This is a genomic window from Actinomycetospora sp. 2LY8.5, from assembly GCF_057180585.1.
Genome location: NZ_JBXUHE010000008.1, coordinates 1 through 56,511, shown reverse-complemented (window position 1 = coordinate 56,511; position 56,511 = coordinate 1). Strand labels below are relative to the sequence as shown.

Annotated in this window: 53 protein-coding genes and 2 pseudogenes (1 of these 55 only partly in view); 27 read left to right on the top strand and 28 right to left on the bottom strand. The window is 73.8% G+C overall.

All coding sequences use genetic code 11. The annotated features are described in order from the left end of the window. The 5 genes from cobM to AC2A1K_RS12345 form a co-directional block, all read right to left on the bottom strand. Positions 1-347, bottom strand: the 5' end (the start) of a protein-coding gene (gene cobM, locus AC2A1K_RS12365) for a precorrin-4 C(11)-methyltransferase (protein WP_483896604.1). The gene continues 397 nt to the left of window position 1, outside the view; only the first 347 of its 744 coding nucleotides appear in the window; the start codon lies at positions 345-347; its stop codon lies off the left edge, out of view. Then, positions 344-1,546: a precorrin-6y C5,15-methyltransferase (decarboxylating) subunit CbiE gene (cbiE, locus tag AC2A1K_RS12360; RefSeq protein WP_483896603.1), complete on the bottom strand. Its 1,203-nt coding sequence runs from the start codon at positions 1,544-1,546 to the stop codon at positions 344-346. The genes cobM and cbiE overlap by 4 nt, the downstream gene beginning before the upstream one ends. 46 nt (positions 1,547-1,592) lie before the next feature. Then, positions 1,593-2,438, bottom strand: a complete 846-nt coding sequence (locus tag AC2A1K_RS12355) for a PaaI family thioesterase (protein ID WP_483896602.1) — start codon at positions 2,436-2,438, stop codon at positions 1,593-1,595. Continuing rightward, positions 2,375-3,337: an oxidoreductase gene (locus AC2A1K_RS12350; RefSeq protein WP_483896601.1), complete on the bottom strand. Its 963-nt coding sequence runs from the start codon at positions 3,335-3,337 to the stop codon at positions 2,375-2,377. Before AC2A1K_RS12350 ends, AC2A1K_RS12355 begins: the two co-directional genes overlap by 64 nt. A 96-nt stretch (positions 3,338-3,433) precedes the next feature. After that, entirely contained in the window at positions 3,434-4,543 is a 1,110-nt protein-coding gene (locus AC2A1K_RS12345) for a DUF418 domain-containing protein (protein WP_483896600.1), read from the bottom strand. 192 nt (positions 4,544-4,735) lie between these two features. Between AC2A1K_RS12345 and AC2A1K_RS12340 the strand changes: the two genes are divergently transcribed. Next, positions 4,736-5,008, top strand: a complete 273-nt coding sequence (locus tag AC2A1K_RS12340; protein ID WP_483896714.1) for an ArsR/SmtB family transcription factor — start codon at positions 4,736-4,738, stop codon at positions 5,006-5,008. Here AC2A1K_RS12340 and metX read toward each other — a convergent pair. Together metX and AC2A1K_RS12330 are read right to left on the bottom strand one after the other, a co-directional pair. Then, on the bottom strand, positions 4,998-6,128 hold the full coding sequence (metX, locus tag AC2A1K_RS12335) for a homoserine O-acetyltransferase MetX (protein ID WP_483896599.1): 1,131 nt from the start codon (positions 6,126-6,128) through the stop codon (positions 4,998-5,000). The genes AC2A1K_RS12340 and metX overlap by 11 nt on opposite strands. Beyond that, positions 6,125-7,435 (bottom strand): bifunctional o-acetylhomoserine/o-acetylserine sulfhydrylase, encoded by a 1,311-nt coding sequence (locus tag AC2A1K_RS12330; protein WP_483896598.1) that lies wholly within the window; start codon positions 7,433-7,435, stop codon positions 6,125-6,127. Before AC2A1K_RS12330 ends, metX begins: the two co-directional genes overlap by 4 nt. A gap of 739 nt (positions 7,436-8,174) precedes the next feature. On the opposite strand from AC2A1K_RS12330, the gene AC2A1K_RS12325 reads away from it, so the two are divergent. From AC2A1K_RS12325 to AC2A1K_RS12295, 7 genes are all read left to right on the top strand, one after another. Then, positions 8,175-8,768, top strand: a complete 594-nt coding sequence (locus AC2A1K_RS12325) for a TetR/AcrR family transcriptional regulator (RefSeq protein ID WP_483896597.1) — start codon at positions 8,175-8,177, stop codon at positions 8,766-8,768. 81 nt (positions 8,769-8,849) lie between these two features. Next, entirely contained in the window at positions 8,850-10,028 is a 1,179-nt protein-coding gene (locus tag AC2A1K_RS12320) for an alkane 1-monooxygenase (protein WP_483896596.1), read from the top strand. 40 nt (positions 10,029-10,068) lie between these two features. Then, the gene (locus AC2A1K_RS12315) at positions 10,069-11,289 is read left to right on the top strand and encodes an MFS transporter (RefSeq protein ID WP_483896595.1); all 1,221 of its coding nucleotides are present in this window, start codon (positions 10,069-10,071) and stop codon (positions 11,287-11,289) included. A gap of 48 nt (positions 11,290-11,337) precedes the next feature. Further along, entirely contained in the window at positions 11,338-11,766 is a 429-nt protein-coding gene (locus tag AC2A1K_RS12310) for a TIGR03618 family F420-dependent PPOX class oxidoreductase (RefSeq protein ID WP_483896594.1), read from the top strand. A gap of 146 nt (positions 11,767-11,912) precedes the next feature. Next, on the top strand, positions 11,913-12,935 hold the full coding sequence (gene sbnA, locus AC2A1K_RS12305; RefSeq protein ID WP_483896593.1) for a 2,3-diaminopropionate biosynthesis protein SbnA: 1,023 nt from the start codon (positions 11,913-11,915) through the stop codon (positions 12,933-12,935). Positions 12,936-12,945: 10 nt separating this feature from the next. Next, positions 12,946-14,523 (top strand): IucA/IucC family protein, encoded by a 1,578-nt coding sequence (locus AC2A1K_RS12300; protein WP_483896592.1) that lies wholly within the window; start codon positions 12,946-12,948, stop codon positions 14,521-14,523. Next, on the top strand, positions 14,520-16,127 hold the full coding sequence (locus AC2A1K_RS12295; RefSeq protein WP_483896591.1) for an IucA/IucC family protein: 1,608 nt from the start codon (positions 14,520-14,522) through the stop codon (positions 16,125-16,127). The genes AC2A1K_RS12300 and AC2A1K_RS12295 overlap by 4 nt, the downstream gene beginning before the upstream one ends. Before the next feature lie 78 nt (positions 16,128-16,205). On the opposite strand, the pseudogene AC2A1K_RS12290 reads toward AC2A1K_RS12295, so the two are convergent. Beyond that, positions 16,206-16,358, bottom strand: a pseudogene (locus AC2A1K_RS12290) (VOC family protein); the annotation flags it as partial. Between the two features lie 146 nt (positions 16,359-16,504). Between AC2A1K_RS12290 and AC2A1K_RS12285 the strand changes: the two are divergent. Next, positions 16,505-18,415 carry an aldolase/citrate lyase family protein gene (locus AC2A1K_RS12285; protein WP_483896590.1) on the top strand — a complete coding sequence of 637 codons (1,911 nt, stop codon included), beginning with the start codon at positions 16,505-16,507 and terminating at the stop codon, positions 18,413-18,415. Positions 18,416-18,481: 66 nt separating this feature from the next. On the opposite strand, the gene AC2A1K_RS12280 is transcribed toward AC2A1K_RS12285, so the two are convergent. The 4 genes from AC2A1K_RS12280 to AC2A1K_RS12265 all read right to left on the bottom strand — a co-directional run bounded on the left by AC2A1K_RS12280 (position 18,482) and on the right by AC2A1K_RS12265 (position 21,502). Beyond that, positions 18,482-19,336 carry a siderophore-interacting protein gene (locus tag AC2A1K_RS12280; RefSeq protein ID WP_483896589.1) on the bottom strand — a complete coding sequence of 285 codons (855 nt, stop codon included), beginning with the start codon at positions 19,334-19,336 and terminating at the stop codon, positions 18,482-18,484. A gap of 270 nt (positions 19,337-19,606) precedes the next feature. Further along, positions 19,607-20,815, bottom strand: a complete 1,209-nt coding sequence (locus AC2A1K_RS12275; RefSeq protein WP_483896588.1) for an amidohydrolase family protein — start codon at positions 20,813-20,815, stop codon at positions 19,607-19,609. Next, the gene (locus AC2A1K_RS12270; RefSeq protein ID WP_483896587.1) at positions 20,812-21,096 is read right to left on the bottom strand and encodes a hypothetical protein; all 285 of its coding nucleotides are present in this window, start codon (positions 21,094-21,096) and stop codon (positions 20,812-20,814) included. The genes AC2A1K_RS12275 and AC2A1K_RS12270 overlap by 4 nt, the downstream gene beginning before the upstream one ends. Continuing rightward, on the bottom strand, positions 21,083-21,502 hold the full coding sequence (locus AC2A1K_RS12265; RefSeq protein ID WP_483896586.1) for a Rieske (2Fe-2S) protein: 420 nt from the start codon (positions 21,500-21,502) through the stop codon (positions 21,083-21,085). Before AC2A1K_RS12265 ends, AC2A1K_RS12270 begins: the two co-directional genes overlap by 14 nt. 58 nt (positions 21,503-21,560) lie before the next feature. Here AC2A1K_RS12265 and AC2A1K_RS12260 point away from each other — a divergent pair, with 58 nt between their 5' ends. Next, on the top strand, positions 21,561-22,061 hold the full coding sequence (locus AC2A1K_RS12260; RefSeq protein ID WP_483896585.1) for a LysR family transcriptional regulator: 501 nt from the start codon (positions 21,561-21,563) through the stop codon (positions 22,059-22,061). 186 nt (positions 22,062-22,247) lie between these two features. Further along, a complete protein-coding gene (locus tag AC2A1K_RS12255; RefSeq protein WP_483896584.1) occupies positions 22,248-23,138 on the top strand; it encodes an isocitrate lyase/PEP mutase family protein in 891 nt (296 codons plus the stop codon). Between the two features lie 88 nt (positions 23,139-23,226). Here the strand turns inward: AC2A1K_RS12255 and AC2A1K_RS12250 are convergent, their stop codons facing one another. The 4 genes from AC2A1K_RS12250 to AC2A1K_RS12235 all read right to left on the bottom strand — a co-directional run bounded on the left by AC2A1K_RS12250 (position 23,227) and on the right by AC2A1K_RS12235 (position 26,914). After that, positions 23,227-23,577, bottom strand: a complete 351-nt coding sequence (locus tag AC2A1K_RS12250; protein WP_483896583.1) for a hypothetical protein — start codon at positions 23,575-23,577, stop codon at positions 23,227-23,229. A gap of 151 nt (positions 23,578-23,728) precedes the next feature. Then, complete coding sequence (locus AC2A1K_RS12245; protein ID WP_483896582.1) at positions 23,729-24,253, bottom strand: DUF305 domain-containing protein; 525 nt, start codon at positions 24,251-24,253, stop codon at positions 23,729-23,731. A gap of 34 nt (positions 24,254-24,287) precedes the next feature. Further along, a complete protein-coding gene (locus AC2A1K_RS12240) occupies positions 24,288-25,952 on the bottom strand; it encodes an AMP-binding protein (protein WP_483896581.1) in 1,665 nt (554 codons plus the stop codon). Further along, a complete protein-coding gene (locus tag AC2A1K_RS12235; protein WP_483896580.1) occupies positions 25,952-26,914 on the bottom strand; it encodes a cyclase family protein in 963 nt (320 codons plus the stop codon). The genes AC2A1K_RS12240 and AC2A1K_RS12235 overlap by 1 nt, the downstream gene beginning before the upstream one ends. A gap of 216 nt (positions 26,915-27,130) precedes the next feature. Here AC2A1K_RS12235 and AC2A1K_RS12230 point away from each other — a divergent pair, with 216 nt between their 5' ends. The 6 genes from AC2A1K_RS12230 (at position 27,131) to AC2A1K_RS12205 (ending at position 34,685) form a co-directional block, all read left to right on the top strand. Beyond that, entirely contained in the window at positions 27,131-28,798 is a 1,668-nt protein-coding gene (locus AC2A1K_RS12230; protein ID WP_483896579.1) for an acyl-CoA dehydrogenase family protein, read from the top strand. Next, positions 28,798-29,847 carry an alpha/beta fold hydrolase gene (locus tag AC2A1K_RS12225; protein ID WP_483896578.1) on the top strand — a complete coding sequence of 350 codons (1,050 nt, stop codon included), beginning with the start codon at positions 28,798-28,800 and terminating at the stop codon, positions 29,845-29,847. Before AC2A1K_RS12230 ends, AC2A1K_RS12225 begins: the two co-directional genes overlap by 1 nt. Before the next feature lie 438 nt (positions 29,848-30,285). Continuing rightward, a complete protein-coding gene (locus tag AC2A1K_RS12220; RefSeq protein WP_483896577.1) occupies positions 30,286-31,146 on the top strand; it encodes an ABC transporter ATP-binding protein in 861 nt (286 codons plus the stop codon). After that, positions 31,143-32,135 (top strand): ABC transporter substrate-binding protein, encoded by a 993-nt coding sequence (locus AC2A1K_RS12215; RefSeq protein ID WP_483896576.1) that lies wholly within the window; start codon positions 31,143-31,145, stop codon positions 32,133-32,135. Before AC2A1K_RS12220 ends, AC2A1K_RS12215 begins: the two co-directional genes overlap by 4 nt. Further along, a complete protein-coding gene (locus AC2A1K_RS12210; RefSeq protein WP_483896575.1) occupies positions 32,132-34,219 on the top strand; it encodes an iron ABC transporter permease in 2,088 nt (695 codons plus the stop codon). The genes AC2A1K_RS12215 and AC2A1K_RS12210 overlap by 4 nt, the downstream gene beginning before the upstream one ends. Before the next feature lie 31 nt (positions 34,220-34,250). Next, positions 34,251-34,685, top strand: a complete 435-nt coding sequence (locus AC2A1K_RS12205) for a GlcG/HbpS family heme-binding protein (RefSeq protein WP_483896574.1) — start codon at positions 34,251-34,253, stop codon at positions 34,683-34,685. A 55-nt stretch (positions 34,686-34,740) separates the two neighbouring features. Here the strand turns inward: AC2A1K_RS12205 and AC2A1K_RS12200 are convergent, their stop codons facing one another. Further along, entirely contained in the window at positions 34,741-35,757 is a 1,017-nt protein-coding gene (locus AC2A1K_RS12200; RefSeq protein WP_483896573.1) for an ornithine cyclodeaminase family protein, read from the bottom strand. A 176-nt stretch (positions 35,758-35,933) separates the two neighbouring features. On the opposite strand from AC2A1K_RS12200, the gene AC2A1K_RS12195 reads away from it, so the two are divergent. After that, entirely contained in the window at positions 35,934-36,587 is a 654-nt protein-coding gene (locus AC2A1K_RS12195) for an OmpA family protein (RefSeq protein ID WP_483896572.1), read from the top strand. Between the two features lie 453 nt (positions 36,588-37,040). Continuing rightward, positions 37,041-37,397: a hypothetical protein gene (locus AC2A1K_RS12190; protein ID WP_483896571.1), complete on the top strand. Its 357-nt coding sequence runs from the start codon at positions 37,041-37,043 to the stop codon at positions 37,395-37,397. Here the strand turns inward: AC2A1K_RS12190 and AC2A1K_RS12185 are convergent. Genes AC2A1K_RS12185 through AC2A1K_RS12175 form a run of 3 tightly spaced genes read right to left on the bottom strand, consistent with a single transcriptional unit; the run spans position 37,375 to position 39,363 of the window. Then, positions 37,375-38,382 carry an NAD(P)-dependent alcohol dehydrogenase gene (locus tag AC2A1K_RS12185; protein ID WP_483896570.1) on the bottom strand — a complete coding sequence of 336 codons (1,008 nt, stop codon included), beginning with the start codon at positions 38,380-38,382 and terminating at the stop codon, positions 37,375-37,377. The genes AC2A1K_RS12190 and AC2A1K_RS12185 overlap by 23 nt on opposite strands. Positions 38,383-38,399: 17 nt before the next feature. Beyond that, positions 38,400-38,765: a hypothetical protein gene (locus AC2A1K_RS12180; protein ID WP_483896569.1), complete on the bottom strand. Its 366-nt coding sequence runs from the start codon at positions 38,763-38,765 to the stop codon at positions 38,400-38,402. A gap of 25 nt (positions 38,766-38,790) precedes the next feature. Next, complete coding sequence (locus AC2A1K_RS12175; protein ID WP_483896568.1) at positions 38,791-39,363, bottom strand: superoxide dismutase; 573 nt, start codon at positions 39,361-39,363, stop codon at positions 38,791-38,793. A 99-nt stretch (positions 39,364-39,462) separates the two neighbouring features. Here AC2A1K_RS12175 and AC2A1K_RS12170 point away from each other — a divergent pair, with 99 nt between their 5' ends. Then, positions 39,463-40,854 carry an FAD-binding oxidoreductase gene (locus tag AC2A1K_RS12170; protein ID WP_483896567.1) on the top strand — a complete coding sequence of 464 codons (1,392 nt, stop codon included), beginning with the start codon at positions 39,463-39,465 and terminating at the stop codon, positions 40,852-40,854. 156 nt (positions 40,855-41,010) lie between these two features. Here AC2A1K_RS12170 and AC2A1K_RS12165 read toward each other — a convergent pair whose 3' ends face one another. From AC2A1K_RS12165 to AC2A1K_RS12155, 3 genes are all read right to left on the bottom strand, one after another. Further along, on the bottom strand, positions 41,011-41,658 hold the full coding sequence (locus AC2A1K_RS12165; RefSeq protein WP_483896566.1) for a thermonuclease family protein: 648 nt from the start codon (positions 41,656-41,658) through the stop codon (positions 41,011-41,013). Positions 41,659-41,724: 66 nt separating this feature from the next. Then, positions 41,725-42,906, bottom strand: coding sequence for a cytochrome P450 (locus AC2A1K_RS12160; RefSeq protein ID WP_483896565.1), 1,182 nt, complete (start codon positions 42,904-42,906; stop codon positions 41,725-41,727). After that, positions 42,903-43,586: a TetR/AcrR family transcriptional regulator gene (locus AC2A1K_RS12155; protein WP_483896564.1), complete on the bottom strand. Its 684-nt coding sequence runs from the start codon at positions 43,584-43,586 to the stop codon at positions 42,903-42,905. The genes AC2A1K_RS12160 and AC2A1K_RS12155 overlap by 4 nt, the downstream gene beginning before the upstream one ends. A 118-nt stretch (positions 43,587-43,704) precedes the next feature. Between AC2A1K_RS12155 and AC2A1K_RS12150 the strand changes: the two genes are divergently transcribed. From AC2A1K_RS12150 to AC2A1K_RS12130, 5 genes are all read left to right on the top strand, one after another. After that, on the top strand, positions 43,705-43,836 hold the full coding sequence (locus tag AC2A1K_RS12150) for a hypothetical protein (RefSeq protein WP_483896563.1): 132 nt from the start codon (positions 43,705-43,707) through the stop codon (positions 43,834-43,836). 23 nt (positions 43,837-43,859) lie between these two features. After that, positions 43,860-44,048, top strand: a complete 189-nt coding sequence (locus tag AC2A1K_RS12145; RefSeq protein WP_483896562.1) for a hypothetical protein — start codon at positions 43,860-43,862, stop codon at positions 44,046-44,048. Next, positions 44,045-45,061: a phosphotransferase family protein gene (locus AC2A1K_RS12140; protein WP_483896561.1), complete on the top strand. Its 1,017-nt coding sequence runs from the start codon at positions 44,045-44,047 to the stop codon at positions 45,059-45,061. The genes AC2A1K_RS12145 and AC2A1K_RS12140 overlap by 4 nt, the downstream gene beginning before the upstream one ends. 195 nt (positions 45,062-45,256) lie before the next feature. Then, entirely contained in the window at positions 45,257-45,460 is a 204-nt protein-coding gene (locus tag AC2A1K_RS12135) for a hypothetical protein (RefSeq protein WP_483896560.1), read from the top strand. Positions 45,461-45,743: 283 nt separating this feature from the next. After that, complete coding sequence (locus AC2A1K_RS12130; protein ID WP_483896559.1) at positions 45,744-45,875, top strand: hypothetical protein; 132 nt, start codon at positions 45,744-45,746, stop codon at positions 45,873-45,875. 168 nt (positions 45,876-46,043) lie between these two features. On the opposite strand, the gene AC2A1K_RS12125 is transcribed toward AC2A1K_RS12130, so the two are convergent. The 3 genes from AC2A1K_RS12125 to boxC all read right to left on the bottom strand — a co-directional run bounded on the left by AC2A1K_RS12125 (position 46,044) and on the right by boxC (position 50,954). After that, entirely contained in the window at positions 46,044-47,675 is a 1,632-nt protein-coding gene (locus tag AC2A1K_RS12125) for a benzoate-CoA ligase family protein (protein WP_483896558.1), read from the bottom strand. A 105-nt stretch (positions 47,676-47,780) separates the two neighbouring features. Then, positions 47,781-49,208 carry a benzoyl-CoA 2,3-epoxidase subunit BoxB gene (gene boxB / locus AC2A1K_RS12120; protein WP_483896557.1) on the bottom strand — a complete coding sequence of 476 codons (1,428 nt, stop codon included), beginning with the start codon at positions 49,206-49,208 and terminating at the stop codon, positions 47,781-47,783. 24 nt (positions 49,209-49,232) lie between these two features. Further along, a complete protein-coding gene (gene boxC / locus AC2A1K_RS12115; protein WP_483896556.1) occupies positions 49,233-50,954 on the bottom strand; it encodes a 2,3-epoxybenzoyl-CoA dihydrolase in 1,722 nt (573 codons plus the stop codon). An 85-nt stretch (positions 50,955-51,039) separates the two neighbouring features. Here boxC and AC2A1K_RS12110 point away from each other — a divergent pair, with 85 nt between their 5' ends. Next, positions 51,040-51,483: a GNAT family N-acetyltransferase gene (locus tag AC2A1K_RS12110; protein WP_483896555.1), complete on the top strand. Its 444-nt coding sequence runs from the start codon at positions 51,040-51,042 to the stop codon at positions 51,481-51,483. Between the two features lie 74 nt (positions 51,484-51,557). On the opposite strand, the gene AC2A1K_RS12105 is transcribed toward AC2A1K_RS12110, so the two are convergent. Both AC2A1K_RS12105 and AC2A1K_RS12100 read right to left on the bottom strand, forming a co-directional pair. Continuing rightward, positions 51,558-52,112, bottom strand: a complete 555-nt coding sequence (locus tag AC2A1K_RS12105; protein ID WP_483896554.1) for a hypothetical protein — start codon at positions 52,110-52,112, stop codon at positions 51,558-51,560. Next, complete coding sequence (locus tag AC2A1K_RS12100; RefSeq protein WP_483896553.1) at positions 52,109-52,921, bottom strand: ParA family protein; 813 nt, start codon at positions 52,919-52,921, stop codon at positions 52,109-52,111. Before AC2A1K_RS12100 ends, AC2A1K_RS12105 begins: the two co-directional genes overlap by 4 nt. A 366-nt stretch (positions 52,922-53,287) precedes the next feature. Here AC2A1K_RS12100 and AC2A1K_RS12095 point away from each other — a divergent pair. Next, a pseudogene (locus tag AC2A1K_RS12095) lies at positions 53,288-56,511 on the top strand (hypothetical protein); the annotation flags it as partial.

Sequence of the window (56,511 nt, the reverse complement as noted above, 5' to 3'; positions counted from 1 at the left end):
GCCGCCGCGAAGGCCGGGACGCCGGGCACGATCTCCCAGGGCACACCGGCGGCGTCCAGGCGCCGGGTCTGCTCGGCGACCGCGGAGAACACCGCCGGGTCACCCGAGCACAGCCGCGCGACGTCGTGGCCGTCCTCGTGGGCCTCCACCAGCGACGCGGTGATCTCGTCGAGCGTCATGCGCGCGGTGTCGACCTTGCGGGCGTGCGGCGGGCACTGGCCCAGCAGCTCCTCGGGCACGAGCGAGCCGGCGTAGAGGCAGACGGGGCTGGTCGCGAGCGCCCGCAGCCCGCGCACCGTGATGAGGTCGGGGGCGCCGGGTCCGGCGCCGACGAAACGGACGGTCACACGGCCTCCTTTCGACCCACGAGCTGCGTGACGCCGGCCAGCGCCCGCCAGCCACCGAACCGTCCGACCGGCGCGACGCGCTCGACGCCGATGCGGCGCAGCGCCCCGCCGTGCTCGGCGCGGAACGCGACGAGCGCGGCCTCGCCCTCGACGGTGACGGTGTTGACGACGAGCCGCCCGCCGGGGCGCAACGCCTCCCACACGGCCACGAGCATGCCGGGCGCCGAGGCCCCGCCGCCGACGAACACGGCGTCCGGGGCCTCGAGCCCGCCGAGCGCCTCCGGCGCCCGCCCGACCACCACGCGCAGACCGGGCACACCCAGCGCCGAGGCGTTCTCCCGGATGCGCGCCGCGCGGTCCTCCCGGACCTCGACGCTGACGGCCCGGCATCCCGCGTGGTGGCGCATCCACTCGATCCCGATGCTGCCCGCGCCGCCGCCGACGTCCCACAGGAGCGCCCCCGGAACCGGGCGCAGCGCGGACACCGAGAGCGCCCGCACCTCGGCCTTGGTCAGCTGACCGTCGTGGGCGTAGGCGTCGTCGGGCAGGCCGGGGGCGCGTCCCAGCAGTTCGTCCTCCGGCGTCGACGGGCAGGCGACAGCCACCACGGCGAGCGGGTCACCGCCGGGACGGGTCCACGACGAGGCCCGCCCGTCCACCCGGCTCTCCTCCGGCGCGCCGAGCGAGCCCAGCACGGTCAGCTCCGCGTCGCCGTATCCCCAGGTGGTCAACGCTTCCGCCAGCGCCGCCGGGGTGTCGCCGTCGGGGACCAGCACCAGCAGGCGCCGCCGCGGAGCCAGCGCCGCGCGCACCGCGGCGAGTGGGCGCCCGACCGTCGAGAGCACCTCGACGTCCTGCGCGGCCCAGCCCAGGCGGGCGCAGGCGAGCGCCGCCGAGGAGGGCGCGGGCAGCACCGTCGCCGACGGGTCGCGCGAGAGCACCGCCGACCCGATCCCGTAGAACGTCGGGTCGCCGCTGGCCAGGACCGCGAGCTCGCGGTCGGCGTGCTCGGCGAGCAGGCCGGGCAGCGCCGGCACCAGGGGCGTGGGCCACGTGACCTGCTCGGCGGACAACGACGGCAGCAGCGCGAGCTGCCGTGGTGCGCCGAGCACGACGTCGGCCTTCTCGAGCGCCCGGCGGGCGGGCTCACCCAGCCCGGGCCATCCGTCGGCGCCGATGCCGACCACGGTCACGCTCACCGCGCCACCTCATCACGCGGACACCGATCCGTCGCCGGGAGACTCGTCACCCGCCGGGGGCGTAGCGCAGGCCGGTCACGGTCAGCACGACCTTGTCGCGGTCGTCGCGCAGCACCGCGCGACCGGTGCGCAGGCGGCGTCCGCCGTGCTCGACCTCGGTGGTGACGTGCACGGTGCGCCCGTCGGCAGGCACGGCACGCAGGAACGTCGCGGTCGCCTCGTCCACGGGGCCGCCCAGCACGGCGGCGAGCGCGGCCGCGGGCAGCGACGCGAGCACCCCGCCCTGCACCACCTCGGCGGTGTTCACGGCCACCGGGTCGGGCGCGGTCCCGTCGCGCACGAGGGCGTGCGGCGTGCGCGGCTCCGAGGGCCACGGCGAGGACTCGGCCGTCCGGTAGTCGCCGGCGACGTCGTCGGCGAGGATCGCGTTGCGTCCGGTCGCGCGGGCCACCGTCCGCCCGGCGTCATCGGTGATCACGGCGGTGCTCAGCGCGACGTCGGGACCGCGCTCGTCGAGGCACCCGGTCGCGTGCAGGGTGCCGGCGACGTCGTCGCGGGTGACGACGTGCAACGTCAGGCGCAGCGTCGTGATCCGCTCCCCCGCCGCCAGCGTGCCGGTGACGGCGAGCCCGGAGACGAAGTCGGCGAGCAGCCACAGCGCAGCGTCGAGACCGTCGGCGGGCGCGGGGAGCACGGCGTCCGCACGGCCCGGCTCGATCGCGTCCAGCCGCGCGTGGACCGCGGCGTGCACCGGCGCGACCGGGACGTCGCCGGCGACGCAGCGCCGCAGGATCTGCAGCGGCGCCTCGCTGGTCGTGCCCGCGGCGCTCAGGACCGCGCGCCGGAACGGATGCGCGGGGTGACCCCGGTGAGCTCGGCCGCGAGGTCCCACAGGGCGGCCTGGGTCTCGCGGTCGTGCGACGCGACGGTCGAGCCGACCGGCACCGGCGGGCCGGAGATCTCCTGGAACCCGCTCGGGCCCACGAAGGTGCCGCCCGGCAGGTCGGGCACGGTCGCCGCGTACAGCGTGGGCTGCGCACCCATCGACGGACCCTGCGCGATGACCTTGTTGAGCACGCTCATGCCGAGGTCCTGGATCGACTCGGTGCGGCTCTGCAGGTTGGTGGCGCTGTATCCGGGATGCGCGGCCATCGAGCGCAGCGGCGAGCCGGCGGCGACGAACCGGTGCTCGAGCTCGTAGGCGAACATGAGGTCGGCGAGCTTGGACTGCCCGTAGGCGAGCCAGCGCTGATAGCGGCGGCGGCGCCAGTTGAGGTCCGACAGATCGATGCGGCCGATCCGGTGGACGGCGCTCGAGAGCGTCACGACGCGGTCGGTGACGACGTCGAGCAGCAGGCCGGTCAGGGCGAAGTGGCCGAGGAAGTTCGTGCCGATCTGCATCTCGAAGCCGTCGACGGTGCGCCGCTCCGGGATCGCCATCAGCCCGGCGTTGTTGACCAGCACGTCGACGGGGCCGTCGAGGTCGGCGACGAACGCGCGCACCGAGGCGAGGTCGGCGAGGTCGAGCCGGCGCACCTCGGTGCGGCCACGGACAGGCTCGACGGGTCCGGCTCCCGTGTCGGCGTGCTCCCCTGATCGTTGCGCGTCCTGCCGGCAGATCTCCGCGGCGGCCGCGGCGCCCTTCTCCGTGTCGCGCACGGCGAGCACGACCCGGGCGCCCGCGCGCACCAGGTCCCGGGCGGCCTCGAGGCCGATCCCGGAGTTGGCGCCGGTGACGACGAAAGTACGTCCTGACTGGTCACCGATGTCGGCAGGAGTCCACGCAGTCATGTCGCTCCGGTGCCCGGCGCTCCCCTGATCCAAACGGTGGCCGCGGTCTCGCGCATCCGCGCGACGTGAGCGGCGTTCCCGGCTGTGGCCGGAGCATCACCCAGGTGGGTAGGTCAGGCGGCGGGCGAGGCGCTCGAAGGGTCCGCGGTGGCCGGCGCGGGCGAGCAGGCCGGCGACGAGCACGCCGACCAGCCACGTCGCCAGCCCGACGAGCGTCGCCGTCACCAGCGACGCGCTCGCCCCCAGCCCGCCGGCCCAGTTCGCGAACACCGCCACGAACACGACCGACTGCGACAGATACAGCGTCATCGACCACGTCCCGGCGGCCGCGAGCAGACCCCGCCCCGGCCACCGCACGCTCCCCAGCAGCCCCATGAGACCCAGCAGCCCGAGCGCGCCCGCGTAGCCGCCCGCGGCGTGCGCGGCGGCGACCGCACCGCCGACCGCGCCCGTCGGCGCCCACACCCCGACGACGGCCAGGGCGAGCGGCAGGCCCAGTGCGACCCCGGCGACCAGCCCACCGACCGCCCACACCGCGAGCCGCCGCCGGTGCGCCGCGGGCTCGTCGAGCGTGCGCGTGCGCCCGATGACGACGCCGACGAGCACCGCCGGCGCCGTGAGCAACGCGGAGAACAGCGTCGTCGCGAGCCACTCCTGCGGGTGCCCGGCCAGGAACGCGCCGAGGGTCGGCGCCGCGATCGACGGGACCGTCGGAACCCCCTGCGGGCCGGCCGCCCCCGACGCGAGCAGCACCCCGAACGCGCCGACCGCCCCGGACACCGCCAGCAGACCCCGCGACGACGACGAGACCGCGCCGGCCACCGCCGGCGCCATCAGCACGATCACCAGCCCGTAGGCGCCGAGGATGTCGCCGGGGAACAGCAGCAGCCCGTGCAACGCCCCGACCCCGATCAGCGCGATCCCGCGCCGGCGCACCACCGACTCGGGCGCCCGCTCGGCCAGCCGCGCCACGCCGTACCCGACCAGGGCGGCGAACAGCGGGAAGACACGCCCGTCCACGAGCACCATCTGTGCCACCGCGACGACGGCGTCGGCACCCGTGAGCCCCGACGGGTAGCCGCGGTAGCCGATGGGCCGGTCGACCAGGTAGAGGTGCGCGTTCGCCACCGCGATCAGCGCCAGCAGCAGGCCCCGCGCGAGGTCGGGGGTGATCGTCCGTGTGCCGAGCCGGGTCGGTCCGGTCACCCGGGAACCTCCTGCCGTCCTCCGTGCCGCCGCTCGGCGGCGGCGTGAGGATGACACGATGGTTCGGTGCACCTCACCGAGCCCCCGGACGGCACGACGGAGGACGCCGCTCGTCTCGGGCAGCGCCATCGCGCGCTGAACGAGAACCACGGTGTGTGCGACGCGATCGCCGCCCTGCCGAGCGGGGAGACGATGCACGCGTGGGTCACGCGGTTCGCGCTGCTCGCCGACCCGACCCGCCTGACGCTGCTGCTCTGCATCCACGCGGCGGGCGAGATCTGTGTGTCCGACCTCGCCGTGGCCGCCGGGCTCAAGGACACGACGACCTCCCAGGCGTTGCGGCTGCTGCGCGCGCAGGGGCTCGTCGCCACGCAGCGCGCGGGCCGGGTCGTGCGCTACCGGCTGGCCGACGAGACCGTGCACGCCCTGCTGCACGAGGTCGTCGGGCACCCGGTCAGGCTCTGAACAGCTCCCCGAGGATCTCGGTGAGCCGGCGCGCCTCGATGAGGAACGCGTCGTGGCCGTACGGCGACTCGATGCGCCACACCTCGCCCGCGCCCGGGATGAGGGCGGCGAGCTCCTCCTGCTGGTGCAGCGGGTAGAGGCGGTCCGACACCGACCCGGCGACGACGGTGCGAGCGGTGACGCCCGCCAGCACCTCGGCGAGCGGCCCCCGCCCGCGGGCGACGTCGTGGCCGTTCATGGCCCGGGTGAGCTCGACGTAGCTGCCGGCGTCGAAACGGTGCACGAGCTTCTCGGCGTGGTGGTCGAGGTAGCTCTCCATGGCGAAGCGGCCGTGGGCCTCCGGGTCCTCGCCCGGCTGCGGCCGGCGCGCGAAGCGGGTGTCGTACTCCTCGGCGGTCCGGTACGTGTTGTGCGCGATCCGCCGCGCGACACCCAGCCCGCGGTGCGGGCCCTCGCCGCGGGGCCGGTCGTGGTAGTCGCCGCCGTGCCAGCCGGCGTCCTCGCGGATCGCCGCGATCTGCGGGGACGCCCACGCGATCTGGTCCGCCGACGCCGCCGCGGGCGAGCACAGCAGCAGCAGCCGCTCCACCCGCGACGGGTACATGACCGCCCACTCGAGCGCGCGCATGCCGCCCATGGATCCGCCGAGCACCGCGGCCCACGATCCGATGCCGAGCGCGTCGGCGACCTTCTGCTCGACGACGACCTGGTCGCGCACCGTCGTGCGCGGGAACCGCGACCCCCACGGACGCCCGTCCGGCGCGGGTGACGACGGCCCGGTGGTGCCCTGGCACCCGCCCAGCACGTTGGGGGCGACGACGAACCAGCGGTCGGTGTCGACGGTCTGCCCCGGGCCGATCAGCCCCGACCACCAGCCCGGTGTCGGGTGCCCGACGCCGGCCTCGCCGGTGACGTGGCTGTCGCCGGTGAGCGCGTGCAGCACGAGCACGGCGTTGGTGCCGTCGAAGCGGCCCCACGTCTCGTAGGCGACGCGCACGTCCGGGATCGACTCGCCGCTCTCGAGGGCCACGGCGCCGACGTCGACGAAACGCCGGTCGCCGACCGGGTCTCCCTCCCGCCACGCACCGGTGGCGGGAGGGAGGACGGACACGGTCGTCACTCCGAGGCTGACTTGGACGCGGTGAAGCCCGCCTCGAGGTCGGCCTTGAGATCCTCGATGTTCTCGATCCCCACGGCCAGGCGCACGAGACCCGGCGTGACGCCCGCGGACGCCTGCTCGGGCTCCGAGAGCTGGCTGTGGGTGGTCGACGCCGGGTGGGCGATGAGGCTGCGGACGTCGCCGATGTTCACCAGCTGCGAGTGCAGGCTGGTGCCGTCGACGAACGCGCGGCCCGCCTCGACACCGCCCCGGAGATCGAAGGAGACGATCGCGCCGACGCCCTTGGGCAGGTACTTCTTCGCGGCCTCGTACCAGGGGCTCGACGGCAGGCCGGCGTAGTAGACGCGCTCGACCTCGTCGCGCTGCTCGAGCCACTCGGCCAGGGCCTCGGCGTTCTGCACGTGGCGCTCGATGCGCAGTGACAGCGTCTCGATGCCCTGGATGATCAGGAAGGCGTTGAACGGGCTGATCGCCGCACCGGTGTCGCGCAGCAGCTGGACGCGCAGCTTGGCGGCGTACGCGCCCGGGCCGAGCGCCTCCCAGTACCGGAGGCCGTTGTAGCTCGGGTCGGGCTCGGTGAAGCCGGGGAAGCGGTCGCCGTGGGCACCGAAGTCGAAGGTGCCGCCGTCGACGACGAGCCCGGCGATCGTGGTGCCGTGCCCGCCGAGGTACTTGGTCGCCGAGTGGATGACGATGTCGGCGCCGTGCTCGATCGGGCGCAGCAGGTACGGGGTCGGCACCGTGTTGTCGACGACCAGCGGCACGCCGCTCGCGTGCGCGACCCCGGCGACCCCGGCCACGTCGAGGACGTTGGAGCCCGGGTTGGCGATCGTCTCGGCGAAGAACAGCTTGGTGTTCGGGCGCACGGCGTTGCGCCACTGCTCGAGGTCGTCCTGGTCGGACACGAACGAGACCTCGACGCCCAGCTTCGGCAGCGTGTAGTGGAACAGGTTGTACGTGCCGCCGTAGAGGCTCGGGCTGGACACGAAGTGGTCGCCGGCCTGGGCGATGTTGAGGATCGCGGCCGTGGTGGCCGCGCTGCCGCTAGCGAAGGCCAGCGCCGCGACCCCGCCCTCGAGCGCGGCGACGCGCTGCTCGAGGACGTCCTGCGTCGGATTCATGATCCGGGTGTAGATGTTGCCCGGCTCCGCGAGGCTGAACAGGTCGGCGCCGTGCTGGGTGTCGCGGAAGACGTAGGACGTCGTCTGGTAGATCGGCGTGGCCCGCGCGCCCGTGGCGGGGTCGGGGGCCGCGCCCGCGTGGACCTGCTGGGTCTCGAACGACCAGCCGGCGCTCGCGTCCGTCATGAGGTGCTCAACTCCATCGTCGATGTGTCGGGGATCGTGCTCGTCCGGCGGGGCGCCACCCCTCAGCGACACCACTCGTCGAAGGCGTCGACGCGACGACTCGGCCAGAACCCTTCGAGATCAACTCGCACCACGCCGATGATCCTCCCGTCTGCGCCACGGGGGGCACAACCGGACCCGTCGGCTGCGTCACCGCCGTGGCGTCCGGCCACCGCGACTGGCAGCCTGCCGAGTGTCGAGGGCGTCGGCGTGCGAGCGATGCGGCATGGCTGGCGTCAGACGCCAGGATCGCCACATCCTCGCTGCTGCGACACGCGGCCGAGCCTGCCGAAGGAGCCGGTGGCGAGGTGGTCGTCGCGTCGCCGGAGTCGGCGTTCTCGCGAGAGGCACGGTCGGCAGGCGGTTGCCGCTGTCGATCATGCGCAGCGTGCCTGTGGCGACTCGGCGACTCGGCGACCCGGCGACGGCGGCGGGGATCCCGCCGGCGCGGTGCCACCCGAGGCCGCCGGACCGCCGGATCGCGCTCCCCGTCCCGGACCTGACGCCCGGCGGGTCGCTGATGAGGACGTGACTCGCTTCGGCGCAACGACGTTGCCCGAACGGCGCTCGAAGTTGCTCCGGGGAGCAGGGTGGTGCCGGGCGTCGCCCGCTGCGCTCACCAGGCCAGCGCGCAGGCCCGACCGGGTGTCTCGGTCCTGCTCCACGCTCCTGCGCGATTGCGGTGCGTGACACTGATCGTATGACCGGCGAGTCGTTGCGCCTGGAGTTCCGGCGCCAGGTGCGCGAGCGGGTCCTCACGACCGCCCACGAGCACACCGTCGAGCGCGGCTGGGAACGGGTGCGCGTCGGCGAGGTGGCGGTCGACTCCGGGGTCTCGCGACCGACGCTGTACCGGGAGTTCGGCAACAAGGACGGCCTCGGCGAGGCGCTGATGACGCGCGAGGCGGAACAGTTCTTCACCGCGATCGGCGAGGCGCTCGCCGAGCACGACGACGTCGGCGACGCGATGGCCGCGGCGACGCGCGTGACCCTGCAGGAGGCCGCCGGGAACCCGCTCCTGCGCGCCGTCCTCACGGGGAGTCGATCGGGTGACGCCGGGCTGCTGCCGTTCCTCACCTCGCGATCCGAATCGATCCGGGAGTCCGCCCGCTCCCTCCTCGCCGCCTGGCTCGTGCAGCGGCGCCCGGAGCTCCTGCCGACCCTGGTCGAGGAGACCGTCGACGCCGTGGTGCGCCTGGTCATCTCCCATGTCGTGGCGCCGTCGCTCGACCCCGTCGACGTCGGCCTGCGCGTCAACCACCTCGTCACCGCACTACTCCGAACGCCAAACTGAGACAAAAATTCGGTCTTGTTTCTGAACGGGTCACACCCGCACACTCTGATGCGAGCCATCGCGTCGAGGGAGACAGGCCCCATGAGTACGACCGACGTCACCACCGAAGAGCCCGCCGACGGTGCACCCCAGCGCCCGTGGCGCGACCGCAAGCGCTACCTCTGGCCCCTGGCCACCGTCATGCCGGCCATGCCGTTCCTGGGCGCCGGGCTGACCGCCGCCACGGGATGGGCCGGCTGGTGGTGGGTCGGGCCGATGATCCTGTTCGTCGTGCTCCCGGCCCTGGACCTGATCTTCGGCGCCACCGACGACAACCCGCCGGAGTCCGAGCGCGAGCGCCTCGAGGCCGACCGCTACTACCGCTGGGTCACCTACCTGTTCCTGCCGATCCAGTACGCGAGCCTCGTGTTCTGCTGCTGGGTGTGGGCCACGTGGGACCTGCCCTGGCACGCCGACCTCGGGCTCGCGCTGACGATGGGCGTCGTCTCGGGCGTGGCCATCAACACGGCCCACGAGCTGGGCCACAAGCGCGAGGACGTCGAGCGCTGGCTCTCGAGGATCGCGCTGGCAAGCTCCGCGTACGGGCACTTCTACGTCGAGCACAACCGCGGGCACCACGTCCGCGTCGCCACCCCGGAGGACCCGGCGAGCTCGCGGCTCGGCGAGGGCTTCTGGACGTTCCTGCCGCGCACGGTGTGGGGCAGCCTGCGCTCGTCGTGGCACCTGGAGAACAAGCGCCGCGCGAAGGGCCGCCACACCCCGCTCGACCACGAGATCCTCGTGGCCTGGGCGATGACGGTCGTGCTGTTCGTGACGCTCGTGGCCGTGTTCGGCTGGGTCGTGCTGCCGTGGCTCGTGCTGCAGGCGGTGGTCGGGTTCTCGCTGCTCGAGGTCGTCAACTACGTGGAGCACTACGGCCTGAAGCGGGCCAAGCGGGACGACGGGCGCTACGAGCGCACCGACCCGCGCCACAGCTGGAACGCCGACCACACCGTGTCGAACCTGCTGCTCTACCAGCTGCAACGCCACTCCGACCACCACGCCAACCCGCTGCGCCGCTACCAGACCCTGCGGCACTTCGAGGAGTCGCCGCAGCTGCCCAGCGGCTACGGCTCCATGATCGTCGTGGCCCTCTTCCCGCCGATCTGGCGGGCGATGATGGACCGCAAGGTGCTCGCCCACTACGACGGCGACGTCACGCTGGCGAACATCCACCCGCGCACGCGTGAGCGCTACCTCACCCGCTACGCGCGGACATAGAGCGGACATAGAACGACCCACGCGGGCGTTGGGTCTCCCCGTGAGCACCCCCGCCGACGCCCTCGACCCCGTCCGCCGCGGCCGGCTGTTCGCCGCGGTGGCCGGGGTCGTCGTGCTCTTCCTGGCCGCCTCGAGCGTCCCGTCCCCGCTCTACGTCGTCTACCAGGCGGAATGGGGCTTCTCGGCCTCCACGCTGACGATCGTGTTCGCGGTCTACGTGCTGTTCCTGCTGGCCTCGCTGCTGGTGGTCGGCGGGCTCTCCGACCACGTCGGGCGACGCCCGGTGCTGGCCACCGCGCTGGCGTTGCAGACGGTGGCCGTGGTCCTGTTCCTCGTGGCGTCGAACGTGACGATGCTGCTCGTGGCGCGCGCGGTGCAGGGCGCGGCCACCGGGGCGGCGATCACGGCGATGGCCGCGACGCTCGTCGACCTCCACCCGCGGCGCGCGGGCCTCGCGAACGCCGCCACCCCGCTGGTCGGTCTCGCGCTCGGCGCGCTGGGCTGCGGGCTGCTCGTCGAGTACGCGCCGGCGCCCACGCGGCTGGTCTGGATCGTGCTGCTCGCGGGGTTCGCCGGCGTGGCGGTGGTGCTCGCCGTCCTGCCCGAGACCGCCCCGCGACGCGCCGGCGCTCTCGCCTCCCTGCGCCCCCGCCTGCGCATCCCCGCCGGCCTGCGCGCCGACGTCCTGGCGATCACCCCCGTGCTCGCGGCGAGCTGGGCGCTCGGCGGCCTCTACCTCTCTCTCGGCCCGTCGGTGGCCGCCGAGCTCCTCGGCCTGCAGAGCCACCTCGTCGGCGGCGTCGTCGTGACCCTGCTCTGCGGGGTCGGCGCGCTGACCGCGGTGACGGTCTTCCGCCGCTCCCCCGAGTCGCTGCTCGCCCCGGCCGGCGGGCTGCTCGCCGTCGGCACCCTGATCACACTCGCGGGACTGGCGCTCGGCTCGCCGCTCGGGACGGCGGCGGGCACGGTGGTCGCCGGCCTCGGGTTCGGGTCGGCGTCGCTGGCCTGTTTCGGCACGCTCGCCCGCATCGCGGCGCCGGAGACCCGCGGCGAGCTGATGGCCGTCGCCTACACGATCGCCTACCTGGCGTTCAGCGTGCCGGCCGTCGTCGCGGGGTTCGTGACCGTCCGGGTCGGTCTGCGCCCGGTCGCCGAGGGGTACGGACTGGTCGTCGTGGCCCTGGGCCTGACCGCGGTCGTGGCACGCGCCCTCGTCGTCCGGGCCCGGCGCAGCGCGACGCGGGAGTGTGTCGAGGCCTGACGGCCGGATACCCACCCCACGAACGATCATCTCTCGAGAGGACGACCGATGCCGAAACCCCCGCTCCCCGACGAGGTCCAGCAGCTCCTGGCCCGCCCCAACCCCAGCGTCGTCGTGTCGGTGCGCCCCGACGGGCAGCCGGTCTCGGTCGCGACCTGGTACCTGTGGGAGAACGGCCGGGTGCTGGTCAACATGGACAACGCGCGCAAGCGTGTCGAGTACCTCAAGAACGACCCGCGCGTCTCGATCACCGTCCTCGCCGAGGACGACTGGTACACCCACGTCAGCATGCAGGGCCACGTGGTCGAGTGGGCCGACGACCCGGACCTCGCCGACATCGACCGCCTCTCCCGTCACTACACCGGCAACCCCTACCCGGTGCGTGACCGGGCACGCGTCAGCGCGTGGGTCGAGGTCGACCGTTGGCACGGATGGGGCAGCGCGAAGGCCACGGACAACCCCGACAACGTGGGGTGATCCCGGCCGTGGCCGTCCTTTCCGGGCGCCGTCCGGTGTGCCTCCATCGCCCGATCGGCACGCGACCTCGCGTGGTTAGGGTTGCCTGGGTCGGGTGGGGTGAACGCTCCCACCCGCACCCAGCCGCGTCGCGTCGGAGGTTGTGAGTGACCCTCGCCCGTGGGCCCTGGACGGGTCCCGTTGGTGACCGCACGAGTCTCGAGCCCGTCCACGAGTCGGTCCTCGACACGGTCGGCACGACGCCCCTCGTCGCGCTCGGGAGGATGTTCCCGCTGCCCGGGGTGCAGGTGCTCGCCAAGCTCGAGCTGATGAACCCGGGCGGCAGCATGAAGGACCGCTCCGCGCGCTACATCGTCGACAGCGGCCTCGCGGACGGGTCGATCCCGCCGGGCAGCCGCCTGGTCGAGTCGAGCTCCGGCAACTTCGGGGTCGCCGTCGCGATGGTCGCCCGCCTGCACGGGCTGGCGTTCACCTGCGTCGTCGACCCCCACGCGAGCCCCGCCAACGTCGCGATCATGCGCGGTCTCGGGGCGGACGTGGACACGGTGGACGAGCCCGACGAGGCCGGCGGCTACCTGCACGCGCGGCTGGCCCGCGTGCACGAGATCCTCGCGACCACGCCCGACACCGTGTGGATCAACCAGTACGCCAACGACCGGAACTGGCTCGCGCACTATCACGGCACCGGCAGCGAGCTCGCCGAGGCGCTGATCGTCCCGCCGACGCACCTCGTCGGCGCGGTGTCGACCACCGGCAGCCTGCTGGGGTGTGCGCGACGGCTGCGCGAGGTGTGCGACCCGCTCGAGGTCGTCGCCGCCGACGCCGTCGGCTCGGTGATCTTCGGCGGTCCCGGCGGGCGGCGCGAGCTGCCGGGGCTCGGGTCGAGCCGGGTGCCCGAGCTGCACTCCCCGGACGAGATCGACCGCGTCGAGCAGGTGGACGACGCGACCGCCGCCGAGGCGTGCCGGGAGCTGCTGGCCACCGAGGCGATCTTCGCGGGCGGGTCGACCGGCGCGGTGGTCACCGCCGTGCGCCGCGTCGTCCGCGACGTCACCCCGCCCGCGCGGATCGTCGCGATCTTCCCCGACCGCGGGGACCGCTACCTCGACCGCGTGTGGGACGACACGTGGCTCGACCGGGCGCGGGCCCGACGCCTGGCCACCCCGTGACGGCCACCCCGTGACGACCGCCGAGACCCTCGTCCTCCGGGACCTGCTCGACGCCGCGGTCGCCGAGGACGTCGCGGGGCTGGCGTCGGTGTCCCTCGGCCCGGGTCCCGAGGGACGCCCCGGCACCTGGGTGCGCCTGCTGCTGCCCGACGGGAGGTGCCTGGCCTGGTGCGCGCGGCCGGGCGGGGTCCTCCAGCGCACGCGCTACGCCGACGGGCCGGTGCTGGTGGGGCCGGCGCCGGCGGGGACGGCGCTGCGCGAGACGACCGACCCCGCCGCGGTGCTGCGACTGCTCGCCCCCGAGGCGCCGTGCCTGGAGGTGGTCGCGCGGGATGTCACGACGGCCGTGTCGCACGTCGTCCGGCCCGGTGGGTCGGGCGAGGAGCGCGCCGCCGCCCGCGGCCGCCCGTTCCATCCCACCGCGCGGGCCGTCGGTGGGTGGACGCGCGAGGACCTCGGCCGGTGGGGACCGGGCCGGTCGGTGCCGCTGGACTGGGTGGGGGTGCGGCGCGACCACCTGCGGCACGGGCGCCTCCCTCTCGAGGTGGTCGAGGCCCCGCAGGCTCCCGACGGCTACCGGGCCCTGCCCGTCCACCCGTTCGACCGCGAGCACGTGCTGCCCGTCGCGTTCGCCCGGGAGCTCGCCGACGGGGTCGTCGTACCGCTGGCCCGTGGCGTCGGCGCGGGCGTGGCGACGGCGTCGCTGCGCACCCTCGACCTCGGCGACGGGCGGCACCTCAAGCTCCCGTTGGGGGTGACGACGCTCGGGTCGGCACGATTGCTCGGTGCGCGCTCGCTGGACCACGGACAGCGCGGCGAGCAGGTCCTGCGTCGGGTGCTCGCCGCCGACCCGGAGCTGGCCGCGCGCGTGGACGTCGCCGACGAGACGGCGTGGTCGGGGTTCGCGGCACCCGACGGCCGCGACGAGTTCCACGACCGTCCCGGGCACCTGGCCGCTCTGGTGCGCCGGTTGCCGGCGTGTGCCGGCTCGACCCGGGTGCCGCTGGCGGCGCTCGCGTACCGCGGCGGATCCGACGCGCTGTTCGACGCCGTCGTCGAGGCCGCCGTCGAGACCGGCATCGGGTTCCTGCGCCACGGCGTCCTGCCGGAGATGCACGGACAGAACGTGCTGCTCGACCTCGACGGCGACCGGGTGGTGCGCGTCGTGCTGCGCGACCACGACGCCGTGCGCGTGCACCCCCGCTGGCTGTCGGTGCCGGACCCCGCCTACCGGCTCGCGCCCGGCGGGACGCAGTCGCTGCGGCTCGACACTCCCGACGCGCTGATCGGCTTCTTCGCGACGTTGGCCGTCGAGGTGGGCCTCGGCGGGGTGGTCGACGCGCAGGTGCGCACGACGGGCCATCCCGAGACGCACTGGTGGGCGGCGATCCGCCGGGCGATCGTGCGGGCGGTCGAGGGGACGCGCAGCCCGGTCGTGCGCAGCACACTGCACGCCGTGCTGCTCGACGCCGACACCTGGCCCTACCGCTCGGTCCTGCGCCCGCTGCTGGAGCGCGGACCGTCGCGGGGCACGAGCATGCCGGCGGGGGTCGTGCGGGTGCCGAATCCGTTGCGGGCGGTGCGGTGAACCTCGTCGCCGACGCGCTGGCGACCGCCGAGCCGGTGCGCGAACGGGTGCTGACGCAGCTCGTCGAATCGCTGGTGCTCGAGGACGCGCTCGACGTCGTCGGCGACGGCGGGCCCGGGACGCACTCGGGGCCGTTCGCACTGCGGTTCGTGCGGACGCCGTCGTTCGGGCGGGTGCGGTTGACGGCGGCGGTGACGCGTTCCGGCGCGCCGGTCTCGCCGGGCGAGTTCCTGGCCGACGCCCCGATCCGCGCCGACCCGGAGTGCCGCGCGCGGCTGGGCCGGGAGCTCGCGGCGACCGTCCTCGGCGACGCCCTGGCCGCGCAGGCGCGTCCCGGCGGGCCGCTGGACCCGGACGCGGGCCACGACGCGCTCGAGACCCTCACCGCCGACGGCCACCGCTACCACCCGGCGTACAAGTCGCGGATCGGGTTCGGGGTCGCCGACCTGCTCGCCTACACCCCCGAGTTCGCGCCGACCGTGCGTCCGGTGCTGCTCGACGCCGACCCGTCGCTGGTGTCGGTGGTCGCGTCGGCGGGGCTCGACCCGGCGACGGTGTGGCAGGCGCCGGCCGGGCGCGTCGGGATCCCGGTGCACCCCTGGCAGTGGGACCACCATGTGGCCGCTCATCACGTCGACGGTCTCGTGTCGGGCGCGCTCCGGGTCCGCGGTGACGGTGGCGCGTACCGGCCCCAGGCGTCGATCCGGACCCTGGCACGGGTGGACGTACCGTCCGAGCCGTCCGTGAAGCTGCCGCTGGCGATCACGAACACGTCGACGTCGCGGGGCCTCGCGCCGCACACCGTGCGCAACGCGGCGCCGATCTCGGACTGGTTGGCGGGGATCGTCGCCTCGGACCCGGTCCTCGCGGAGAAGGCGCGCGTGATCGTGCTGCGCGAGCTCCTCGGGGTGAGCGTCGAGCCGGGTCTCGGCGCGATCTGGCGGGAGAGCCTGCACCCGCACCTGCACCCGGCCGAGCGTGCCGTGCCGTTCCCGGGGCTGACGTCGCGATCCGCGTCCGGGGTGCCGCTGATCGACCCGTGGGTCCGGGCCCAGGGGGCGCGGGCGTGGACCGAGCGCCTGGCCACGGCCGCGGTGCTGCCCCTGGTGCACCTGCTCGTCGTGCACGGGGTGGCGCACGAGGCACACGCGCAGAACATGCTGCTCGTGCACGTGGGCGGGCTGCCGACACGCGTGGCGCTCAAGGACTTCCACGACGGGGTGCGGTTCTCGCGTCCTCTGCTCGCCGCGCCCGGGCCGGTGCTCGAGGCCCCGCCGGAGGACCACCCGAACGCCAACTCGTTCCTCGAGACGTCCGACCCCGCGCAGGTCACCGGGTTCCTGCTGGACTGCCTGTGCTTCGTGAACCTCGCCGAGATCGCCTACCTGCTCGCGGGCGAGTACGGGTTCGCCGAGGAGGAGTTCTGGGCGGTCGTGGCGCGGGCGATCCGGGACCACGCGGCGCGGGTGCCGGTGTTCGCGGACCGACTCGCGGTGTTCGACGTCTTCGCGCCGACCCTGGAGATCGAGAAGCTCACGACCCGCCGCCTCTGGCCCGACACGGAGCTCCGCGTGCACGCCCTCCCGAACCCGCTGGCCCTGTGAGTGGGACAGGTTCCCGCTGCCGGGGGTCGGCCGCGCCGCCTTCGGCTCGAACTCGCGGCCCGCCGCGTGCAGGTTGATCTTCTGGTCGCCGAGGTGCAGGGCCGTGCGCCGCGAGAACGTCCGCTCCTCCATGCCGAGCAGCTCGACGTAGAAGCCGACCGTCGCCCGGAGGTCGGCGACGGTCAGCACGAGGTGGTCGAGGCCGCGCACGTGACGGGAAGGGGTCGCCATGGCGACCCACTCCACTCACCCGCCCGTCAGGCCATCAACCCCACCGTCCGGACCATCCCGGCCGGGTCGTCCGCTCGCGCCCGCCGACCAGTCAGTGCTCCGACACTGATTTCGGCTCGCATGCCCGCAGGGCACACTGGCATCACGTGAACGGGCTCTTCGTGGCGACGCCGTCGCCCGCGCTGGTCGAGATGGTGGGCGCCGCCGGGTACGACGTGGCGATCCTCGATGCCGAGCATGCGCTGGTCTCCCCCGAGACGCTCCAGGAGATGATCCGCGCCGCCGAGGTCTCCGGCGTCGCGCCGTGGGTGCGCGTGCCCGAGCACGACCCCGGCTTCGTGCTGCGGGTGCTCGACGCGGGCGCGACCGGCGTCGTGATCCCGCACGTGCGCGGCCGCGCCGACATCGAGGCCGTCGTGCGGGCCGCGCGCTACGCCCCGGAGGGCCGGCGGTCGCTGAACTCCGGGCGCATGGTCGGCTACGGGCGCGTCGATCTGGCGACGCACGTGGCGACGGCACGGCCCACGGTCGTCGCCATGATCGAGGACGCCGAGGCGCTCGCGGTCATCGACGAGATCGTCACGACGCCCGGACTGGACATGGTGCTCGAGGGTGCGGCGGACCTGTCCCAGTCGCTCGGGGTCCCGTGGCGGACGCGGCACCCGTCGGTCCGTCGAGCGGTCGACGCCGTGCACGCCGCCTGCGTACGAGCCGGCACCCGGTTCTGCGCCGTCCCCCGGGTCCCCGCCGATCGCGCGCGCTGGCAGGCCCGCGGCGTGGACGACTTCGTCCTCGGCGAGGAGCGCTCGCTGGCCGTCCGCGCCTTCCGTGCGCAGGGGAGCGGTGCTCACGACTACAGCCGTGAACACCGCTCACACGGCGAGGTCATCGCCGCGGCCAGCAGGCCGGTCTGCCTGTTCTCCTACGACCTCGGGGCGCTGCGGGCGCACGCGCGGGCCGTCGTCGCGGCGCTGCCGGAGCGGTGCCGCATGTTCTACGCGGTCAAGGCGAACTCCGCCGAGCGGGTGGTCGCCGCGCTCGACGGGATCGTCGCCGGGTTCGAGGTCGCGTCCGGAGGCGAGCTGCGTGTCGTCGGCGACGCCGCCCCCGACGCGCCGGTGCTCATGGGCGGGCCGGTGCCGACCGACGCCGAGTTCGGCGACGGCGTCGTCGCCGGCGTCACCCGGTTCCACGTCGAGAGCGTGCTCGGGCTGCACCGGCTCTCGGAGGCCGCGGTCGCCGCCGGGACGACCGCCGACGTCCTCCTGCGGGTCAACCTCGCCGGCCCGTTCCCGGACGCGACGATCGCGATGGCCGGGCGCCCGACGCAGTTCGGGATCGACGAGGCCGACCTATCCACCGCCGTGACGACCGTCGCGGAGCTGCCCGGTGTCCGCCTCGCCGGCTTCCACCTGCACTCGCTGTCCAACAACCTCGACCCCGTCACCCACCTCGCGATGCTCGGTCACTACCGCGACGCCGTCCTGGGCTGGGAGGAACGGTTCGGGGTGCGCGCGGAGGTCGTGAACGTCGGTGGCGGCATCGGCGTCGACTACGCCGCCCTCGACCGGCCCTTCGACTGGCCGGCGTTCTGTCGAGGCCTCGAGGAGCTCCTCACGACCTTCCCCGCGCACTGGCGCGAGATCGACTTCGAGTGCGGGCGCTTCCTCGTCGCGCACTGCGGGGTCTACGCCGCCGAGGTGCTCGACGTGAAGCACACCCACGGGCAGGCGTACGCCCTGCTGCGCGGCGGCACCCATCACTTCCGGCTGCCCTCGTCCTGGGCGCACAGCCACCCGTTCCACGTCGTGCCCGTCGACGCGTGGCCGGCGGGGCGCCCGCGCCCGGAGGTCGCCGGCGAGGAGGTGACCGTCTGCGGCGAGCTCTGCACGCCCAAGGACACGCTCGCCCGGGCGCCCGTCGAGCGGCTGCGGGCCGGCGACGTCGTCGTCTTCGAAGCGGCCGGCGCCTACGGCTGGGACATCTCCCACCACGACTTCCTGCGCCACCCGCACCCCGAACGGGTGTTCCTCGACCCCTCACTGCCCCGGCGCTGACCGTCGGCAGCCGACCGGGAGTCGGCCCGAGTCGGGCGACGGTCGTGCGGGTGAGTCGGGAACTGCTCAGCGCGCCGAGAGCGGGAAGCCTCCGGTCATGAGCTCGTAGCTCATCTCGTGCACGTCCTGGGTGGTGACCAGGTCGATGCCCCGGCGCGCGGCCTCGGCGCGGGCGGCGCCGAACGTCGCGTCGGAGTCCTCGTGCGACCGACCCTGGGTCCAGTAGCGGATCGCGTGGCAATGGCTGCGGGCGAGCCCGCGGTCGAGGCGCAGGTGCTCGCGGATCGCCTTCACCGCGTGCCCCTCGCCCGCGACCCAGGCGGCGACCCCGGCGGTGACGGCGCAGCCGCGCACGGCGTCGGTGAGAGTGCCGCCGAGCGCGCGGTGGGTCCACTGCACGGGGCGGGCGAGCGGCTGCTCGTCGTCGGGGTCGGCGACCTCGACGACGGTGTGCACGTCCATCTCCGCGGGCAGGGCCTCGTGCAGCGCCGCGATCGCCGGCAGGGCGGCCTCGTCGCCGGCGAGCAGGATCGACCGTGCGTCGGCCGGCGGGGTCCAGCCGCCGCCGGGGCCGACGACGCCGACCGGGTCGCCGGCACGGGCGGCGCACGCCCAGCGGCCGGCGGCGGAGTCGCCGTGCAGGGCGACGTCGATGGTCATCTCGCCGCGCTCGGGGTCGATCGAGCGCACGGTCATGCTGCGCGCATAGGGCCGTGGCAGGTCCGCGGGCCAGGTCAGCCCTGACGGTCCCGCGACGGGAAGGGTGACCTCCTGCCCAGGATCGCCGAAGAGCAACCGCACGTGCGCGGCGGGCGCAACCGCGCCGACCGAACGCAGTGCCTCACCCCGTAGGGTGACTCGACGCATCCGTGGGGTGACCTGCGACGACCCGGCGACACGCAGGTCCGGCAGGACCGCCATCCTCGCCATGTGATCGCCTCTCGATCGCCCGAATGCGAGGAAGGCTAGCCTCACTTACCTGGATCGAGCCACCCCGGAGCCGTCCGGGGCGCCGAGCGGGACGCTTGACACGCCGACAGGCCGACGGCGCCGGGAGACACACCCGAACCGGGCACACGTTCGTGGCGACGGTTCTGACGCGGAACGACGGCGTGTCGGGCCGGCGAGCGTGTGGCGATCCTGGCGTCAGACGCCAGGGATGCCGCATCGCTCGCACCCGGCGAGAGGCCCCTACAACCCGAAGACCTTGCGGGCGGTCTCCCCGAGGATGTTGCGTTTCGCGTGGTCGTCGAGGAACGGCAGCGAGGCGATGCGCCCGGGGACGTCGAAGTCCCAGTGCGGCCAGTCCGACGAGTACATCAGCGTGTTCGGGGCATCGATGGCGCGCAGGGTCGCCTCGAGCAGCGCGTCGTCGGTCCACTCCATCGGCTGGGACGTGTAGTACATCTCGCGCATGTACTGCGACGGCGGCTTCGTGAGCAGCGGGGCGTCGGACTGGCGCATGTAGTACTCGTGGTCGAGCCGCTGCATCATGAACGGCACCCACGCGAGCCCGCTCTCGATCCAGATCGTCTTGAGACCGGGGAACCGCTCCGGGATGCCGTTGATGACCCAGTTGGTCATGTGGGTCATGTTGCAGGTCACGAAGCTCATGGCGTGCGCCGAGAGGAACCGGTTCATCGTCGACGTCATCGAGTCGGCCTGGTTCGGGCCGGCGTGGAAGCCGATCGGCAGCCCGCGGTCGGAGAGCATCCGGTAGAGCGGCATGTAGGCGTTGCGGTGCACGCCCGCGTGGCGCTGGCTGGTGACGAGGAAACCGATGACGCCGGGGTGGTCGGCGAACTCCTCGACGGTCGCAAGGCAGGCGTCCGGATCCTCGAACGGTAGGCCGAGCATCGTCTTCACCCGCGGCTCGCGCGGGAGGATCTGGCTGGTGAACCAGCGGTTGTAGGCCTGCAGCAGCGCGCTCGCGACCTGGGGCTGCGGGTGCAGGCCGGTCTCGAGCATCGGCTGGGGGAAGACGACCTGCACGTCGATGCTCATCGCGTCCATCGCGCGGCGCACGAGCGTCACGTCGCGCTCCGCGCCGGAGCCGGCGCCGGGGGTCTCCTCCGCCAGCGACGCCTGGTGCGGGATGCGCCCGGAGACGTCCTGCATCGTCAGCCCGGGCGGGTGGTTGTGCAGCGCCAGATGCGAGGCCTGGGGCCAGTTCCTCATCATCTGGTGCGCGGTGTCCTTGAGCACCGGCGAGTCCAGGAACTCGAGGATCTCCGGCCACGAGTCGAGCTCGACGTGGTGGGAGTCGACGTCGACGATGAAGTACTCGTCGAGCCCGTAGCGCTCGGTGTCCCGCGCGGCGTTCGCGAGGATCTCCCGGCTGTCGGTGTGGGTGGTGATCTCCTGCGTCGGCAGGCGACGCACGCCGTCGTCGACGGTCATGAGCTGCTCCTCGAGAACCAGAGGGCGAGGTCGAACGGGTTGAGGTCGTGCGCCTTGAGCGCGGCGGTCGCGAGGACGACGGACTCCGTCGGGGTCACGTCGGTCGCACGCACGGGATGCGCGTCCTCGTCGACGCCGACGGCGTAGAGGCGCGCCGCGACCGCGACGAGGCGGCGGGCGACGTCGGGATCGAGCTTCGCGACGGCCCCGTCGCCGAGGCCGGCGTCGACCTCGGCGGTCAGGTCCGCGACGAGGGAGGAGATGCGCTCAGACCGTGACACGGATCCGCCCGCCGTCCTCGTCGACCGTCACCGGGCGCAGCGCGTAGTCCGGCCGGCCGGGGTGGCGCCCGGTGGTGACGTCGTACTCGAAGCCGTGCCAGGGACAGACGATGTGCATCTCGGACTCGTCGAACGTGAGCCCGAGGCTGCGCTGCTGGTCGTCGAGGCGCTCGCGCACTCGCGAGACGATCCGCCCCTGGCAGGCGGGCCCGCCCTGGTGCGCGCAGACGTTCTCGTAGGCGTAGAGGCGTGCGCGGAAGCGGAAGACACCGACGGTGACGGCGTCCCCGTGGTCACTGCCCTCACCGAGGGTGACGACGAGGCGGCCGCGCTCGGCGACCTCGTCGCTCCCGGCGACGTCGTAGGTGCGGGCCGGCGGTGCCGACCCGTCGAGCGTGGTGGTCATGGCGACTACCGTGCGCCAGGCCACAACCCTTGTAAAGTTCAGCTATGTGGGCTGATACATGAGCAATCCTGCGTATTCGTTGCGACAGCTCGCGTACTTCGTCGCGGTGGCCGAGGCGGGAACGCTCGCGGGGGCGTCGGCGACGCTGCACGTCTCGGCGTCGGCGCTCTCGCTGGCCCTCGACGAGCTCGAGCGCTCGCTCGGCGCGCAGCTCACCGTGCGCCGCCGCGCCCACGGCATCCGCCTCACACCCGCCGGGCTGGAGACGCTGCGCCGCGCCCGCCGGCTGCTGCGCGACGCCGACGAGCTCGCCGATGCGGCGGCCGGCGACCCCGGCGACGTCGCCGGCACCGTGCGTGTCGGCTGCTACACGACGCTCGCGCCCAGCCTGCTACCGGCGGCGATCGGGCGCTTCACCGCGCACCACCCCCGGGCAGGGGGTGCAGGCGAGCGGGTCGTCAGGCCCGGCATACACCTGTTGTTCACCTCGGTCGAGCAGACGAACGGGGCGCAACCGGTCGCCGAGGGAGGGCGAGGCACGGACCGCGGACGATCGTGACCGGACCGTGACCTCGGGACTCGCCGTGAGCTGAACGAACGGCGCCCTCGCTGCGTCGAGGTCGGCCGGCGCGACGTGCGCGGGCGCTCGGCGATCTCGACCTCACCGAGGTGCGCGCCGACGGGCAGGTCGCCGTCCGGCACGATCGCTCCCAGCCGTCCGCTGTCGCGCACAAGGAGCCGTGCCGTGGGAGATCTGCTGAGCCGTCCGGCCGACCGTCGCGTCCGCCTGCGGGAGCTGCTCGACGCAGGACCCCCGGTGCTCGCACCCGGCGCGTTCGACGCCCACTCGGCGCGGCTGGTGGAGCAGGCCGGGTTCGACGTCGCCTACATGACCGGCTTCGGCACCACCGCCTCGCTGCTCGGGCGCCCCGACGTCGGGCTGCTCGGGCAGGCCGAGATGGTCGACAACGCGCGACGCATGGTCGCCGCCGTCGACGTCCCGCTGATCGCCGACGCCGACACCGGCTACGGCAACCCGATCAACGTGATCCGGACGGTCCGCGAGTACGACCAGGCGGGCGTCGCCGGGCTGCACATCGAGGACCAGGTCATGCCCAAGCGCTGCGGGCACCTCGCGGGCAAGGTCGTCGTCCCGGTCGAGGACATGGAGGCCAAGGTCCGCGCGGCCGTGCAGGCACGCGCCGACCCCGACATGGTGATCATCGCGCGCACCGACGTCGCCGCCGTCGAGGGGCTCGACGCCGCGATCGAGCGGGCGAAGCGGTTCGCCGACGTGGGCGCCGACATCCTCTTCGTCGAGGCGCCGACCTCCGAGGACGCGATCGAGACCGTCGCGACCGCGCTGAAGGGCCACCGCCTGCTGTTCAACTGGGCCGAGGGCGGACGCACGCCGCCGCTGTCCTACGACCGGCTCGCCGAACTGGGGTTCTCGCTCGTGCTCTTCCCGGTCTCGACGCTGCTGGCCGCCGACACCGCTATGCGCGCGGTCCTGGCCCGCCTGCGCGCCGACGGCACCCCGGCCGCGGTGCTCGACGAGATCGGCGGGTTGGACGCCTTCGCCGCCCGCGAGGGACTCGACGAGATCCGCGAGTTGGAGAAGCGCTTCACGAGCTGAGCGGGGTGGAGCGAGGGACGAGCAGGGCCATCCGGAGCGGGTGGTGCTCGTGCTGTCGCGGGGGAGACCTCGTGCCGGCCGCCGGGCCTCATCGGCCCAGGCGCACCTCGTCGATCCCGTCGGTGAAGTGGTCGTTCGCCGCGCGCTGCCAGAGGGCGCAGCGCTCCTCGTGGTCGAGCGCCGGGAAGTGCTCGCAGCTCTGCGACGGCCCGTGGACGTCGTCGGCCGGGCCCCACACCTCCGCGAAGCGCTCCCGCTCCCCCGCCACCGCGGTGGCCAGGGCGACGGCGTCGTCGCGGGTCGGGCACCACGCGACCGTGCGCCAGCCGTTGTCGTCCGGGGAGTGCGGCGGCGGCTCCGCCCAGGTCCGCAGCTCCCAGCGCAGGTCGCTCTGCTCCGGTGTCCGTCGGCGACGGTCGGACAGCGGACGTTCCTGCATCGCTCGCCACGCTCCTGCTCGGTCGGGTTTCGGGCGACGCCTGCCTACCGCGAACAGGACGAACGGGGCGAACCGAGCAGAAGATCGTTCCGCGGCGGACACATGATCGACATACGGAGTCCCTCACCCGGGTCACGACGGTGACCACGGTTCACACGGCGGCGGCGAGACCTCGCATCGCGGCGATCTCCGACGACTGGGACGTGACGGTCACCTGCGCGAACCGGCGCAGGGTGTCGTCGGTGCCGACGGCGAGGTAGTCGCGCGCCATCGCCACGGCTCCCTCGTGGTGGCGGATCATCGTGTCCAGCCAGAGCCGCTCGAACTCCGGTCCGCGCAGGGTCGACAACGTCTGCAGGGTGCCCGGGTCCGCCATGCCCGGCATGTGGTGGTGCGCCATCGGGGCGGGCGGCCGCGCCCGGGCCCGCGCCAGCCCCTGCATCTGCCCGATCTCCTCGACCTGCGCGCGGTCGATGCGCTGCGCGAGCGCCTCGAGACCCGGCGAGGCGCCGCGGCCTCCGACCATCACCGTGAGATCGAGGGCCTGCTCGTGGTGCGGCACCATCGCCGCGAGGAACCCCGCGTCCGGGTCGGCGACCGGTGCGTCCGCGCACCCGGCCAGGACGGCGAGCCAGAACGCGAGGACGGCGGGGGCGAACGGGGACTTCGTGCGCATAGAAGCCGCGAGATACCCGTTCGCTGCGAAACCGCTACGACCGCAGCGCGCGCCGGAGCAGCTTGCCCGTCACGGTCTTGGGGATCTCCTCCATGAGTTCGACCTGGCGCGGGTACTTGTACGCCGACATCCGCTCCTTGCAGAACGCGATGAGCTCGTCGGGCTCGACCCGCTGGCCCGGCCGCACCGACACGAACGCCTTGACCGTCTCGCCGCGGTACTGGTCGGGCACGCCGACGACGGCCGCCTCACGGACCGCGGGGTGCTCGTAGAGCACGTCCTCGACCTCGCGGGGCCAGACCTTGTAGCCGCCGGCGTTGATCTGGTCCTTCTTGCGGTCGACGACGTAGAACCAGCCCTGCTCGTCCATGTAGCCGACGTCGCCGGTCTTGAGCTCCACCGAGCCGTCCGGGGCACGCAGCGCGTTCTGCGTCTCCTCGGGCTTGTTCCAGTACCCGGGCACCACCTGCGGCCCGCGCGTGACGATCTCGCCCACCTCGCCGACGTCGGCGTCGGTGCCGTCGTCGCGCACGATCCGCACGACCGTCGAGAAGATCGGCACGCCGACCGAGAGCGCCCCCGACGCCGTGTCGACCGGGGCGTCGGACTCCCGCGGCACGCCGTGCGAGGGCGAGCTCGTCTCGGTCAGGCCGTAGAAGTTGTGGATGTAGAGCCCGAACTGGTCGGAGAACGCCTTGATCGTCGACGGCGGGATCGGCGCGCCCCCCGAGTACAGCCGGGTCATCGAGGCGAGGTCCTCGCGCTGGGCGCCCTCGGCGTTCATCAGCGCGATGAACACGGTGATCGAGCCGATCGAGAACGTCGGCTCGTGCTCGCGGATCGCGTCGAGCACCACCTGGGGCTCGAAGCGGTAGGCGAGAACCAGCGGGATCGGCACGAGCAGCGCGATCGCCATGTGCCCGATGACGCCGGTGATGTGGAACAGCGGCGCCACGCCGAGTACGGAGTCCTGCGGTCCGAGCTGGATCCAGTCGCGGTAGGTCTGGGCGTTGAACACCACGTTGCGGTGGGTGTTCATCGCGCCCTTCGGCGGACCCGTGGTGCCCGACGTGTAGCCGAGGAACGCGACGTCGTCGGGACCCAGCTCGACGGGCTCGGGCCGGCGGTCGCCGACGGACTCGAGCACCTCGGTGAGGTCCTCGGTGCCCTCGTGCCGCGTGCGCTCCAGGCCCGCGAACAGGCGCTGGTCGTGGCGGGTCTGGTACTCCAGCGGCGAGGTCGTCCACGCGATCCGCAGCGACGGGATCGTCGGCACGACCTCGGCCGCCACCTGGCCGAACAGGTCCTCCTCGGCGAGCAGGGCGGTCGCCTCGCAGTCCGAGAGCAGGGTCGTCAGCTCGCGGACCCGGCTCATCGGGTTGATCGAGACGACGATGCCGCCCGCCTTCCACGTGCCGATGACGGCGATCAGCACCTGCGGGATGTTCTGCAGGTACGTCGCGAGCCGGTGGCCCTTCTCGAAGCCGCGGTCGGCGAGCGCGACGGCGAACCGGTCGGAGAGCCGGTCGAGCTCGCGCAGGGTGATCGTGCCGTCGAAGTACCGGACGATCTCGGTGTCCGGCGACCGCCCCAGGGCGGCGGAGAACATCGCGAGCGCGCTCGGGTACTCGGGCTCGATGTCGGCGGGGTAGTCGCTGCGGTAGCGCGCCAGCCAGGGGCGCTCATCGTAGGTTCCCATCAACGGATCACCACGGGGTTGACCGGCGCGCCGGTCGCCTCGTGGATCTTCAGCGGCGCGGCGGTGTAGAGGAAGTCCCAGCGACCGTCGGCCGCGCACGCCTCGGCGAGGTCGTCCAGCCAGATGATCTCCGCGAGGCTCACACCCAGATTGCGCAGCAACGACGCGTGCAACGGCAGCAGCACCCCGGACTCGGGATCCGAGGTCACCTCGTTGGCGATCGTGTCGGTGACCAGGTTGGGGATCTCCTTGTGCTGGAACCACTCCACCAGCTCACGGGAGTAGGTCAGGCCGGGCTCGACGAAACCCTCGTAGAACTCGTCCGCGGGCGTCGCGTAGAAGTACTTCAGGAACCCGGTACGCACCAGCAGGATGTCGCGATCCTCGATCGTGACGCCCTGCGCCTTCGCCGCGTCCAGCAGATCGTGGTGGGTGAACGTCTCCCCCTTGTCCAGCCAGTCCTTGCCCCGATGACGCGCCATGTCGATGAGCACACCCCGACCGACGATCCCGCGGTTCGCGATCGGCAGCACCGACGCCCAGCTCATGCCACCACCGTTGGTGGTGTTGGCCGAACGCCCGTTCCAGATCAGGTCGTCGTACCAGGCGTGCCCGAGCGCGTCGTACTGCGACGAGCCCTGCAGGAAGATCTCGGCCTTGTCGTCCGAGGCCCGCAGACCCCCCGGGAAGCTCGGGCCGTTACCGGAGTCGAAGAGCTCCTGGTCCCAGACCATCTCGCGCTTGATGCCCTCGCGCCCGGGAAAGACCGGGTCACCGTGCGGGTGACCCATCGGGCACTGCAACGTGAACACCTGCCCGTCCTTCACGCTCGCCACGCCCCGCAACACCTGGGCAGCATCGAGGTAGTTCAGCGAGCCGACCTCGTCGTCGTCCCCCCACTTCCCCCAGTTCTGGGGCGGGTTGTCGCCGAGCAGTTCGCGCATCGACGGGACATCGACCATGAGTGCTCCTCTTCGAGATCACTATGAGGTGGCCCACGGTGCCCGGTCGCCCGGCGACCGACAAGGGGCGCTCCGAGGGGTGGCACGGTCCCCGCGCTGCGCGGACGTGCTCGATCGTCACCCTCGCCGCGATCCCGCGGGATTCGTCGCGCTCGCCCGCGGGCGGGCCGGCGCCCGGGCCTGGATCACGGGCGCGCGGCATGGTCGGATCCTCGGGTGCCCGCGACGCATGAGGTCACCAACCAGGTCCCCGACCTCGTCGGCCACGACGTGGCCGCCGACCCGCCGCTGCTCGAGGCGCTCGAGCGCGAGGGCGCGGGGTGGTACCGCGACGAGCTGCACGCGGTCGGGCGGCTGGCCGGCTCGGCGACCGCCCAGGAGTGGTCGGACGCCGCGCACCGCAACGAGCCGCGGCTGCGTACCCACGACCGCGTCGGGAACCGGATCGACGAGGTCGACTACGACCCGGGCTACCAGGAGCTGACCCGCGTGGCCGTCGAGCACGGTTTCGCCGGCGCACCGTGGGCCGACGAGCGGCCGGGTGCGCACGTCGCCCGCGCGGCCGGGTACCTCACGTGGACCCAGGTCGAGGCGGGGCACGGCTGCCCGATCACCATGACCTACGCCGTCCTGCCCGCGCTGCGCGCCGCCCCCGAGCTGCTCGAGCGCTTCGGCCCCGGACTCACCAGCCGCGTCCACGACCCCGGCCTGCGGATCCCGGAGACCAAGCGGGGCCTGCTCGCCGGCATGGGCATGACCGAGAAGCAGGGCGGCTCCGACGTCCGCGCGAACACCACCGTGGCCCGTCCCGACGGCGAGGCCTACCGGCTGACCGGGCACAAGTGGTTCACCAGCGCGCCGATGTGCGACCTGTTCCTCGTGCTGGCGCAGGCCCCCGGCGGGCTGACGTGCTTCCTCGTGCCGCGCGTGCTGCCCGACGGCACCCGCAACACGTTTCGCATCCAGCGGCTCAAGGACAAGCTCGGCAACCGCTCCAACGCGTCGAGCGAGCCCGAGTTCGACGAGACCGTGGCCTGGCGGGTCGGCGACGAGGGCCGCGGGGTCCGCACGATCATCGAGATGGTCGCCTGCACCCGGCTCGACACCGCCCTGGGGTCCACCGCGGGGATGCGGGCGGCGGTGTCCCGCGCCGCCCACCACGTCCGGTACCGCGCGGCGTTCGGGCGCACGCTGATCGACCAGCCGCTGATGCGCGAGGTCCTCGCCGACCTGGCCTGCGAGTCCGAAGGCGCGATCGCGCTGGCGATGCGGCTGGCCGGGGCGCAGGACCGGGCCGGGCGCGACGAGACCGGAGAGGTCAGAGGGAGCACGCCGAGAGGGCAGCGGGGCTCGACCCGGGAACACGAGGTGGCGTTGCGGCGGATCGGGGTGACGCTGGGCAAGTACTGGATCTGCAAGCGCCAGACCGCGGTGGTCGGCGAGGCGCTCGAGTGCCTGGGCGGCAACGGCTACGTCGAGGAGTCCGGCATGCCGCGGCTGTTCCGCGAGGCGCCGCTGAACTCGATCTGGGAGGGCTCGGGCAACGTCAACGCCCTCGACCTGCTGCGCCTGCTCTCCCGCGAGCCGGCCACGCTCGAGGCGTACCGCGCCGAGGTGCTCGGGGTCGACGACCGCGTCGACGCCGGGTTCAAAGACGTCGAGGCCGAGCTCGCGGCCCCCGACGAGCGCGGCGCCCGGCGCCTCGCCGAGCGGATGGCGGTGCTGCTGACCGGGGCGCTGCTGGTCCGGAACGCCCCGAGCGCGGTGGCCGACGCCTACGTCTCCTCACGTGTCGCCGGTGACCACGGGCACGCGTTCGGCACGCTGCCGCGCGGCGTGGACGTGGACGCCCTGCTGGCGCGACTCCCGGAGACGGAGATCTGATGGAGCTCCTGCCCGGTGTGCGCGCGGCCGAGGTCCAGGGACGCATCCGCACCCACTACCTCGAGTCGGGCCCGCCCGACGGGGAGCCGGTGGTGCTGGTGCACGGAAACCTGTCCACCGGCCGGTTCTTCGAGCACCTCATGCCCGGCGCCCCCGAGCGGTGGCGTCTCCTGGCCCCCGACATGCGATGTTTCGGGCGCAGCGAGCCGGCCCCGATCGACGCCACCCGCGGACTCGGCGACTGGGCCGACGACCTCGTCGGCTTCCTCGACGCGCTGGGCATCGACCGGCCCGCCCACCTCGTCGGCTGGTCCACCGCCGGCGCGGCGATCGCCCTCGTCGCCCGCGCGGGGCGAGCGGCCTCGCTGACGTTCCTCGACCCGGTCTCGCCGTACGGGTTCGGCGGGACGTTCCGTGACGGCACGCCGTGCTGGCCCGACGTCGCGGGGTCGGGCGCCGGGGTGGCCAATCCCGAGTTCGTCCAGCGCCTGCGCGAGCGCGACCGCGGCGCGGACAGCCCGCTCTCGCCGCGCAACGTCATGAACGCGACCTACTGGCGGGCCGACCACCGCGAGCCGCGCGAGCGCGAGGACCTGCTCGTCGACGAGATCCTGCTGACCACCATCTCCGACGACGGCTACCCCGGCGACGCGGCGCCCTCGGAGAACTGGCCGGGCGCCGCGCCGGGCACGCGCGGGCTGCTCAACGCCCTGTCGCCGAAGTACTGCGACTGGTCGTGGCTGCCCACGCTCGACCCGAAGCCCCCGGTGCTGTGGACGCACGGTAGCGCCGACGTCGTCGTCGCCGACGGGTCGGCCCTCGAGCTCGGCACGTTGGGCGCGAGCGGGACCGTGCCCGGCTGGCCGGGCCCCGACGCCTTCCCCCCGCAGCCGATGGTCGCCCAGATCCGCGACGTCCTCGATGCCTACCGCGCAGCGGGCGGGCGCGCCGAGATCGAGACCTTCACGGGCTCCGGTCACGGGCCCCACGTCGACGCCGCGGACCGCTGGTCGGCGACCTTCTTCGCGTTCCTGGAGTCGACGCGCTGACCGGATGTGAGTGCTTTCCCGCGCTATAGGGCGGGAAAGCACTCACGTGGGCAGAGGCGCAGCGAGCCGAAGACCTGGTCGAGCCCCGTCAGCTTGAGGGCGCGAGGCGGGCCGGCCCCGGGCGCCGCGCAGCACGAACGTCGCGCCGGCCTCGGTCGCACGGCGGCGCGCGCCGAGCAGGACGCGCGGGCCGAGGAGTCGCCGTTGGTGACCTCGGCGAGGTCGACGACCAGACCGACCGGCGGGTCGTCGAGCGCGGCGCCGACGGCGAGCCGTCGCTGACCGCGGACGAGCGGCGGGTGTGACGGGGCCGCCGGTCGCGATCCCCCGCCGGTCGCGATCCTCCGCCGGTCGCGATCCCTCGAGGGGAGCGGCGCCCGGAAAGTGGCGTTCGTCCCGTCACGAGCCAGCGTAGCAAGGTGAGCCTATCCTTCCGCCGTGCCCGACAACGCCGACCCGTCCGTCCGCGTCGAGGGCACGGATCTCGAGCTCGGCTACCGCGACCGCAGGGTGGTCCACGGCGCCGGCATCACTCTGTGTGCGGGACGTGTCACCGCGCTGGTCGGCCCGAACGGCAGCGGCAAGTCGACGCTGCTGCGGGCGCTGGCGCGGTTGCACAAGCCCGAAGCGGGTGGGCTGGTGCTGTCCGACGGCGCCGACGACCCGGTCGACGCCATGAGCCTGAGCCGCCGCGACTTCGCCCGCCGCGTCACGCTCCTCGCGCAGAGCAGGCCGACGCCCGCCGGCATCACCGTCGCCGACGTCGCCGGGTTCGGGCGCCACCCGTACCGCGGGCGCTGGCGCGGCGGGGACCCCGAGGGACCGGCGGCCGTGGAGCGCGCCCTGGCGGTGACCGGGCTGAGCGACCTCACCGACCGCCCCGTCGACGAGCTCTCCGGCGGTCAGCTGCAGCGCGTCTGGCTCGCGTCCTGTCTCGCACAGGACGCGGACGTGCTGCTCCTCGACGAGCCCACCACCTTCCTCGACCTGCGATTCCAGGTCGAGATGCTCGACCTGGTCCGCGACCTCGCCGACATCGACGGCGTGGCCGTCGGGCTCGTCCTGCACGACCTCGACCAGGCCGCGGCGGTGGCCGACGAGGTGGTGCTGCTCGCCGACGGGCACGTCCGGGGCTGCGGCCCGCCCGCGGACGTCCTCACCGCCGACCTGCTCAGCGACGTCTACGGCATCCGCGTCGACGTCGACCACGACCCGCGCACCGGCGCCCTGCGTACCCGGCCCGTCGGCCGCCACCCGGCCCGCGTGCCGGTTTCCTCCCCCGGAGAAGGAGCCCCATGAGCCGTGTCCCGATCGTCGTCCCCCTCGTCGCTGCCTGCGTGCTGGCGCTACTCGGCCTGACCGCCTGCGGAACGACCGAGCCCGCCTCCGGAGGTGGCCGGCCCGCGGCGGCACCGAGCGGCGGGGAGATCGCCCTCACCGACGCGCGCGGCCGGCAGGTCACCCTGCCCCGGCCCGCCACGCGGGTGGTGACCCTCGAATGGAACGCCACCGAGCACGTCGCCTCCCTCGGCGTGATGCCGGTGGGCGCCGCGGACACCGCGGGCTACGCGAACTGGGTCGGCGCCGCCCCGCTCGACCCGTCGGTGCGCGACGTCGGCGTGCGCGGCGAGCCCAGCGTCGACGCGATCGCCGCGCTGCAGCCCGACCTGATCGTCGCCACCGACGAGCTGCCCGAGGGCGCGGTGACGCAGATGGAGTCGTTCGCGCCGGTCGTGTTCCTGCCCGGCGGCGCGGTCGCCGACCCGATCGGGCAGATGAAGCGCAACACCGAGCTCGTCGGCCGCGCGCTGGGCAAGGACACGGAGGCGGCCGCCCAGATCCAGCAGTTCGACGCCCGCCTCGCCGAGGGTCGCAACCAGCTCGCCGCCCGCGCCGGGCAGCGCTTCGTGTTCGCCGACGGCTACGTCGAGGGCGGCCAGGTCTCGATCCGCCCGTTCACGAACGGCTCGCTCATCGGCGCGGTCACCACCGGGCTCGGCCTGACCAACGCCTGGACCGAGCCGGGCGACGACACCTACGGGCTCGCGCAGACCGACGTCGAAGGGCTGACACGAGTCGGGGACGCGACCTTCCTCTACATCGTCAACGACGCCGACGGCGGCGACCCGTTCCGCAACGAGCTGGGCTCGAACGCCGTGTGGCGGTCGCTGCCGTGGGTGCGGTCGAACCAGGTGGACCGCCTGCCCGACGGGATCTGGGTCTTCGGGGGCCCGGTCTCGATGCAGCGCTACATCGACGCGGCGGTCGGGGCCCTGGGCCAACCGTGACCCAGGTCGACGACCCCCTCGTCCCGCCGCCTCCGGTCCGGGCCCGTCCGTGGGGGCTGACGGGTGTCGTCGTCGTTGGCGTGGTCGCCGTCGTCGTCCTGTCGGCGGTGCACGTGCTGCAGGGAACCGCCACGGTCGGGGTCGGCGACCTGCTGGGCCTGCTCGTCGGCGACGAGTCCGAGCAGGCGAGCGCCGTCGTCGTCGCCTCGCGGGTGCCGCGGCTGCTCGCGGGGCTCGTGGTCGGGGTCGCGCTCGGGGTGGCCGGGGCGGCGATGCAGTCGCTGGCGCGCAACCCCCTGGCCGCGCCCGACACGCTCGGCGTCGACTCGGGTGCCTGGCTCGCGCTCGTGATCGTCTCGGTCGTGGGGGTCGCGCTGCCGATACCGGTGGCGGGCGGGGTCGCGTTCCTCGGCGGTCTGGGCGCCGCGGCGCTCGTGCTCGCGCTGTCGTCCGGCGTGGGGTCCGGGCCGACCCGGCCGGTGCTGGCCGGCTCGGTGATCGGGCTCGCGCTCGAGTCGGTCGCGATCACGTGCATCCTGCTGTTCCGCGAGCAGACCACGGGTCTGTTCGCGTGGGGCAACGGGTCGCTCGCGCAGTACGGGACGTCGGGGCTGGTCGCGATGGCCCCGGTCGTCGTGCTCGCGGCGCTCGGGCTGCTGGCGATGTCGCGCCGGCTGGACCTGCACGCGATGGGGGACGACGCCGCCGCCGTGCTCGGGGTCGACGTGCGGCGGGTCCGGCTGGTCACGGTGCTGCTCGCGGTGCTGCTCTCGGCGGCCGCGGTGACGCTCACCGGCCCGCTCGGATTCGTCGGGCTCGCCGCCCCCGCCCTCGTGCGGCTGCTCGTGCCGGTCGTCCCCGGCCTGGCGCGGCACCGGGTGCTGCTGGTGGTCTCGGCGCTCTCGGGCGTCGTCGTCGTGCTCGGCGCCGATGTGCTGGCCCGGCTGGTGCTCGGCGCCCAGCTCGGCGGGATCGAGTTGCCGACCGGCACGGTGACCTCGCTGTTCGGCGCCGCGTTCCTCGTGTGGATCGCCGCCCGGTTCCGCTCGTCGGGTCCGACGCGGCCCGCGCCCGCCGCGCGGTCGGCCCGCCGGCGGGGACGGGGCGCGCTGGTCGTCGTCCTGCTCGTCGCGGCCGCGGCCACGCTGGCCGCCGCGCTCGGCGGGGTCCTGCTCGGTGACGCGAAGCTGCTGCTCGGCGACGTCGCCAACTGGTTCGCCGGGCGGTCCGGCCCGGTCGTCACCTACGTCCTCGACGCGCGGATCCCGCGGGTCCTCGCCGCGCTCACCGCCGGCGCCGCGCTCGCCGTCGCGGGGACCGTCATCCAGGCGACGTGCCGCAACCCGCTCGCCGAGCCGGGGATCATCGGCGTCACCGGCGGGGCGGGGCTGGGCGCCGTCCTCGCGATCACCCTCGTGCCCACCGCAGGCGCGACCGGTGTCGCGGGCGCGGCCTTCGCCGGCGCGGCGGTCGCGACGGTGCTCGTGTTCGGGCTCGCCGCGCGCAGCGGGCTGGACTCCGACCGGCTGGTCCTCGTCGGCGTCGGGGTCTCGGCGGCGAGCGCCGCCCTGACGACGATCGTCATCGTGCTGTCCGACCCCTACAACGTGGGCAAGGCCCTGACCTGGCTCTCGGGCTCCACCTACGGGCGCTCCCCGGCGGACGTGGCGCCCGTGGTGCTGGCCCTGCTGCTGCTCGGGCCGCTGATCTGGCGCTCGCGCCAGGAGCTCGACCTCGTCGCGGTCGACGACGACACTCCGCGCGTCGTCGGCGTGCACCTCGAGCGGTCGCGGCCGCTGATGCTCGGTCTCGCGTGCCTGCTGACCGCGACCGCGGTGTCGGCGGTCGGCGTGATCGCGTTCGTCGGGCTGGTCGCCCCGCACGCCGCCCGCGCGCTGGTCGGCGCCCGACACGCCCGGGTGCTGCCGGTGGCCGCGCTGCTCGGGGCACTGCTCGTCTCCGTCGCCGACACGGTGGGGCGCACGGTCATCGCACCCGGCCAGCTCGCCGTCGGGCTGGTCACCGCGCTCGTCGGGTCGCCATGGTTCGTGTGGCTGCTGTGGCGGTCCCGGTCGGCGGGGTGATCCGTCGTCGCCCGGCGGGTACCGGGCGACCATGAGCATCAGCCTGGAGCAGGCCCAGAGCATCGTGTCCGCCGCGCTCGCGCACGCCCGCGCGCAGGGGTTCAAGCCGCTGACCGTCGCGGTGCTCGATCCGGGCGGCGCGCTGGTGGCGCTGGGCCGCGAGGACGGGTCGGGCTTCCTGCGCCCGGACGTCGCGACAGCCAAGGCGTACGGCGTGCTCGGGCTCGGCATGGACAGCCGGGCGATCGCCGCGCGGGCCGCCGACTCGTCGGAGTTCTTCACGTCGGTGTCGGCGCTGGCCGGCGGGAAGGTGTTCTCGGTACCGGGCGGCGTGTTCATCCACGACGACGCGGGGAGGCTGCTCGGCGCGGCCGGGGCCAGCGGCGACGCGTCCCTGGCCGACGAGGAGGCCGTCGTCGCCGGCATCCGCGCCGCCGGCCTGACGCCTCGGACCGGGGCGGGGTAGCGCCCGCCCATGTGAGTACTTTCCGGGCCTATAGGCCCGGAAAGTACTCACATGGTTAGGGCGACAGGGCCGTGCCGAGGTCGCGGGCCAGGGCGGCCTCGTGGACGTCGGCGGCGAGGGCGACGTCGAGGACACCCATCCCGAAGGGGTTGGACAGCACGACGTCGGTGTCCTTCGCCCGGCCCGGGTGCGTCCCGGCGACGACGTCGGCGAGGCTCGTGTCGACCGTCCGCGCGCCGGCCGCCGACTCCCCCGGCGCCGCGAGCGTGCCCTCGCGCAGCATGCGCCCCAGCAGGCGCCGGTCGTCGGCGGCGACGAGGTCCCAGTCGTCGACGACCACCAGGTCCGCGCCCGTGACGACTTCGGGCAGCACGTCGTCCAGCGACACGTGCGCGATCAGCGCGCCCGGGGCGATCCAGTCGAGCGCCAGGTAGCCGGTGGTGGTCGTGGTGGTGCAGACGACGAGCCCGGCGCCCGCGACGGCGGTGCGCGGGTCGTCGGCGACGTCGGCGCGGCGCCGGGCGGCCAGGGCGCGGGCCCGCGCGGGTTCGAGGTCGTGGACGACCACCGAGGCGTCGGGGTACTCGGCGCCGAGCAGGTCGAGGTGCGACTCGGCGAGCGCGCCGCACCCGAGCACCGCGATCCGGTCGAGCCCCGGCGCGGCGAGCAGGCGCGCCGAGAGCACCGTGTAGGCGGCGGTCCGGGTCGCCGAGATCCAGGCGGCCTCGAGCATGGCGACGGGCCGCGCGGTGTCCGGGTCGAAGAGGAACGTCCAGCCCTGCGCGCGCGGCAGGCCGCGGGTCGGGTTGTCGAGGCTCGAGTTGATGACCTTGAGACCCACCGCCGGGCGGTCGGACCACACCGCGCCGGGCAGCGCGAGGCTGCGCGCGAAGGCGCCCGTCGACGGCGTGTGCCAGGGCAGGTAGGCCTCGTCGGGCAGGGTCGTCGCGCCCCGGGCGTGGGCGAGCAACGTGGCCTGCACGCTGGCCACGGGGTCGACGTCGGCCGCCGCGGCCAGCACGTCGTCGCGGCGCAGGACGCGCAGGGCCGGTTCGGCACTCGGGGTCGTCACGGCGGGCGATCCTGCCACCCACCCGCGGGAGCGAACGGCGGTGCTCTCGCCCCGGACTTCGCTCACATAGGCCGGTCGCCGCAGCGTGCGCACGGCCGTCCGGACGGATTCTCACCGAAACCGGGCGCGTCGCGACGGCGAGCGGGCACAGTGCGTCACGACGTGGAGGAGGTGGCGTGTCCGTGACGGGCGGAGGCGGCGGGCACCATCGCGGTCGGGTCACGGCCGGGCCCGGCACCGGCGCGCACTGGTGGGGCGGACGCGGCCCGGCGGGCGGCGGGACGCACGCGGCGCCCGGGGGACGGAACCGCCGACGGCCGCTGGTGCTCGCCGTGCTCGCCGTCCTGCTCGTGGGCGGGGCGGCGGTGACGGTGGCGCTGACCCGGGGCTCCTCGCCGACCCCACCCGCACCCGCCGCGTCGGCCGCACCCGCGGCACCCGCCGCGGGCTCACGCGCCCCGGCCCGTACCGGTCCCGACACCGCCGTGCTGCAGAGCACCATCGACGAGGTGCTCGCCGCGGCCCCGCTGCGCTTCCCCGCCGACAGTGCGGCGCCCGCGCCCGACGCGACCGCCGCCGTCTCGCGCGTCGCCGCGGCCCTGCGCGCGGCGCCCGGCCCGCCGATCACCGTCGAGGGCCACACCGCCCCCGCCGGCGAGGACCGGGGCGGCGCGCAGGCGCTCTCCCGGCAGCGTGCCGACGAGGTCGTGCGCCTGCTCGAGTCCGCCGGGGTGCCGGCCGGCAGTCTCACCGCCGTCGGGGTCGGGCCCGCGCGCCCGCTCGCCTCGCTCGAGGCCAGCCGGCGGGTGGAGATCCGCGTCGGTGGTTAGGGGTCGGTAGTGGGGGCGGTCAGAGGAGCACCGCCCGCCGCCGGTACTCGTCGACGAACGTCAACAGCTCGGGTCCCCGCCGCCGACGGGACGCTGTTCGTCATCGGCAGCGTCCAGCTCGGCGTGCGACCCGTCACGCGTGGGGTCCCGGGGCGCCGGTGACGCCTCCCTCGTCGGGTTGAGCCCCCAGCCCTCGCATCCCCGAGACGCAAGGGAGCTCCGGATGAGCACGCGCGACACCAACTCTTCGCGCCCTGCACGACGTCGGTCTCGCCGCCTGGTTCGGCGGCTCGCCGTTCGGGCTGACCGGGCTGAACGCGGCCGCCGAGGAGGCCGGTGACCGTCGCACCGCCGACAAGCTCGAGAGCATCGGCTGGGCGAAGTGGAGCCCGGTGAACACCGCCGCGATGGCCGCGCACACGGTCGGCGGACTGGGCCTGCTCGCCGAGGGCCGTGGTGCACTCCGACGGCGGTGTCCGGTCGTCGGCGACGTCCCACGTCCCCTCGGCCACCGCGCAGCAGGGCGGCGGCAGCAACGCCGGCGAGTTCGCCCGCGAGGCCGACAGGCGCGCCGGGCAAGCGACGAGCGCGGCGGCCCAGGAGCTGGCGATGGACGTGGCATCGACGCAGCGCCAGCTGCGCACCCTGCAGGTCGTCGTCCCGGCGCTGACCGGCGCCCTGGTGGTGCTCTCGGCGCAGACCGGCGAACAACAGCGTCCGGGCGACCAGCTGCGCGGCATCGCCCGCCGGTCCGGCGAGGCTGGTCAGCAGCCTCGCCGCGTGAAGATCACGGCCGCACCACGGCCTTGATCGCGTCCGGGTCGCGCCGCGCCGCCAGCAGCGCGTCGACCGCGCCGTCGAGGTCGTGGTGCGAGGTCACCATGTCGTCGAGGCGCACCGCGCCGGACGCCGCCATGGCGATCGCCGCCGGGTAGACGTGCGCGTAGCGGAACGTCCCCTTGATCACGAGCTCGCGGCCCTGCACCACGTCCAGCGGCAGCGCGACCCGTGCCCCGGTGCCGACCAGCACCACGGTCGCGGCGGGCGCGGTCGCCGCGATCGCCAGGTCGACCGCGGGCTGGACGCCGGTGCACTCGAGCACGACGTCGACGGGCTCGATCTCGACGCCCTCGCCCGGGTCGACGACCACGTCCGCCCCGAAGTCGAGCGCCGCCTCGCGGCGTCGCGCCACGGGGTCGGAGAGCGTCACCCGCGCCGCACCCCGGGCTCGCGCGACCTGCAGACACAGCAGCCCGACCGGCCCGCCGCCGCTGACGAACACCCGGGTGCCCGGACCGATGTCGGCCTTGCCGGCCGCGTGCACGGCCACCGCCAGCGGCTCGATCATCGCGGCCGCGTCGTCGGAGAGCGCGTCGGACACGGGGTGGGCGCGGTCCGCCGGCACCGTCACGTACTGCGCGAACGACCCGTCCACCGGCGGCGTCGCGAAGAAGGAGATCCACGGACACAGGTGGTAACGCCCCTGGGCGCACTGCGCGCAGCGCCCGCAGTTGCGCTGCGGCTCGACCGCGACGCGGGTACCGACGGGCGGGGTCTCGACGCCCTCTCCGACCGCGCTGACCACGCCGGACGTCTCGTGCCCGAGCACCAGCGGGCCGTGCATGACGTAGCCACCGATGCGCCCGTGGTCGTAGTAGTGCACGTCCGAGCCGCAGACGCTGACCGCCCGCACGGCGACCTGCACGTCGCCGGGCCCGGGCGACGGCACCGGCCGCGTCTCGACGGACATCCGCTCGGGCTCGTGGAGCACGGCCACCCGCTGCTCGGCGCCCATGGACTTCTCCTTCCGCGCTAGGTCACGGCGGAACGGATCCTCCGCGCCGGCTGGAAGATGCGCAGGTCGAGCATCCCGGGCGGGTCGGCGACACCGGGTCCGCCCGCGCGGATCCACTCGGTCAGCTCGTCCTCGGTCTCGGCGTCGAGCACCCCGAACAGCCACACCGGGCGCGCGCCGGCGGCCCGCCCGGCCCTCGACGGCGAGACGACCACGACGTTTGAGTAGGCGCACGCGTCGAGGCAGTCGCTGACGCGGACCGGGGCCGCCGCCTCGAACCGCGCGAGCTGGGCGGCGTGGTCGACGCCGGGATGCTTGCGCGTGGTGCCGCAGCAGCAGTCACGGCAGACGGTGAGGGTGGGTGCTGTCGCCGCAGTGCTCATCGCGGGTGACGTTAACCCGCGCCGATCATCGCCACACCGAGGTGAGACACGCGAGACGCCCACCCGCGGTGCCGGCGTGGCCGTGTGCGGTCGCCGTCACCTCCTTCTCGTGCACGACGACCGACTCCGGCGCCCGGTCGACGAGCACGAACGGCACGGTCGTCGTCGCGCTCCCCGCGCCCGTCGCGTCGGTGCGCAGGTCGAGCCAGAACTCGTTGCGCGGGTTGGCGTAGGCGGGGTCGGACGACGGCTTGTCGGGCGTCGCGGCCGGGTCGATCCGGTCCTGGTAGTGCGGCCCGGCGTCGTTGCCGCTCGGCCCGCACGACCGGACGTGGGCGTGCACCGCGTAGCCGCGGCCCGGGACCATCCCCTCGACGCGGAACGTCGCGGTCGTCGCGCCGCGGTGGGCCGTCACCTCGACCGCGACGCGGGCGCCCTCGGGTGCGGCGGACGGGTCGTAGGTCACCGCGGGCCCGCTCGGGGCGAGCACGCCCTGGGTGACCAGCGGGCTGGCCGCGGAGGCGGGCGGCCCGGCGCAGGAGGCGACGAGGGCAGCCCCGCCGAGGAGGAGGGCGAGACGGACGAACGGGCGCGGCACGGGCGCATCCTGGCAGGTCAGCGCCGTTCGGTTGCCGATCGACGACGCGGCGTGTCGACTACCGTGGGGGGGCGTCGAGTCGAGGGGGTCCGCGCACCGATGAGCACCGCCGCCGTACCTGTCGCCGCCGTCGTGAGGGGGTTGGTGTCGGTCCTGCCCGCCGGGTGGGTGATCGACGACCCGGAGGTGCTCGCGAGCTACGCCCACGACGACGCCGAGTGGGCGCCGCACGCTGTCCCGCTGGCGGTGGTGCGCCCGCGGACGGCCTCGGAGGTCCAGAGCGTGGTACGGGTCTGCCTCGAGCACCGGACACCGCTCGTGCCGCGCGGGGCGGGCACCGGGCTGTCGGGCGGGGCGAACGCCACCGCCGACTGCGTCGTCCTCGCCACCGAGCACATGACCGAGGTGCTCGAGATCGACCCGGCCGAGCGGCTCGCGGTGGTGCAGCCCGGGGTCGTCAACGACGACCTGCGCGCGATCTGCGCCCAGCAGGGCCTCTGGTACCCGCCGGACCCGGCGAGCTCGCCCTGGTCGACGATCGGCGGCAACGTGGCCACCAACGCCGGCGGGGTGTGCTGCGTCAAGTACGGCGTCACCCGCGACTACGTGCTCGGGATGCAGATCGTCAACGGGCTCGGCGAGCTGGTGCGGCTGGGACGGCGCACCGCCAAGGGCGTCGCCGGGCTCGACCTGGCCGGGTTGATGGTCGGCTCCGAGGGCACGCTCGGGGTGATCACCGAGGTCACGGTGAAGCTGCGGCCCGCCCGCGCGCCCGAGCACACCGTCGCCGGGTACTTCGACTCCGTCGTCGACGCCGGGCGCGCCGTCGCCGCGATCACGGCCGCGGGCCTCACCCCGTCGGCGCTCGAGCTCGTCGACCGCACCTGCCTCGAGGCCGTCGACGCCTGGAAGAACATGGGACTCGCCGCCGAGGCGGACGTGGTGCTGCTCGGGCGATCGGACGCGCCCGGGGCGGCCGGGAACGCCGAGGCCGGACAGATGCTGCGCCACTTCGACGCCGCCGGGGCGACGTTCTCCGCGCAGGCCGCCGACGCCGAGCAGGCCGAAGCGCTGTTCGCCGCGCGGCGCCTGGCCTACCCGGCGCTGGAACGGCTCGGACCGGTACTCACCGAGGACGTGTGCGTGCCCCGCGCCGCGGTGCCCGAGATGCTCGGGCGCATCCAGGACATCGGCAGGCGCCACGAGACCACGATCGCCAACATCGCCCACGCCGGCGACGGCAACCTGCACCCACTGCTGATCACGCCGACCGGCGACGAGCCGGCGCGGCGCCGCGCCCAGGCAGCGTTCGAGGACATCCTCACCGACGCCCTCGCCGTCGGCGGCACCGTCACCGGCGAGCACGGCGTCGGACTGCTCAAACGCCACGGACTCGAACGCGAGCAGGCACCCGAGGCGCTGGCGATGCAACGCGCGGTCAAGACAGCACTGGACCCGCACGGAATCCTCAACCCCGGCAAGATCATCTGAGCGCGCCGGGGCTCTCCTGACGTTCGACGCCAGCGTCGCCGCCGGGCTGCCACACCCAGGACGATGCTCGCTCGGCGTGTCGCGCGAGCGAGCGTGTGGCGATCCTGGCGTCACACGCCAGCGATGCCGCATTGCTGGCTACCCCGGACCTCGCTGCTAGGAGCCGCCGGCGGTGGTGGCGGTGGTGCGCGAGGTGCTCGCGGATTCGGTCGCGGGCACGTCCGGGGTGGCGGCGCCGCGGCAGGGCGCGCCCCAGACGCCGCGCTCGGCGAGGCGGGCGCGGTCCTGGGCGGCGCGGATCGGAGGCATGGCGTCCGGGGCGGCGTCGGCGGCGTAGGCGCGGGCGATGCCGGCCTCGGCGGCGAGGACGCCGTAGTCGCCGCCACCGTCGAGGGTGACCGCGGCGAGGCGGCGGTCGAAGCGGTCGGTCGCCGGCCCCGAGCCGCCGAGCAGGCGCACAGCGCGGCGGTCGAGCACCCGGGACGCGAACGACGTCGCCTGCTCGCCGTAGCACGCGCCGGGCGGCTGCACGCCCAGCGCACGCACGCGCACGATCGGACCGCCGTCGGGCAGGCGCGCGTCGAAGGTGACGGCGTCGACGACCCGCTCCACGACCACCCGCTCCCCCTCCGGCCGCGCGTCGAGACCCGTGAGGGCGGCCGCGGGGTCGGGCGCGGGGTCGGGCGCGGACGCCGGCGCGGGCGATGTGGGAGCGTGCCCCGTCGCGATCGTCAGCACGGCGGCGGCCGCGCAGACGGTGACGGCGGCACCGAGGACGAAGCGGGCGAGCGCGGCACGGGACACGCGCTACAGCGTGACTGATCGTGATGGGTAATCGACGCTCGGTCACAGGGGACCGGGCTCACCCGTTCAGGTCGCGACGACCGGCAGACGCCGCGTGCCGAGCACACGACCCGTGTACGGCCGCTGCTCCCCTGCGCCCACGGTCAGCCCAGCGTAGCGAGCCGTCATCTCCTCCAGCACCACGCGCGCCTCGAGGCGGGCCAGCGGCGCGCCCAGGCAGAAGTGGATCCCGTGACCGAACGCCGTCTGGGCACCGCCGCCGATGCCGGTGCGCGTGGGGTCGAAAAGCTCGGGCTCCGGGTGGGCGTCGGGGTCGTGAGTGGCCGAGAGCAGCCACGGCATGACCACCGACCGCGCCGGCACGGTGATGCCCGCGATCTCGACGTCGCGGGTGGTGGCGCGCGCGGTCATCGGGAACGGCGGGCGCAGGCGCAGGACCTCCTCGATCGTCCCCGGGATCGACGACGGGTCGGCCCGCAGCGCCTCCCACGCCCCGGGGTTCGCGTCGAGCACCCGCACCGCGTTGCCCAGCAGCAGCGTGGTCGTGATGTGCCCGGCGAACAGCAGCAGCATCGAGAAATTGGCGGCCTCCTCGTCGTCGAGGACCCGCCCGTCGACCTCGGTGGTGACCAGCGCCGAGATGAGGTCGTCGGTCGGCGCGCCGCGGCGCGCGCGGCACCAGTCACCGAGGTAGCCGGTGATCTCCCCCATCGCGTCGGCGACGCGCGGGTCGTTCATCGCCTCCGTGGGGTCGTCGACCTGCATCGAGAACAGGCCGTCGGCCCACCGCCGGAAGCGCCCGCGGTCGGCGGCGGGCAGCCCGAGCATCTCCGCGATGACCGTGACCGGGAGCGGGAACGCCAGGGTGTCGACGAGGTCGAACGAGGCCGGGGCCGACGGCAACATCTCCCGCGTCAGCTCCCGGATCCGCGGCTCGAGCCCGGCCACCCGCTTCGGGGTGAACGACGCGCTGACGAGGTGGCGCAGCGCCTTGTGCTCCGGCGGGTCGAGGCGCGTGAGCATGCCCTTGGTCATCTTCTCCGAGCCCGTCATCACCGCGGAGAAGTCGGAGCTGAACGTCGCGGTGTCGCGCAGGACGACCTCGACGTCGGCGGCGCGGGTCACGTGGTGCATGCCGTAGCGGTCGCGCCACACGGGGGCATCGGCGCGCAGGAAGGCGAGCCAGTCGAGGACGGCGGGCAGGTCGGCGATGTCGGGGGGCAGGTCGCGGTCGAGGGTGGTGGTCATGGCTCCTCCGGGAGGGCCGCGGTGAGGTGGTGGAGGGTGCGCTCGTAGAGCGCGGCGAGCTCGGGGGCCGCCGCCGCGAGGGCGGCCGGGTCGGCCTCGCCGGGCGGGGTGAAGCCCGCCCGGACCACGGCGGCGAGGGCGTCGGCCCGAGCCGTCACGCCCATCCCGGCGCCGGCCGGGACGAGGTGGTCGAGGAAGAAGCCGATGCACGCGGCACCGAGCCGGTAGTACAGGTCGGGGGTCGTGGCCGGGTCGTCGGCGAGCAGGCCGTGCCGGTGGAGCAGCGCGAAGTGCTCGCGGGCGAACTCGGACTTGTCGGTGACGATCTCGAGCCCGGTCTTGGTGTCGGTGGCGATCGCGCCGAGCAGCTCGACGTCCCCGGCGAACAGCGCCCGGGTCAGCGGGCGGTGCTGCACCGCGAGGAACGTACTGCGCAGGGTCGCGTCGAGCGCGACCTGCGCTGGGTCGGCCCGCAGCGCGGCGAGCAGGTCGGCGGTGACGTCCACCGACTCGCGCACCAGCACCCCGGCGAAGAGCTCGAGCTTGCTCGCGAAGTGCAGGTAGACGGTGCCCTTGCCGACGCCGGCCCGGCGGGCGACGTCGTCGACGGTGACGCGCCGGTAGGAGTGGGCGAGCAGGAGTTCTCCTGCCGCGTCCAGCAGCTGTGCGACCCGGCCCACCGGCGTCTCCTCTGACTCATGACCAGATTCCTCATCTGGTCACAGGTCACGATAGACCCGTCACGGTCGCGCCGACACCCCTCGCGCGATGATCGAACGGGCGGCAAGCTCTCGGGCCATGACGAGAACGGTGCGGTTCTCCGGGCTCGGTGAGCCCCACGTGCTGCAGATCGCCGACGAGCCCGCCCGACCGGGCCACGCGTGCTCGGGCACCGTGGCCGCGCCGGGCGAGACGCTGCCCGATCCGTAGATGCGGGCTATACGTTGTTCGCGATGACACACGACGAGCAGCGGCTGCGCCGCGCGGGCGTCCTCGTGGGCGCGGGCCCGCGGGACGGCGCCTCCACCCCGCAGACCGACCGGGTGTTCGAGGGTCTCGACCGGATGGTCGACGCCCACCGCCACCTCGAGTCCACCATCCAGGTCGGCAAGATCGTCCTGCTCCCGGGCGGTGCGCGGTGAGCGCCGAGAAGGTGCCCGAGGCCGTCGTCTCCTGGTTCCGCGCGCACGTGGACGAGGTCGAGGGCGCGCTCAGCTTCGACCGCATCGCGGGTGGCCGGTCGAACCTCACGTTCCGCGTCACCGACGAGGGCGGGCACGCGTGGGCGCTACGCCGTCCGCCGCTGGGCGGCGTGCTCGAGACCGCCCACGACATGGGTCGGGAGTGGCGCTTCCTCTCGGCGCTGAACCCCACCGAGGTGCCGGTGCCGACCCCGCGCGCCTTCTGCGACGACCACGACGTCTGGGGCGCCGACCTCTACGTCATGGACTTCGCGCCGGGCAAGGTGCTCAACGACCGCGAATCCGGCGAGAAGGTGCCCGACGCCGCCCGCAAGAACGTCGGCACCTCGACGATCGACGTGCTCGCGGCGCTGCACGACGTCGAGCCCGCGGCGGTCGGGCTCGACGACCTCGCCCGTCCCGGCAACTTCGTCGCCCGCCAGCTCAAGCGCTGGCACCGGCAGGCGCACTCGTCGGCGATGGAGGACCTCTCGGCCATCGACGCCACCCACGACGCGCTCGCCGCGCGGATCCCCGAGGGCGAGGTCGGGATCGTGCACGGCGACTTCCGGCCCGGGAACATCTCCTACGACGCCGACGGGTACGCGGTGGCGGTGTTCGACTGGGAGCTCGCCACCATCGGCGACCCGCTCTGCGACATGGGGCACCTGCTCGTGTCGTGGAGCGAGCCGGGCGACACGGTGCCGGAGGCGCTGTCGAGTCCCACACCGGCGGGCGGCTACCCGACCCGCGAGGAGCTGGTCGCGCGGTACACGAAGGCCCGGGACCTCGGCGACGTCGACATCGCCTACTACCTGGCGTTCGCCCGCTGGCGGGCGGCGTGCATCCACGCCGGGGTCTGGACCCGCTACCGCGCGGGCGACATGGGCGCCGACGCCGACCCGGACGAGGTCACCGGACCGGAGATGATCAACCTCCAGGCCGAGACGGCGCTGGCGGACCTGGAGCGCTGACCTGGGTATGTGAGTGCTTTCCCGCCCTATAGGGCGGGAAAGCACTCACATCACGCGGGTGCACGTCACAGGGTGGGGGCGGTCACGGAACGGGATCGCGACGGCACGTCCGGGCACCACACTGACGGCGGGCCTCGCGCTCCACGTCGGCGTGCGGGACCGCTCCCCTTGCGCAGACATGCCCGGAGAACGCCGATGATCACTGGCGAGTGCCACTACTGCGAGTCCGTGCGGGTGTGGAAGCTCTACCCCATCCGCCACGAGGACGACTGCCCGACCGGTGGGCGGCGCCCCCAGCGCCTGAGCCCGAACGAGGCCGCACTCTTCGCCCACCCCGACCTCGCCGACCTCGACCTGGAGGTCAGCGCCTGGTACCCGCAGCTGTCGGCGGCGAGCTGAGCGAGGGCTCCCGGCCCGCCAGCGCGTCGGCCAGCTGCGAGCGGGCCGTGATGCCGAGCTTGCGGCGCCCGCCGCGAGGGCCAGGTCGAGCCCGTCGCGCAAGGGCCCGCGCGCGGTCACGCGGTCACCGCGCCGCCGTCGCGCCGCCCCGAGCTCCACGAGCGCGCGGGTCCGGGCCGGCGGTGCGCACTCCGCCACCGCCTCCTCGAGCAGCCGCGCAGACCTGGGCGACGAAGCCCGGGGCCTGCGCCACCGCGCCGACCTCGAGAGGCGAACGGACGCGATGCAGCAGGCCGTCGTCGACGCGATCGGCAACGACCTGCCGTCGGTCACCAAGCAGCTCGGCTCGTGGTCCGGCGCCCTCGTCGCCCTCGACGCCGCGCCGCCCGACCCGGCCAAGCGCCTCGCCGGCTGAGACATGTGAGTGCTTTCCCGCCCTATAGGGCGGGAAAGTACTCACGACCACATCGGTCGGGGCTGGTCGGAGGGGGCTGGTCGGCGGTGGCGAGCGGGTCGGTCCGCTCGCTGCGCCCGCCCGCCATCACCGCGCCGCCATCAGTGCGCCGCCATCAGTGCGCCGCCATCAGTGCGCCGCCTCCAGGGTCGGCGAGCCCGCGGCGACGACCTGAGCAGCGACCTCGCGCAGGCGGAAGCGTTGCACCTTGCCGGTCGCGGTCCGCGGGACCTCCTCGATCGCGATCACGTGCCGCGGGCGCTTGAACGACGCCAGGCCCTCGCGGCACCACGCCACGAGCGCCTCGGGATCGACGGTGTGGCCGTCGCGCGGCACAACGCAGGCCACCGGCATGTCGAGGCCGTCGTCGTCGGGCACCGCGACCACCACGACCTCGGCGACCGACGGGTGCGCGACGAGCCGCTCCTCGACCTCGGCCGGCGTCACCCAGATGCCGCCGACCTTGAGGACGTCGTCGGTGCGGCCCAGGCAGGTATAGGTGCCGTCGGTGTTGCGGATGTACGTGTCGCCGGTGCGCAGCCACTCCCCCTCGAACACGAGGCGATTGGTCGCCGTGCGGCACCAGTAGCCGGTGCAGATGGAGTCGCCGCGCACGTAGAGCGTGCCGGTCTCGCCGTCGGGCACCGGACGGCCGTCGGTACCGCGGATCTCGACGTCGTAGCCGGGCACCGGGACCCCCGACGTGCCCGGCACGACCTCGCCGGGCTTGTTCGACAGGTAGATGTGCAGCGCCTCGGTGGACCCGATCCCGTCGAGCACCTCGACGCCGAAGCGCTCGCGCATCCCGTGGACCATCCGGGCGGGCAGCGCCTCGCCCGCCGACGCCCCGCGACGTACGGTCGCGAACGCCCGCGGGTCGACCTGCCCGGACTCCGCCGCGGCGAGCAGCGGGCCGTAGGAGCTCGGCGTCCCGAAGAACATCGTCACGCGGTGCCGCGACGCGAGCTCGGCGAGCAGGGCCGGCGTCGGGCGCGAGGGCTCGAGCACCGCCGCGGCGCCCACCGAGAGCGGGAAGAACATCGAGTTGCCGATGCCGTAGGCGAAGAACAGTTTCGCCACCGACAGGCACAGGTCGTCGGGCCGGATGCCGAGCACCTGCTGGCCGTAGGTCTCGCACACCGTGCGGATGTCGGCGTGCCGGTGCATCGCGGCCTTGGGCTTACCGGTGGTGCCCGAGGTGTAGAGCCACAGGGCCTGCGACTCGTCCCAGGTGTCGTAGGCCGGCGGTGTGCCGCCCAGCGCCCCGCTGAGATCACGGCCGGCCGCAAGCATCTCGTCCCACGTGCGGGCGGCGACGTCGGTGCCGAAGCCGGACGCGTCGTCGCCGGTGACGACGACCTCGGCGACGTCGCCCCCGCGCTCCCGCGCCGCGAGCACCGCGGCGCGGGAGGTGTCCGCGAACGTCTCCGAGCACAGCAGCAGGCGGCTGCGCGAGTCCGCGACGAGCACCGCGAGCTCCTGCCCGCGCAGCATCGTCGACACCGGCACGGCCACCGCGCCGAGCCGCATCGTCGCGAGGATCCCCGCGAACAGCTCGACCTCGTCGGCCATGCACAGCACGACCCGCTGCTCGGGCTGCACGCCCAGCGCGGCGAGCCCCGCCGCGACCCCCCCGATCTCCGCGTCGAGCTCCGCGTAGGTCAGCGACCGGGACGGGGCTCGCACCGCCTCCCGGTCGCCGTCGCCCGCCGCCAGCCGGCGCCCGACGAGATAGTCCGCGGCATTGAACGACTCCGCCATGCGCTGCCCGTCCTCGTGGTGGTGGTCGATCGCCCGATCGTGGCGCGCGCCACGCCGGATCGGAAGAGGCTCAGGTGATGGTCCGGCTCCGCGGGCTTCGCGTCCTCAGCTGAAGTGCACGTACTCGAAGTCGACGGGCTTGTCGTTGATCCCGTTCGTGGGCGGCGCGATCCAGCTCGCGATCTTCCCGGGCTCGAGGACCGGGTGCATGAGCCCGCGGACGTGGGTCTTGTCGACGTCGGTGGGCAGCCAGCGGCCCTCGTTCGCCCTCCACTCCTCGTCGGAGATCATCGCGCCCTCGGGTGAGATCCGCTGGCCCGCGAACGCCCCGACCTGGCGGTTGAAGCCGACATGAGGCAGGTACAGGCGCGCGTCGATGCCGTACTGGGAGAGAATGCGGTTCCAGCGCTTGAGCCCAGTGGAGCAGTCGCCGATGTACTCGCTGCGCAGGTCCTGGTTCAGCGCGAGCAGCGCCGGCACCTCGGTCGTGGTGATCCGGCCCTCGCGCACCGCGTCGACCGCGCCCGCGTCGTCGGTGAGCACGTGGTCGTCCTTGCGCCGCTCCTCCTGCCAGCGACCCTTGAGGCCGGCGGTGAAGTAGTTGGCGGCGTTGGTGGACGACTCGTTGCCGAACAGGTCCAGCGAGACCGTGTAGTGGAAGTTGATGTACTTCTGGATCATGTCGAGCGGGATGCCGCCGGCGCCGGCGACCTCCTCGGAGTCGTGCTCGTTCATCAGCTGCGCGGTGCGCGTGACGACGCGGTCGATGCCGGTGGTGCCCACGAACATGTGGTGGGCCTCCTCCTTGAGCATGAACTCGCAGGTCCGGCTCAGCGGGTCGAATCCCGACTCCTTCAGCGTCCCGAGCTGGTACTTGCCGTCCCGGTCGGTGAAGTACGTGAACATGTAGAACGACAGCCAGTCCGGGGTCTCCTCGTTGAATGCCCCGAGGATGCGCGGCGCCTCGTCCGACCCGGAGTTGCGCGCGAGCAGTTGGTCGGCCTCCTCGCGGCCCGCGCGCCCGAAGTACGCGTGCAGCAGGTAGACCATCGCCCACAGGTGACGGCCCTCCTCGACGTTGACCTGGAACAGGTTGCGCATGTCGTAGAGCGAAGGCGCCGTGGCGCCGAGGAAGCGCTGCTGCTCGACCGAGGCGGGCTCGGTGTCGCCCTGGATGACGATGAGGCGCTGCAGGTCGGCGCGGTACTCGCCGGGCACCTCCTGCCACACCGGCTCGCCCTTGTGCTCGCCGAACGCGATCCTGCGGTCCGGGTCGTGCTCGGAGAGGAAGACGCCCCAGCGATACTCGTTCATCGGGACGTGGTCGAAGTGCGCCCAGCCGTCGCGGCCCACGTCGACCGCCGTGCGCAGGTAGACGTCCTTGGTGTCGACGGCGGGGCCCATGTCACCCCACCAGTCGAGGAAGTTCGGTTGCCAGCGCTCGAGGGCGCGCTGGAGCTTGCGGTCGGACGCGAGGTCGACGTTGTTCGGGATCTTGGCGTCGAAGTCGATCTTCGGGCGTGCGGAGGTCATGGCGTCGTCACATCTCCCGGGAATTCAGACACGCTGCTTGTCGAAGTCGGCCTTGCGTCCGGTGCCGTAGCGGCGCAGCGCGCCGTCGGCCCCCGAGGCGTTCGGACGGATGAAGATCCAGTTCTGCCAGGCGGTCAGCCGCCCGAAGATCCGCGACTCCATCGTCTCCGGGCCGACGAACCGGTGGTTCGCCTCCATCCCGGTCAGGGCGTCCGGGGAGAGCGAGGCCCGCTCCTCGAGGAGGATGCGAATCTCGTCGGACCAGTCGATGTCGTCGGGCGCGTCGGTGACCAGGCCGGCCTCCTCGGCCTCGGCGCCGGTCAGCCGCTCTCCTCCGCGGTCGTGCAGCTCGGTGACGGTGTCGTCGTCGCCGTAGAAGCGGGACTGCAGCCGTGTGAGCCCGTTGCCCATCGGGAAGGCACCGAAATTGGACTCGGTGAGGACGATCTGTGCCGGCTCCTGCTCCTCGCCCGAGCCGTCCAGATCCTCGAAGATGCCCTCGAGCATGTACTGGCGGTCGCACGCCAGGGCCAGCTCGAGCAGCGCGCCGGCGAAGCAGCTGCCGGGCTCGATCAGCGCGATGAGGCTGCGGCTGGTGACGTCGAGGCGTTTGAGCGTGCGCTTGAAGTAGTGGCGGATCTCGTTGACCAGCCAGTCCGAGCCGGAGTGCTCGGCGATGACCCGCTCGAAGGCGAGCGCGCCCTCGATCGAGCCCTGGGTGCGGATCAGCCAGGTGCCGATCTCGAGCTCGTTGGTGCGCAGCCGCAGGACGAGGTCGTCGAGCTCGCGGGTCATCGCGAGCGGCCAGAAATCCGCGCCGAGCGCGTGGATGCGGTCGAGCGTCTCCGGCACCGTTCCGGGCTCGGGGCCGAGCACGGTGATCGTCGCGGTGCGGGCGTCGCGGTCGAGCTCGCAGCGGACGTTGGGGTAGGTGATCACGTTCTCGGCCGTCTCCCGGCGCAGGGGCGGGAGGGCGACGCCCTGGGCGTCGTTCGGCCGGGACGATCCCGCGGCCGCCTCCGCCGCCCGCGCCCGCACCGTCTCGTCCCACTCCTTGCGCGAGACCGTCTCGTCGACGAGCTTCCACTCGACCGCCTTCGGCCCCTGGAAGCCCTCGGACTTGGTGGCGAAGATGTCGGCGCGGTCCTTGCGCACGTGTCTCTTGTCGGTGACGCGGGTCAGTCCGCCGGTGCCGGGCAGCACGCCGAGCAGCGGGACCTCGGGGAGCGCGACCGCGCTGGAGCGGTCGTTGACCAGCAGGATCGTCTCGCAGGCCAGGGCCATCTCGTAGCCGCCGCCGGCCGCGGTGCCGTTGAGCGCCGCCACCCACGTCTGACCCGAGTGCGCGGTCATGTCCTCGATACCGTTGCGCGTCTCGTTGGTGAACTTGCAGAAGTTCACCTTCCACGGGTGGCTCGACCGCGCGAGCATCCGGATGTTCGCGCCGGCGCAGAAGTTCGAGTCCTTGCCGCTGGTCAGCACCACGCTACGCACTTCGGGGTGGGAGAAGCGCAGACGCTGGGTGATGTCGTAGAGCTCGATGTCGACGCCCAGGTCGTACGAGTTGAGCTTGAGCTCGTAGCCGGGCACGAGCCCGCCGTCCTCGGCGACGTCGAGGTAGACCCAGGCCGTCTCGCCGTCGACCTCGAGACGCCAGTGGCGGTACTGCTCGGGAGAGGTGTCGAAGTCGACCTGGGGAACGGTTTCGGGCGCCGGGGCCCGCTCGGCGTCCTCGAGAACGGTCACGGTGGTGGTCCCTCCTTGTCGTGCGGGCCACACTCTACGAGACTCCGACGCTGATGCATAGAGCTGTAGAACTTTGGAGGGCACGATGACGTGGCGGTGGATCGCCGAGCAGGACCCTCGCTGGGACCAGGACAAGGCCGCGGCGCTGGGCGACCTGCCGCCGACGCTCTTCGGCCTCGGGCACCCCGAGGTGGGCCGGCCGCTCGGGGACACGTGGTGGCGCGTGGAGGACGACGCCGGTGCGCCCGTCGGCTACGGCCGCCTCGACGACACGTGGGGCGACGCCGAGATCCTGATCATCACCGCGCCGGGGGCGCGAGGCACCGGCGTCGGCGCGTTCGTCCTCGAGAACCTGGAGCGGGAGGCCGCCGGGCGCCAGCTCAACTACGTCTACAACGTCGTCCCGACCCGCCACCCCGACGGTGAGTCGGTGCGGGCCTGGCTGACGTCGCGCGGGTTCACCGCGACCGAGGTCGGCGAGCTGCGCAAGCGGGTCGCGTCGGGGGCGGCGCCGGGCGGGGCAGCCTGACGATGCCGTGATCGCGAAATCGGTGACGTCTCCTCGCAGCTGTGCGAGGAGACGTCACCAAGATCGTGATCACATCATCGCGTGCCGCCCTCGCGACGGCGGTGGGCCCGCAGCTGGTCGGGGGTCGCGCGGAAGACGGCGCCGTCGTTGTAGCGGCGCTCCAGGTCGGCGGCGACCTCCTCCATGTACGTCTCGACGCCCGCCGACATGTTGTCCGGGACGTCGGTGGCGTCCGGCCGGCGCGCCGTCCAGTAGACGGCGGCCCGGAAGCGGGCGAAGACGGCGTCGCTGACGTAGAAGCTGCGGTAGCCGTTGCGCCCGGGATCGATCGCGGGATCGTCGAGCGCGGTCGTCCAGGCCGGCTCGTTCCGCCGGGTGCTGCGGCGGCGGGGCTTCCGGGCCGGTTCCGGGACGGGTCCCGACGCGGCAGGCTCGGGGTCCGGGGCAGGCTCGGGGTCCGGGGCAGGCTCGGGGTCCGGGGCAGGCTCGGGGTCCGGGGCAGGCTCGGGCACCGACTCTGCGACCGGCTCGGCCGCCGGCAGACGGGTCCGCGCGGGGCGGGCGACGGGATCCGGGGCGTCGGGATCGATGCTCATCCGTCGTCGGAGCTCGCGGGCCTTGGAGGTCACGACGCGTCCTCGGTGACCGGCGCGAGGGCGCGCAGCTCGAGCATGAAGTCGCGGAACAGACCGGCGAGATTGGACGACGACACGTCGCGGCGGTCGCCCAGGCGCTCGGCGAGCTGGAACGCCTCGTGCACGCCCGCCCGCCGCGGGATGATCGCCCGCACCTCGTCGCCGAACGCCGCAAGCGCCTCGTCGCGGATCGCCTCGTCCATACCGACGCGGAGATCGAACCCGCTGAGCACCACGCCGGCCCACCGCAGGGGGTGCGCGCGCTGGATGCGCTCGACGCGGGTGCGTGCCTCGAGGGCCTTGCGCACGGCGTCGCGGGTCGGTCCGATCGGCGCGTACGCGACGTCGGCGGCATACATGGCCTGAGCGGTGAGGGCGCCGGTGCGACCCCCGGTGTCGATCATGATCAGTCCGTAGGCGGCGGACAACCCGGCGCCCTCGAGGAGGTCCCGCAGGAGCCACGAGTCGATGAGCGCCGATTGCGCGACCGTCCCCAGCGAGGCCCCGGCGGGGACGAGGTCGACGTCCTCCCAGTGGGTGTCGAGGACCTCGTCGGCCAGGCGCGCCACTCCCGCCTCGAGGTCGAGCTCGGAGGACGCGTCGAGGGCACCGGAAGCCTCGAAGACGTCCCCGAGCCCCGTCGACGTCGCGGGGACGCCGAACTTGTTGCTGGCGTTGCGCTCCGGGTCGGCGTCGATCAACAAGGTCGGGATGCCGAGCCGCGAGGCCTCACCGGCCATGAGCACCTGCCAGAGCGTCTTGGCCACCCCGCCCTTGCCGCTGAGCACCGTCACCGCGACCACGAGGCCTCCTCTTACTAGAGACACGTCTCTGGCCTTCGTGATGTCACGGGCCAGACTTGCGTTCCTGGCCGGCCTGGCGTCGATGGCAAGGAACGCGTCGGATGGGGCGAGCGTAGCCAGCGGACGTCCGCTCCGGGAGGCTCCGGATCTCGGGCTTGACCGGCCTCCCAGGACGCGGCTAGCTTCACGATCTGTCGCGGCGCTGACGGCTCGCGCTCGCGACGACCGGTTCCGCTGCGTGGGCTTCGGCCGCGGTCAGGACCGACACGACTCCGCCAGGTGACGACCGCGTGAGCTCCGGCCGCGGATCGCACGACCGGCGTCGACCTCCTCTGTCACGTCGTCCCTCCGTGGAGAGCCGTTCCCATGTCTGCCGCGCTGCGTGTGCTCGACGGTCTGGCGACCGTCGTGCTGCGCGCGTGTGCCTGGACTCTGGGGCTCGTCGCGGGGGGCTTCGTCCTCTGGATCGCGGCCAACGTGATCGCGCCGATGCCGGCGACGGCGGCGGTCCGCGAGGTCCAGCTCGTCGGCGTCGCGACGCCGCTCGCGGCGGCCGGCCCGCCGAACCCCCACCCCGCCGGGCTCGCGGCGGGTGACTCCGACTCCGACTCCGGCGGCGACTCCGGCGGCGACTCCAGCAGCGACTCCAGCAGCGACTCCAGCAGCGACTCCAGCAGCGACTCCAGCAGCGACTCCAGCAGCGACTCCAGCAGCGACTCCAGCAGCGACTCCAGCAGCGACTCCAGCAGCGACTCCGGCGACTCGGGCGGCTCCAGCGACTCGGGCGGCTCCAGCGACTCGAGCGGCTCCAGCGACTCGAGCGACTCGGGCGGCGAATCGAGCGATGAGTCCGGAGGTTCTGAGGTTGACTCCGACAGCAACCCGAGCGACTCCGGCGACGACGTCAGCGACGACTCCGGCAGCGACTCCTTTGCTTCCGTGAGCGACGCCGGGGGCGACGCGGGTGGTTCGTTGCGCGACACCAGCGGCGAGTCCGATGACTCCGCTGGTGACGCCGACGGGGATTCCGACGGTTCCACCGAGATCGCCGCCGAGGACGGGGATCAGGCCCGCGAGGCCGGTGCCGGCGATGACGCCTCGGGGGACGGGCCGGCGAACGAGTCGATCGGTGACCGTCTCGACGACGCCAGCGCCGATCGTGATGTCGTCGCCGGCCTCCGCGAGGCAGACGGCCGCGAAAGCGGTGAACGGGGCTCGTCCTTCGACGAGACGCTCGGTGACGGCATCCGCGATGCGGTTGATGACGTCGACGCTGTTCGCGATGGCGTCGAGGGGGCCGCCACGAATCGCGATGGCGTCGACGGCGATCTGCGGGACGGGGACGACACCGCGGTGATCCGGGAGCGTCTGCGCGACGCGGGCGGCGCCCGTGATGACGCGACGGAGGAGCTGCCTGCGATCAACGCCGGGTCGGGTGACGACGATCAGCCCGGTGCCGGGACCGAGGCGGGCTCGGATTCGATGCTGCCGCTCGAGGGGGCGCGAGGCGCCCTTCGCGATGCCGCCGAGCGCGTCGAGGGCATCGGGTCCGACGCGCTCGGCGGTCTCGACCGAGAGGGCGATCCGGCGCGTGGCCCACCGACTCTGCTGCTGGACGCGGAGAACACTGATGCCGGCACCGGCGAGGCCGGCGCCGATGGCGACACCGGCGCGACCCGCCGGGTTGTCCGCAGCGAGGGAGACGAGGGCAGCGGCGCGACACCGGGCGCGACGGCCCTCAGGCCCGAGACCGCCGAGGACATCGGCGAGGCCGTTCGCAAGACCGTTCAGGGATCGCTGTCCGACGGCGCCCTCACCGACGCAGGGCTCACTGACGGCGTGCGTGAGGTCGGTCCCGACATCTCGGGGGATGCCACCGCCGAGGACGTCCGCGAGCGCGTACGGGGCTCCCTGTCGCGGGCCGCGGACGTCACCGACACCGCTCTCAACGACGCCGCCGTCTCCGGCGCGGAGCTCGCTGACGGCGAGCTCGCTGAGACAGCTCGTGACACGGGCGTCGACGTCTCGTCCGAGGCGCTGGCCGTGGCCGAGGATGTGCTCTCGGCCGCAGGTGAGCGCGACCGGGCGTCCGGTGATGATGCTGAGTCGCTCCTCGGCGGTGCCCTACGTCAGGCTCGCGCGGACGCGTCGTCCGCGGCGCTGGCCGTGGCCGAGGACGCGGTGTCTGCCGCTGAGCGCGACGGCCGGTCCGGCGGTGAGGCCGGGTCCCTGCTCAGCGGTGAGGCTCGGCGATGGATCGGACTGATCGACGATCTCGGGCGCGGTGGCGCCGAGGGTGATGAGCGGGGCCGGTGGGGCGATCCGGCCGCGGGCGTCGATGTGAGTGAGCTGGCGGGCGGGCTGTTCGAGCAGGACGGCGACCTCGCGGGAGCCTCCGACGACGACGAGCTGATCGCCCGCTACGCCTCGACTGCACCGGACGCGGCCCGCGCCACGAACGACTTGGTCAGGGATTCTGGGTCGGGAGCGCGGATGCTGCCCGACGGCGACATGGAGATCGAGACCGCCGACGGCGGGAAGATGACCATGAGCCCGCCCGAGCTCTCCGAAGCCGACGGCGCGCGGGTCACCCCCGACCTCGAGCGTGAGCGCTACCTGATTACCGCGGAGGACGCCGAGGCCCCACGGGAGTACGAGTTCGAGCTCGGGCTGCCCGACGGGGCCAGCGCCGAGGTCGTCGAGGACGGCGGGGTCGACGTCGTCGACGACGGCGGCGAGCAGATCCAGCGGATCGCTACCCCGTGGGCGAAGGACGCCAACGGCGAGTCGCTGCCCACCGAGTTCGAGATGCGCGACGACGACACTCTCGTCCAGCACGTCGAGTTCGACGAGAGCACCGCGTTCCCGATCATCGCCGACCCCGCCGCCGAAGGACCGCAGCCAGCCGACGCGGCACCAGCCCCCACTCCGACACCGGCGCCGACCCCAGAGCAGGTGCCCGCCCCGACCGGCGGCCCGGTCCCGGACACCAGGCCCGAGGAGCAGACCGCACCGACCTCCGACGGCGAGCCGGCCGAGGAGCCCACCGGCGACGGCCGCGCGATCTGCGGGGGCCCCGACTGCGCTCAGGACTCCCCCGAGGTCCAGAACGTCCCCGGGCAGACACCCGCCGAGGCCGTCGCCGAGGGCTCACCCGACCACGACGTCCCCGCCACCCCCACCGACGAGCGCGCCGAAACCACCACCGAGCCGGCCGCCCAGCCGACCGACACCGACACCGACACCGACACCGACACCGACACAGGCGCCCAGGACGAGACCAGCTCGGACGAGACCACCACCGAGCCCACCAGCGCTCCCGAGCCTCAGAGCGAGTCCGGCACCCCTGATCAGCGCGACTCCACCAACGACGGGCAGGGCACGACCGCCGCCGCGACACCCACCGAGTCCACCGAGTCCACCGAGTCCACCGAGTCCACCGAGTCCACCGAGTCCACCGAGTCCACCGAGTCCACCGAGCCCACCGAGCCCACCGAGTCCACCGAGCCCACCGAGCCCACCGAGCCCACCGAGCCCACCGAGCCCACCGAGCCCACCGAGCCCACCGAGCCCACCGAGCCCACCGAGCC

Coding starts and splice junctions, on each gene's coding strand:
- AC2A1K_RS12350 (WP_483896601.1), bottom strand. CDS start 3,337: ATGACTGCGTGGACTCCTGCCGACATCGGTGACCAGTCAGGACGTACT.
- AC2A1K_RS12340 (WP_483896714.1), top strand. CDS start 4,736: ATGCACGCGTGGGTCACGCGGTTCGCGCTGCTCGCCGACCCGACCCGC.
- AC2A1K_RS12330 (WP_483896598.1), bottom strand. CDS start 7,435: ATGACGGACGCGAGCGCCGGCTGGTCGTTCGAGACCCAGCAGGTCCAC.
- AC2A1K_RS12325 (WP_483896597.1), top strand. CDS start 8,175: ATGACCGGCGAGTCGTTGCGCCTGGAGTTCCGGCGCCAGGTGCGCGAG.
- AC2A1K_RS12320 (WP_483896596.1), top strand. CDS start 8,850: ATGAGTACGACCGACGTCACCACCGAAGAGCCCGCCGACGGTGCACCC.
- AC2A1K_RS12310 (WP_483896594.1), top strand. CDS start 11,338: ATGCCGAAACCCCCGCTCCCCGACGAGGTCCAGCAGCTCCTGGCCCGC.
- AC2A1K_RS12280 (WP_483896589.1), bottom strand. CDS start 19,336: ATGGCGGTCCTGCCGGACCTGCGTGTCGCCGGGTCGTCGCAGGTCACC.
- AC2A1K_RS12275 (WP_483896588.1), bottom strand. CDS start 20,815: ATGACCGTCGACGACGGCGTGCGTCGCCTGCCGACGCAGGAGATCACC.
- AC2A1K_RS12265 (WP_483896586.1), bottom strand. CDS start 21,502: ATGACCACCACGCTCGACGGGTCGGCACCGCCGGCCCGCACCTACGAC.
- AC2A1K_RS12260 (WP_483896585.1), top strand. CDS start 21,561: ATGAGCAATCCTGCGTATTCGTTGCGACAGCTCGCGTACTTCGTCGCG.
- AC2A1K_RS12250 (WP_483896583.1), bottom strand. CDS start 23,577: ATGCAGGAACGTCCGCTGTCCGACCGTCGCCGACGGACACCGGAGCAG.
- AC2A1K_RS12245 (WP_483896582.1), bottom strand. CDS start 24,253: ATGCGCACGAAGTCCCCGTTCGCCCCCGCCGTCCTCGCGTTCTGGCTC.
- AC2A1K_RS12240 (WP_483896581.1), bottom strand. CDS start 25,952: ATGGGAACCTACGATGAGCGCCCCTGGCTGGCGCGCTACCGCAGCGAC.
- AC2A1K_RS12235 (WP_483896580.1), bottom strand. CDS start 26,914: ATGGTCGATGTCCCGTCGATGCGCGAACTGCTCGGCGACAACCCGCCC.
- AC2A1K_RS12225 (WP_483896578.1), top strand. CDS start 28,798: ATGGAGCTCCTGCCCGGTGTGCGCGCGGCCGAGGTCCAGGGACGCATC.
- AC2A1K_RS12215 (WP_483896576.1), top strand. CDS start 31,143: ATGAGCCGTGTCCCGATCGTCGTCCCCCTCGTCGCTGCCTGCGTGCTG.
- AC2A1K_RS12205 (WP_483896574.1), top strand. CDS start 34,251: ATGAGCATCAGCCTGGAGCAGGCCCAGAGCATCGTGTCCGCCGCGCTC.
- AC2A1K_RS12185 (WP_483896570.1), bottom strand. CDS start 38,382: ATGGGCGCCGAGCAGCGGGTGGCCGTGCTCCACGAGCCCGAGCGGATG.
- AC2A1K_RS12180 (WP_483896569.1), bottom strand. CDS start 38,765: ATGAGCACTGCGGCGACAGCACCCACCCTCACCGTCTGCCGTGACTGC.
- AC2A1K_RS12170 (WP_483896567.1), top strand. CDS start 39,463: ATGAGCACCGCCGCCGTACCTGTCGCCGCCGTCGTGAGGGGGTTGGTG.
- AC2A1K_RS12160 (WP_483896565.1), bottom strand. CDS start 42,906: ATGACCACCACCCTCGACCGCGACCTGCCCCCCGACATCGCCGACCTG.
- AC2A1K_RS12150 (WP_483896563.1), top strand. CDS start 43,705: ATGACGAGAACGGTGCGGTTCTCCGGGCTCGGTGAGCCCCACGTGCTG.
- AC2A1K_RS12145 (WP_483896562.1), top strand. CDS start 43,860: ATGACACACGACGAGCAGCGGCTGCGCCGCGCGGGCGTCCTCGTGGGC.
- AC2A1K_RS12135 (WP_483896560.1), top strand. CDS start 45,257: ATGATCACTGGCGAGTGCCACTACTGCGAGTCCGTGCGGGTGTGGAAG.
- AC2A1K_RS12130 (WP_483896559.1), top strand. CDS start 45,744: ATGCAGCAGGCCGTCGTCGACGCGATCGGCAACGACCTGCCGTCGGTC.
- AC2A1K_RS12125 (WP_483896558.1), bottom strand. CDS start 47,675: ATGGCGGAGTCGTTCAATGCCGCGGACTATCTCGTCGGGCGCCGGCTG.
- boxB (WP_483896557.1), bottom strand. CDS start 49,208: ATGACCTCCGCACGCCCGAAGATCGACTTCGACGCCAAGATCCCGAAC.
- AC2A1K_RS12110 (WP_483896555.1), top strand. CDS start 51,040: ATGACGTGGCGGTGGATCGCCGAGCAGGACCCTCGCTGGGACCAGGAC.